A 57,098-nucleotide genomic window follows, 5' to 3' on the forward strand; every position below is an offset into this window, starting at 1 on the left:
TTTGCAGTTCGAATGGATCGTGCTGCGATCGGGCCAGCGGATTATCGCGAGTTTCCGTCAAAAACGCCAGATTGGCGCCATGCGGGCGGGCCGGGCGCATGCTTGACGCATCGGGGCCGCTCGGCGACGATTAGGGCCGTCCATGGAGGGCCGTCCAAGGCCGTTTCGCCACCCCGGGGCGGGGTGACGGGAAACGTATCCGACTGTGCCGCACAAATAAAACGATGAGCCTCTACGCACTCAAACCCAAATTCCAGAACCGTCTGCGCCCGTTCGCGAACTCGCTCGCCGAACGCGGCGTCACGGCCAACCAGGTGACGCTGTTCGCAGCCGGCGGCTCGATCGTCGTCGGCGCGCTGGCCGGGCTCGGCGTGTTCGCCCGCGCACTGTTCCTGCTGATCCCGCTATGGCTGTTCGTGCGGATGGCGCTCAACGCGATCGACGGGATGCTCGCACGCGAGCACAACCAGAAGAGCACGCTCGGCGCATACCTGAACGAACTGGGCGACGTCGTGTCCGATATCGCGCTGGTGCTGCCGTTTCTCGCGATTCCGGCGTTCGCTCCGGCAGACGTCTGGCTGTTCGCGCTGACGGCGGTGATCGTCGAATGCGCGGGGCTGATCGGCCCGCTGGTCGGCGTGAGCCGCCGCTACGACGGCCCGTTCGGCAAGAGCGACCGCGCGCTCGCCCTCGGCGCGTTCGCGCTGTGGATCGGGCTCGGGTTTCCGGTCGGTGGTGTCGCCGCGTGGCTGTGGCGCTTGCTGATCGTGCTGTCGATCGTGACCGTGGTGCGGCGCGTGCAGGCCGGCATCGCGGAAAAGGGCGGTTGAAACGGTAGTCCAGGCAGTTGCAGTACCGGGCGCCGGAGGGCGGCGCACCAAAATTCGAATAACGAAACGAGAGAGATCGCATGAGCGCACGCATGGCCCGTGAGGCCGACTTCATCACGCACGACGGCGAAACGCTGTTCTATCGTCACTGGCCCGCAACGGGCGAGCGCTGCCGCGGCGCAATCGTATTGCTGCATCGCGGCCACGAACACTCGGCGCGCGTCGCGCACCTCGTCGACGAGCTCGACCTGCCCGATTTTGCGTTCTTCGCGTGGGATGCGCGCGGCCACGGCCGCTCGCCCGGTGCGCGCGGCTACAGCCCGAGCGCGGCCGCGTCGGTGCGCGACCTGCAGACCTTCGTCGAACATATCCGCGACACGCACGGCATCGCGATCGAGGACATGGCCGTGGTCGGCCAGAGCGTCGGCGCGGTGCTCGCCGCCACCTGGGCGCACGACTACGCGCCGCCGATCCGGGCGCTCGTCGTCGCATCGCCGGCGTTCCACATCAAGCTCTACGTGCCGTTCGCGCGGCCGGGCCTGCGGCTGATGCACAAGCTGCGCGGGCTGTTCTACGTGAACAGCTACGTGAAGCCGAAATTCCTCACGCACGATCCCGAGCGGATCGCGAGCTATGCGTCCGATCCGCTGATCACGCGGCCGATCGCGGTCAACATGCTGCTCGACCTGCACGACACCGCGCAGCGGATCGTCGCCGACGCGGCCGCGATCACCGTGCCGACGCAGCTGCTGATCTCGGGGGCCGACTGGGTCGTGCATCGCGGCCCGCAGGACCGTTTCTTCGAACGCCTCGGCGCGGCGCGCAAGGAGCGCATCGTGCTGCCGGGCTTCTATCACGACACGCTCGGCGAACGCGACCGCGCGCAGGCGCTCGCGCCGCTGCGTGCGTTCGTGCTGCGCGAATTCGATGCGCCGAGCCCGCGCGTGTCGCTCGCCGACGCCGACCGGCGCGGCGCGTTTCACGACGAATACGCGGCGCTCGGCCGGCCGCCCGCGAACGTGTTCGCGCGTGCGTACTGGGCGCTCACGCGGGCCGGACTGAAGGCCGGCGGCGCGCTGTCGGACGGCATCGCGCTCGGGCTGCGGCTCGGCTTCGATTCAGGCTCGACGCTCGACTACGTGTACCGCAACCGCGCGCAGGGGCGCCTCGGCGTCGGCGCGCTGATCGACCGCACGTATCTCGATTCGCCGGGCTGGGTCGGCATCCGCCAGCGCAAGGTGCATCTGCAGGAGCTGATCGGCGCGGCGATCGGCCGCCTGCGCGGCGGTGGCACGCCGGTGCGGATCGTCGACATCGCGGCCGGGCACGGGCGCTACGTGCTCGACGCGATCGCGTCGGCCGCCGAGCGCGACGGCGCGGCGCCCGACGACATCACGCTGCGCGATTACAGCCCGCCGAACGTCGAGGCCGGGCGCGTGCTGATCGCGCAGCGCGGCCTCGAGCCGATCGCGCGCTTCGAGCGCGGCGACGCGTTCGACGAGGCGTCGCTCGCGACGCTCGAGCCGCGTCCGACGCTCGCGATCGTGTCGGGCCTCTACGAGCTGTTCGGCGAGAACGCGCTGATCGAGCGCTCGCTGCGGGGGCTCGCGCAGGCCGTGCCGCCGGGCGGCTATCTCGTCTATACGGGGCAGCCGTGGCATCCGCAGATCGAATTCATCGCGCGTGCGCTGAACAATCACCGCGGCGAGGCGACCTGGGTGATGCGTCGCCGCTCGCAGGCCGAGATGGACGAACTCGTCGCGCGCGCGGGCTTCCGCAAGCTCGACCAGCGGATCGACGAAATGGGCATCTTCACGGTCAGCCTCGCGCAGCGGGTCGACGCGTCATGAGCGCGCTCGACGGCGGCGCGAGCGGCCTCGCCGAGCCGGCCGCTGGCGCCGGCGCACGCGACGCGTCGTTCGCGCTGCGCCTGGGCTGGCTCGCGGCGATGGGCGCCGTGTTCTTCTCGACCTACGGTTTCGCGAACTGGCTCGCCGCACGCCGCGCGGCGGTGCCGACCTTCGCGTTCGGCTGGGAGCACGCGATTCCGTTCGTGCCGTGGACGATCGTGCCGTACTGGTCGATCGACCTGCTGTATGCGCTGTCGTTCTTCTTCTGGACGCGCCGCGCCGACCTGCTCGATCACGTGAAGCGGCTGCTGACCGTGCAACTGATCTCGGTCGCGTGCTTCATCGCGTGGCCGCTGCGCTTCGGCTTCGAGCGGCCCGACGCGGGCGGCGTGGCCGGTGCGCTGTTCACGCTGCTGATGGGGTTCGACAAGCCGTTCAACCAGGCGCCGTCGCTGCACATCGGGCTGCTCGTCGTGCTGTGGGCCGTCTATGCGAAGCATCTGCGCGGCACGCTCGCGCGCGTCGTGCTGCACCTGTGGTTCGCGGCGATCGGCGTGTCGGTGCTGACGACCTATCAGCATCACGCGATCGACGTACCGACCGGCGCGGCCGTCGGCTGTCTCGCACTGTTCCTGTTTCCGCTGCGCGATGCCGCGGGCCGGCTGCCGGGCGCCGAGGCATCGCCAGGCGCGGCCGGCCGCGCGCTCGCGCGCCGCTATGCGCTTGGTGCGGCGGCGGTCGCCCTCGTGGCCCTCTGGTGCGTGCCGCGCGCGCCCGGCTGGGCGCTGGCGGCCGGGTGGGTCGCGCTGGCGCTCGCGTGTGTCGCGTGGATCTACCGGCGCGGCGCACCCGGCGCGTTCCAGAAGGACGCGCACGGGCGTTTCCCGGTCGTCATCCGCTGGCTGCTCGCGCCGACGATCGCCGGCGCATTCGTCAATTCGCGGCTGTGGACGTTTCGGCAGCCGGCACCGGTGCGGATCGACGAACGCGTTTCGATCGGCCGCACGCCGACGACACGCGACGTGCGCCGCCACGGTTTCACGGGGCTGGTCGACCTGACCGCCGAAATGCCGCGCTGGGCGTCGCTCGATGCATTGCTCGGCTATGCGACCGTGCCGCAGCTCGACCTCGTCGCGCCGACCGCCGCGCAACTCGCGCAGGCCGTCGCGGCGCTCGAACGCCTGCACGCGGAAGGGCGCGACGTGCTGGTCTGCTGCGCGCTCGGCTACGGGCGCAGCGTGCTGTGCGCGGCCGCGTGGCTGGCGGCGCGGCGCGGGTTCGGCGAGGCGCGCGACGCGCTGGCCGCGGTGCGCGCGGTGCGGCCGCATGCGGTGTGGTCGGACGACGGCGTGGCCGTGTTGCAGCACTGGATCGATCGCCGGCGCGGCGCGGGGGGCGTGTGATGCGCGACCCGTCCGCACCGTTCCGGATTGCCGCCGCGCGTGGCGCGCTCGATGCGGGCGCGTGGGCGATCGCGGCCGCGCTGGCTGCGGCGGGTGCCGGCTGGTGGATCGCATCGGGCTGGGCGCCGGCGACGATCGCCCGCGTGCTGCTGGCCGTCGTCAGCACCGGATCGGGGATCGCGGCGCTGTGGTACGCGGTGCGGATCGAGATCGACCGGCGGCTGTTCGCCGCGCTTGCGCGCGCGGCGGCCGGCGACGCATCGGTCGACGACGGGCTCGCGGCACTCGACCGCGCGCTCACCGATCTCGGCTGGATCGATGCGTCGAAGACCGGTCGCGCGCTCGATGCGCGCGTGCGCGGCGCGGTCGGGCTGTGCCGCGCCGGTGTGCTGGTCGCGATCGTGCAATGGCTCGTGGTCGGGCTCGCGATCGCCGTTCCGCAGATCGGCTAGCGCCGGTTCAAGCCCGTCGCGGGCGGTTGCGGGTGCCGTTCCGCCCGCCGGTTCGTCGACGCAGCGGCCTGCGCGTGCGCGTTACGCGTGCGCCGTCCGCTGCGACCGCGTGCGCTTCACTTCATACATCGCCTGATCCGCATGCTCGATCAGCGCATTCATGTCGGTGCCGTCGTCGGGCAGCAGCGCAATCCCGACGCTGACGCCGAGCCGCATCGGGCGACCCTCGAATTCGAACGGTTCGCCGACCTGACGCGCGAGCCGCGTGCTTTGCGCGTGCGCGTCGTCGCGATTGCCGATGTTCGGCAGGATCACCGCGAATTCGTCGCCGCCGATGCGCGCGACCGTATCCGAGCGCCGCACCGCCCCCTGCATCCGCGTGGCGATCTCGCGCAGTGCCGCGTCGCCCGCGCGGTGGCCGAAGCCGTCGTTGATCGGCTTCAGCCCGTCCATGTCGATGTTGAGGATGCCGAGCCGGCCGTTCGCGCGCAGCGTCGTGTGCATCGACTGCCGCAGGCGGTCGTAGAACAGCGCGCGGTTCGGCAGGCCGGTGAGCGCGTCGTGCGTCGCGCGCAGGTACAGTTCGTTCGCCTCGTTGCGCGCCGCGTGGAACATCGCGGCGGCGATCAGGTCGGCCGTCAGCCGCAGCGTGCCGGCGTCGGCTTGCGAAAAGCCGTCGACCTTCGGCGACATCACCTTCAGCACGCCGACCGTCGTGTCGGCATGGGTGAGGGGCATCACGAGCATCGAGCGCAGGCCGACCCGCCGGCAGGCGTCGCGATCGACACGCGGGTCGGTTTCCGAATCGGTGCAGTGCAGCAACGCGCCTTGCTGCACGCACAGGCCCGACAGGCTGCCCGAGCGCCGCAGCCGCAGGCCGAGCATCCCGGCCGCGGTGCCGGACGCGGCGCGGTACACCATGTCGTCGCCCTCGGCGAATTCGACCGCGGCGGCGCTCGCGCCGGTGAGTTGCGGCACCTGCTCGGCCACGTAGGCCATCACGCTGCCGAGGTCGAGGCCGAGCTTCGCGATCTCGGTCTGCGCGGCGATGATGCGCAGCAGCGTGTCGGGGGACGGGGTGGCAGTGTCGGCGGTTTGAGTCAAGTCAGTGTTCCGTGAAAGAAAGCGCGTCCGGCGGCGCGGGATTGCGGTAGCATACGCGCCGCCTCGCGGCCGCGCGTCCGGGCGGTCTGCAACGGACCGCCGCCGGCCAGCCGCTCCGCGCCGGCAGTATGCCGTTGAGCCCGTCCCGGGACAACGGCGCAATTCTTACCATTCGTCCCGCTTACGCAGCAGTTCCGACCGGATTGAGGTTTTTTCGCCTCATCGTTGCGAATCAAGGTGAGTTTTGTCCTATTTTTGAGATAGTGTGACGAATGGGTGTGTGCCAGTGCCAGGCGCGCACAACGCGATGACAGGCGATTAAAGAATTCGCTGCGTCGTTTCGATAACTGAGTCAGGTCACTTCGTTACTTCGTTATATGAGGGGAAGCAGTGGGGATGTTCACTCACGGGCATTGCTGCTTTGCGCGCGTCGGTTTTGACGCGACAGTTGACCGGATGATCTCGACGAAACGGAGCGGCGCATGAAGCCGGCCGTGTCGCTGTTCGTCCTGTCGGCCGCCATGGCCGGCGCTTTTCATGCCGCTGCGCTGTCGGCCGCGCCGATGCCGGCCGTGCCGTCCGCCGGCGCGGCGTCCGGTACTGCGCCGGTGCCGGCGCCTGCGGCGGCCGGCGTGCCGCCCGCCGGCCTGCCGGCGACGACGGTGCACCTGCCGTTCGCGTCGCTCGGTGCGTTCGATCCGCTGCGCCTGCGCGGCGCCGACGACGCACGCACGATCAATGCGGGCGTGCGGCTCGATCGCGTAGTTACCGGCGCGCGGCTGCGCCTGACCTACGCGTATTCGCCGTCGCTGGTGTTCCCGATGTCGCACCTGAAGGTGTCGGTGAACGGCGAGGTCATCGCGACCGTTCCGTTCGACGCCGCGCAGGCGGGCCGCACGGTCACGCAGGAAATCCCGATCGATCCGCGCTACTTCTCGGATTTCAACCAGATCGGCCTGCGCCTGATCGCGCACTACACGCTCGACCATTGCGAGGACCCGTCGAACTCGGCGCTGTGGGCCGACGTGAGCCCGAAGAGCGAGCTGATCCTCGACGAATCGCCGGTCCGCCTGCCGAACGATCTCGCGCTGCTGCCCGCGCCGTTCTTCGACCGGCGCGACAACGGCCGGGTGCGGCTGCCGTTCGTGCTGCCGGCGACGCCCGATTCGGCGACGCTGCGCAGCGCGGGCGTGCTCGCGTCGTGGTTCGGCGCGCTGGCCGACTACCGGCATGCGCGGTTCCCGGTGTCGTCCGGGCTGCCGGCCGACGACCAGGCGGTGGTGATCGGCACGGCCGCGACGCTGCCGGCCGGCCTCGCGCTGCCGTCGATCACCGGCCCGCTGCTCGCGGTGGCCGACAACCCGGCCGCGCCGGGGCGCAAGCTGCTCGTCGTCACGGGCCGCACGGCGGCCGAGGTCGACGATGCGGTCGCGACGCTCGTGCTGGGCCGCGTCGCGCTGTCGGGGCCGGCGGCGACGGTCGCGCACGTCGATCTCGGCGCGCCGCGCAAGCCGTACGATGCGCCGCGCTGGCTGCCGGTGAACCGGCCGATCACGTTCCGCGAACTCGTATCCGATACGCGCGACCTGGAAGTGCGCGGCACGGCGCCCGACGCCATCCGCCTGAACCTGCGCGTGCCGTCCGATCTGCATTCGTGGAACGGCGCGGGCGTGCCGATCATCCTGCGCTACCGCTACACGGCGCCGACGGTGCAGGACAACTCGACGCTCGCCGTCGAGATCAACGACCAGCTCGTGAAGTCGTACCGGCTCGGGCCGGCCCATGCCGAGGACGCGCACGGCCGCATGCAGCTGCCGCTGCTGTCGGTGCCGGAAGGGCGCGTGACGAGCGACGTCGACATCCCGGCGTTCCGGGTCGGCAGCGGCAACCAGCTGCAGTTCCGCTTCACGCTCGACACGCAGAAGACGGGCCTGTGCTCGAGCACGGCGACCGAGCCGCAGCGGGCGGCGATCGATCCCGACTCGACGATCGACTTCTCGCACTTCGTCCATTACGCGCAATTGCCGAACCTCGCGTTCTTTGCGAACAGCGGCTTCCCGTTCACGCGCTTCGCCGATTTGTCGCAGACGGCCGTCGTGATGCCCGACCGGCCGTCGCCGCAGGAACTCGAGGCCTACCTGACGATGCTCGGCCACATGGGCGAATGGACCGGCTTCCCGGCGCTGCGCGTGCAGGTCGCGCGGCCCGGCGACGTCGCCGCGCTGTCGGGCAGCAAGGACCTGCTCGTGATCGACGGCTCGCCCGCGTCGCCGCTGCTCGCGCACTGGCGCTCGGCGCTGCCGCTCGTGATCGGCGAGCAGGGCAGCGCGGGAGGCGAAGGCGCCGCGCGCGTCGCGTTCTCGGTGAAGGAGCGCTGGCGCAACGGCGTCGGCCTGGCCGAAGGCGGCGCGCATATCGAACAGACGGGCTCGCTCGCGGCGCTCGCCGGGTTCGAGCTGCCGGGCAGCCGGGGGCGCAGCGTCGTCGCGCTCACGGCGACCGACCAGCCGCGCCTCGGCGATCTGCTCGACGTGTTCGAGAACGCCGGGCTCGTGTCGCAGCTGCAGGGCGACCTTGCACTGGTGCGGCCGGGGCAGGTCGACAGCCTGCGCGTCGGCGACCCTTACGTGGTCGGCTTCGTGCCGTGGTATGCGCGCGTGTGGACGCAAGCGGCGCGGCATCCGGTCGTGCTCGGCGCGGTCGGCGTCGTCGCGGGGCTGCTGCTCGCGCTCGGCGTGTTCAGCGTGCTGCAGAGAATCGCCGCGCGCCGACGGGGGATGTAACGGATGGCGCGGGCAATGGCGAAGCGACGGGCAACGCAGCCGGCGCGGCGTGTCGGCGCGACACTCGCGCTGGCGGTTGCGGTGACGTGCGCGGCGGCCGGGATGGCCACGCGTGCGCAGGCCGCGGGAGCCGGTGCGACCGACGCGGCGGATGCGGCCAACGCGGGATGCGGCGCGGCGTGGCCGCGCTGGGACGCGTTCAAGCGCGATTTCATTTCGGCCGACGGCCGCGTGATCGACGTCGGCTCGGCCGATTCACGCACGGTGTCGGAGGGGCAGGCGTATGGACTTTTCTTCGCGCTGGTCGCGAACGACCGGCGCATGTTCGACACGATCCTCGCATGGACCGAGAACAATCTCGCGCAGGGCGATCTGAGCGCGCATCTGCCGGCGTGGCTGTGGGGCCGCGCGCCCGACGGCGCGTGGCGCGTGCTCGACGCGAACGCGGCGTCGGACGCCGACCTGTGGATCGCGTATGCGCTCGTCGAGGCCGGGCGGCTGTGGCACGAGCGCAGCTACACGGCGCGCGGCACGCTGCTCGCGAAGCGCGTGCTCGACGACGAGACGGCGAGCGTGCCGGGCCTCGGCCTCACGCTGCTGCCGGGGCCGACCGGGTTCAAGCTGGCCGACGGCCAGTGGCGCGTGAACCCGAGCTATTCGCCGCCGCAGGTGATCCGCGCGCTCGGCGCGCGGCTGCCCGACGACCGGCGCTGGGCCGCGCTCGTCTCCAGCACCGGGCGCGTGCTGTTCGACACCGCACCGAAAGGCTTTTCGCCCGACTGGGCGCTGTATCGCGCGGGCACGGGTTTCGGGCCCGATCGGGAGACGCATGCGGAGAGCGCGTACAACGCGATCCGCGTCTACCTGTGGGCCGGCATGCTCGACCGCGCCGATCCGCTCGCCGCCCCGTTGCTCGCGCGCTTTGCGCCGTTCGCCGACCACATCGCCGCGCATGGCGCACCGCCGGAGAAGGTCGACACGACGACGGGCATCGCGGGGCCGAACGACGGCAACGGCGGGTTCTCGGCGGCGGCCGTGCCGTTCCTCGACGCGCGCGGCCAGCGCGCGCTCGCGGATGCGCAGGCGGCGCGTGTCGATACGCTCGCGCGCCAGTCGGCGCCCGGCTACTACACGAGCGTGCTGACGCTGTTCGGGCTCGGCTGGCGCGACGGACGCTACCGGTTCGGCGCGGACGGCACGCTCGACGCCCGCTGGGGAGGCCGTTCGTGCGCCGCCCGCTGAAGCGCGCCGCGCCGCACGTCGCGGGATTCGCGTGGCTCGCGTCGTCGGTGTGCGCGGCGGCGCCGGGTACCGCGTCGGCTGCGACGCTGGCGGCCCCCGCGACGCCGGCGACCTCCGCGTCCGCCGATGCGCAGCGTCAGCTCGACACCGCACGGATGTGGGGCGTCAAGCATCGCGACGACCTCGCGCGCGATGCGCTGCGCAAGGGGCTGCTGATCGCGCCGGGCGATCCCGACCTGCTGGCCGAACAGGTTCGCGTGCTGCTGCGGCTCGGCGATGCGCAAGGCGCGCAGGCGTCGCTCGCGCGGCTGCAGGCGCAGTCGCCGAATGCGCCCGCCACGCGGCGGGTCGCTGACGAATACCGCGTCGCGACGAGCGGGCGCGGCGAGATGGCGCAGATCCGCCTGCTCGCGCGCAGCGGCCGCGCCGACGAGGCGGCCACGCGGATCGTCGCGCTGTTTCCGAACGGTGCACCGTCGGGCGCGCTCGGCGCCGAGTATTACCAGATCGTGTCGAATGCGCCGGGCGGGCGCGAGCCGGCGATCGCCGCGCTGCGTCGCGCGGTCGCGGCCGATCCGCAGGACACGAGCGCGACGATGGCGCTCGCGCGGCTGCTGAACCAGCGCGCCGACACGCGGCCGGAGGCGAACCGGATCGCCTGGGCGCTCGCGAAACGCGCCGACGCCGACCATACGGAGGCGATGGCGTTGTGGCGGCGCGTGCTGCAGCCGGCCGGCAACGACCCCGCGTATCTCGATGCGCTGCATGCGTATCTCGCGCTCGCACCGGACGATACCGAATTCGTCGACCGCGTCGCGGCACTGGATCGCCAGCGCGACGCGCAGCGCAAGCTCGAACGCAATCCCGACTACATCGCGCAGCAGCGCGGCCTGCAGGCACTCGCGCGCGGCGACCTGAGCGGCGCCGATCCGCTGCTGACGCGTGCTGCGCGCGCGCGCGCGGACGACGCCGATGCGGTCGGCGGGCTCGGCCTGCTGCGCCTGCGCGAAGGGCGGCACGACGAAGCGCGCGCGCTGTTCACGCGCGCCGCGACGCTCGCGACCGACCAGCGCGACAAATGGCAGCGCCTCGCGCGCACCGCGCAATTCTGGGGGCTGCTCGCGCAAGGCCGCACGGCGGCCGCCGCGGGGCGACCACAGGATGCGGAGCGCGCGGCCCGTGCGGCACTCGCGATGCAGCCGGACAGCCCGGACGCGAAGTTGCAACTGGCCGATGCGTTGCTCGCGCAGCGCGACTGGGCGCGCGCGGAGCCGCTGCTGCGCGCGCTGCTGGCCGCGCGCTCACCGAACCCCGCGGTCGTGCGCGACACGGCCACGCTGTATGAGAACACCGGCCGCGCGGACCAGATCGGCCCGCTGCTCGACGCGCTGCAAGGCCGCGCGACGGGCCGCGACGATCGGCGCGCGCTCGACGGCCTGCGTGCCGACCTGCTCGCGAACCAGGCGCGCGCGCTGGCGGACAAGGGCGAACGCGGGCCCGCCGCGCAGCGCTACGAGGCGGCCGTGCGCGCGGCGCCCGACGCGCCGTGGACGCGCTTCGCGCTCGCGCGCCTCTATCGCGACATGGGGCTGCCGCAGCTCGGCCGCACGGTGATGGACGACGGGCTCGCGCAAAGCGCGACGCCCGAGATGCGCTACGCGACCGCGCTGTACCGCAATTCGCTCGACGACGTCGCGGGTGCGCAGGCCGCGCTCGCACCGGTCGACGACGCGCATCGGTCGGACGGGATGCGTGCGCTGGCACGCAAGCTCGACGCGGAAAGCGCGCTGGCCGACGCACGCGGCGCGCTCGCGCGCGGCGACCGCACGGCGTTCGCCGCGTCGCTCGCCCAGGCGCAGGCGAGTGCGCCGGACGATCCCGACATGCTCGCCGCGGTCGGCGCGCAGTGGATCGACGCGGGCGAGCCGGAGCGCGGCCTCGCGCCATTGCACGACTGGATCGACGCTCACCCGCGCGAAGCCGATGCGGACGTGCGGCTGCGCTACGGCGACCTGCTCGGCAGCGCGGGGCGCGACGACGCGCTTGCCGCGTGGCTCGACACGCTGCGCGGGGCAGCGTCGCTGACGCCCGCGCAGACGGCGAGGATCGAGGATCAGTCGCTGCGGCTCGTGTTGCGTCAGACGGACGCGGCGATCGCGCAGCAGGACTACGCGCAGGCGCGCAAGCTGCTCGATCGCGCGAGCGCGGCCGGCCGTGCGGACAAGCGCTATGCGCTCGAACGGGCCGATCTCGAACGCGCGCAAGGCCATTACGACGCGGCGCGCGATGCGCTCGCGCCGGTCGTCGCACGCACGCCGGACGATGCCGAGACGCAGCTTGCGCTGGCACGCATCGACGAAGACAGCGGCAACCGTGCAGCCGCGCTTGCGCGCGTGCAGGCGGTGCTCGCGCGCACGCCGGACGACGACGTCGACACGCAACTGTCGGCCGTGCGCCGCCTGAATGCGCTGCGCCGCCCGGACCAGGCCGTGCCGGTGACCGACCGGCTGCATGCCGCGTATCCGGCGCGCGCCGACGTGACGGTCGCGGCCGGGCGCGTGGCCGAGGCGCAGGGCCGCTATGACGATGCGGCGTCGCTGTACCGGTTGTCGCAGTCGCAGGAACGCGCGACGGGCGTGAGCCCGGGGCGCGACGGGCTCACGCCCGCGCAGGCCGCGTTCGCAGATCTCGAGCAGCGGCGCAATCCCGAGATCGAGACCGGCTGGATGCCCGCGTACAAGTCGGGTGATGAAGGCAGCTCGTCGTATCGTGCGCAGCAGGTGCCGATCTACGTGCAGGTGCCGATCCGCTACGACGGGCACGTGTTCGCGCAGATCGACACCGTGCATCTCGACGCGGGCACGCTCGATACGAGCAACCCGAACGCGTATTCGCTGAAATCCTTCGGCACCTACGGGGGGCTCAGCGCGCTGGCCGCGTCGCCCCTCCAGTCGGCGCTGGATCAGCAGGCCGCCGCGTTGATCGCGCATCCGCAGGGCGACCTGCACCAGCCGATGACGGGTGTCGCGCTTGGCGCCGGCTATCTGTCGGACGCATGGCGTTTCGATCTCGGCACGTCGCCGCTCGGTTTCCCCGTGCATTACCTCGTCGGCGGCGTGCGCTATCGCTTCGACGCGGGCCCGGCCAGTTTCTCGGTGAACGCGTCCCGGCGGCCGGAAACGAGCAGCGTGCTGTCGTACTCGGGGATGCGCGACCCGTGGACGGGCGCGGTCTGGGGCGGCGTGCGCCGCGACGGCGTGAACCTGCGCGCGTCGGTCGACGTCGGCCGCACGAACCTGTTCGCGGAACTCGGCGCGGGCGTGCTGTCCGGCCGCAACGTCGAACGCAACGCGGCAGTCACGTTGCGCACCGGCTTCACGATGCCCGTGTACGAGCGCGCGACGATGAAGGTCAGCACCGGGCTCGTCGGCAATGCGTGGCACTACGCGCAGAACCTGCGCTACTACACGTACGGGCAGGGCGGCTACTACAGCCCGCAGCGCTACCTGTCGCTCGGCGTGCCGATCGAATGGGCGGGGCGGCACGATGCGCTGTCGTGGGACCTGACCGTCACGGGCGGGATCTCGAACAGCTACGAGAAGGATTCGCTGTATTACCCGACGTTCTCGAATCTGCGGGCCGAGCAGGTCGCGGCCGGGCTCGTGTACGCGGGCAGCTCGACGCGCGGCGTGTCCTTCTCTTACGGCATCAACGGGATCGTCGAGTACCGCGTGAACCCGCACCTGAGCGTCGGCGCACAACTGAACGTCGACCGGTCGCACGACTACGCGCCGAGTTCGGCGCTCGTGTACCTGCGCTATGCGTTCGATGCGCGCGCGCAACGCAATTGGCTCGTCACGCCGACGCCCGTTCGGCTTTATTCGGATTACTAGGGTCTGTTTCCATATGGAACGCACATGCGAATGCCCGAAATCGCTCGTCCCCCAAGGGGACTTCCTCCGGGGCGTAGGGCAAGAAGTGAGGAGCGCCGTTTGGCCGAGCCAAACAAGCGACGAGCGACGCCGCCATGCGGGCGATTTCGGGCATTCCCGTGGAATGGACTTTTTAATTAGGGGTTGCCACGAGAACGGCCGCTGGCCGCGTTGCGCTCCTTGCGAATACGTCAGTATTCGCGGCGTCACGCGCCTCGCGAGCGGCCGTTCTCGTGGCAACGCATGTGCGTTCCATATGGAAACAGACCCTAGGGGACCGTCGTGAATACGGAATTCGATGCCACCCGTCCTGCGCTCGGCGCCGCCGGCCTGCTGGGCCGCCTGCGTGTGCTGCTGGGCACGGGGCCGGCCGGCGGTCGCGCCGGCACGGTGAGCCGGCTCGCGATCGACGGCTTGCCCGATGCCTGGACGCAACTGGAAGCCGGTGGCCTGTATGCGATCTACGCGGCCGGCGGCACGCCGGCCTGCGACGCGCTCGTGTGGGAGAGTGCGCGACAGGCGCGCACGCGCGACGTGACGGTCGTGCTCGCGCGCGAGGCGGCGCATGTCGCCGGACAGATGCAGGCGCGCGGCTTCGCGGGCGGCGCGCAGCCGGTCGGCTGGCCGCGCAACCTGAACGTGCTGGCGATGCCGCCGGCGGCCGAGCCGGCCCGCGGCGACGGTGCCGGCGCAGCGGCCGACGCACCGCGTCGCGCGGCACCGGGCCCGTTCGCACGGCTGACCGGCGGCCTGCGCGCGCTGAAGCGTTACGGCTTTCGCGCGCGCTCGCTGTATTTCGTCGAGGGCGCGCAGCGCTGGTTCAACTGGGACGACCCGATCGCGCTCGCCGACGAGGCGCACGCACTCGCCGACTGGTGCCGCACGCGGCGGATCGCGCTCGTGCTGCTGCTCGATCCCGAGGCGGACCATGCAGGCGAAGAACCACGCACCGACGATGCTCCGCTCGTGCGCGATGCGGATCGCACGCCGCGCAGCGGCTTTCACGGTATCTGCTCGGGCGTCGCGCAGTTGCAGCGCACGCACGGCGAGCTGCTGTGGATCGTCGATTTCTGGCGTGCGGGCGACACGCTCGCGGCCGGCGAGGTACGGTCGCTGCGCTTTGCGCCGGGCGGCCGGCTGTCGGCGAGCGTCGACGGCGGCGCAACCGAGCCCGCGCGCCGGATGAAGCTCGCGAGCGACGAGGATCGCGTCGTCGCCAGCCGCGCGGTGCTCGACGGCACGACCCGCGTGCCCGAGGGCTGGGAAATCGTCGAAGACAACGCGGCCGTCGTCGCGGCCTGCGCGCATGCCCAGGCCGCGACCGCGGTGCTCGTGTTCCACTCGCATGCGCAGCTCGAAGCGCTGTGCGCGGACGTGCACGCGCTGCGCCGGCAATGCGGCGGGGCGCTGAAGATCGCGGTCGTCGAGCGCGGCGAAGTGCTGCGCCAGCAGTTCGAGATGCTCGTGCTGAGCGTCGGCGCGAGCCGCGTCGTCGCGCGTGACCTGCCGGTGTCGCGGATGCAGGCTGCCGTGCACGCGCTGCGCGGCCAGCTCTATGCGCGGCCCGTGGCGGCCGACTATCGTGCGGCGCTCGCGGCCGCGCTCGGCGATTCGGTGCTCGGCTACCTGCCGGTCGGCGCGTTCTGCCTGCGGATTCGCGCGGTGCTCGATCGCGGCGCCGTGCTCGCGCTGCCGCACACGCTCGCGAAGATCGCGCTGCTGCCGGGCGTGTCACATGTCGACGCGCTGCGGCATTGTCGGCCGCGCCGCGCCGGCGACGTCGTGACGGCCGATGCCGCGCACCTGTACGTGTTCCTGTTCGCGTGCGAACCGGTCGACGCGGAAGACGCGCTCGCGCGCATCTTCGACGTGCCGGTCGACACGCTGTCCGACCGCGTCGTGTGCCTCGGCCACGGCAGCATCGACATTGAGCTCAATGCGCTGAAGGCCGAGAACCGGCGCGCGCCGATCGCCGACTACAGCGATTTGTTCGCGGCCACGCCGCGCACACCGCCGGCGCACGCCGCTCCGGGCGACGCGTTGCCCGACGCGGGCGAGGTGAGCGACGCGATCGATACGATCGATACGATCGTCGCGCTCGAGGCGATCGGTGCGACGCCGTCGGTCGCGGCCGTCGACGCGTCGCCGCCGGAACCCGTCATTCCCGCCGCGCGCAAACGCGGTGCCATCCGCAGCGAGATGCCGCTGCGCAAGCAGGGGGTCGTATGATCGCCGAACTCGTCCTCGGTTTCATCGTCGGCATCGCGATCGCGGTGCCGGTGTGGATCGTCGCCCAGCACCTCGGCATCGGTCGCGGCTTTCATGCGCCGCGCGGGATCGACCGGCGCGACGCGGTGCCCTGCGAACTCGTGCCGGTCGCGCTGCGCGGGCGGCTGCTGCCCGATGCCGAGCGCGGCGAACGCGGTGGTGAGGCGGCCCGATGAAGACGATCGCCATTACGTCGACGACGGGCGGCGCGGGCCGCACGACGCTCACGGCCGCGCTCGCGGTGCTGCTCGCGCGCCGCGGCCGGCCGGTCGTCGCCGTCGAATTCGACGCGCAGAACCTGATGGGCGCGACGCTCGGCCTCGACACGCTGGCCGAGCACGGCCTCGCGCAGAGCGTGCTCGGCGGCGCCGAGCCGTGGCATGCGCATACATGGCGCAGCGCCGACGGCGTGCTGTTCGTGCCGTACGGGCAGGTCGACGCGGCCGGCGCCGCCGCGTGCGATGCGCGGCTCGCGGCCGACCCGGCATGGCTGTCGCGCGCGCTCGACGAGATCGCGTTGCCGGCCGACGGCGTCGTGCTGATCGACACCGCACGCTATCCGTCGACGCAGGCCGAGCAGGCGATTCGCCGCGCAGACCTGACGCTCGTCGTCGTGCCGCCCGAGCCGACCGCCTGCGCGACGACGGCTGCGCGGCTCGGTGCGCTGCGCGCCGGCGGCGGCGAACTGCAGATCGTCGTGAACCGGCTGAATCCGGCGCGCGACATGCAGCGCGATGCGCTCGCGATGCTGCGCGCGGTCGCGGGGCCGGCGTCGATGCTCGAGCAGCGCATCCACGTCGATGCGGCCATGCCCGAAGCGCTCGCGCGCGGGAGCTGGATCTTCGACGATGCGCCGTATTCGCAGGCGTCGCACGACCTGAACGGCGTGGCGAACTGGGTTCATGCGTGGCTGGCGGCGGTCACCGCCGGCCGCACCGGAGCGGCGCGATGAAGGCCGCGTTCGCGCCGCGACTGCGCACGCTCGGCCGCCGTGCGGCCGACTGGTGCGCACGCGGCATCGGGCTGCCGGCCGAGCGCACGCTGGTCGACTGGCTCGTGCGATTGTTCTTCCACGAGCCGCCGCCGGGCCGGCCCGATTACGTGCGCCGCTGGGTGCGCGTCGCGACCCTGCGGCTCGCGCAACAGTGGGGCGTGCTGCAGCCGCTCAGCCTGCGCGAATGGCTGTGGCGCGCGATCGTGCGTGCGCCGCGCGCGGCCGATAGCCGGCCCGCGCGCGATCCGCTCGCATGGTTCGACCAGTATGTCGTGCCCGTCTACGTGGCCGGGCGCGCGGTCGGCCGGCGCATCAACGCGCTACTCGAGCGCCTGCCGTGGGTCCGCTGGGGCGGCTGGCTCGATGCGCGCGCGCACGGTGTCGGCCGGCGCCGCTGGCTCGCGCCGCTGCTGCTGGTGGCCGGCGCACTGCTGTGGGCCGCGGCCGGGATGTCGCCGCTGATGCCCGGCGCGCAGTTCGCGTTCTTCGCGATCGTCGCGGTGCTGGCGCTCACGCTGCGCCGCTTGCCAGGCCATCTGCCGACGCTCGCGCTCGCATCGCTCGCGCTGCTCGCGACCGTGCGCTACGTGTGGTGGCGCACCACGCAGACGCTCGATTTCCGCAGCCCGGTCGAGGCCGTTGCCGGCTACCTGCTGTACGGCGCCGAAGCCTATACGTGGATGATCCTGCTGCTCGGTTTCGTGCAGACCGCGTGGCCGCTCGACCGGCCGATCGTGCCGCTGCCCGACGATCCCGACACCTGGCCGACCGTCGACGTCTACATCCCGACCTACAACGAGCCGCTGTCGGTCGTGAAGCCGACGGTATTCGCCGCGCAGAGCATCGACTGGCCGAGCGCGAAGCTGCGCGTGTACCTGCTGGACGACGGCAAGCGCCCCGAATTCGAGGCGTTCGCACGCGAGGCCGGCATCGACTACGTGACGCGCGACGACAACCGCCACGCGAAGGCCGGCAACATCAACCGCGCGCTGCCGAAGACGCACGGCGAATACATCGCGATCTTCGACTGCGATCACGTGCCGACGCGCTCGTTCCTGCAGACGACGATGGGCGTGTTCCTGCGCGACCCGAAGTGCGCGCTGGTGCAGACGCCGCACCATTTCTTCTCGCCGGATCCGTTCGAGCGCAACCTCGGCACGTTCCGCGAGATCCCGAACGAGGGCAACCTGTTCTACGGGCTCGTGCAATCGGGCAACGACCTGTGGAACGCGACGTTCTTCTGCGGCTCGTGCGCGGTGCTCAAGCGCAGCGCGCTGGAGGAGGTGGGTGGCGTGGCGGTCGAGACCGTGACCGAGGATGCGCACACGGCGCTCAAGCTGCACCGGCGCGGCTATACGTCGGCGTACCTGCCGACCGTGCAGGCGGCCGGCCTCGCGACCGAAAGCCTCGCGGGCCACGTGAAGCAGCGCACGCGCTGGGCGCGCGGGATGGCGCAGATCTTCCGCATCGACAACCCGTTCCTCGGGCGCGGGCTCGGCTTCATCCAGCGGATCTGCTACGGCAACGCGATGCTGCACTTCTTCTACGGGATTCCGCGGCTGGTGTTCCTGACGATCCCGCTCGCGTACCTGTTCTTCCACCTGTACTTCATCAACGCGTCGGCGCTTGCGCTCGCGAGCTACGTGATCCCGTATCTGGTGCTCGCCAACGTCGCGAACTCGCGGATGCAGGGGCGCTACCGCCATTCGTTCTGGGCCGAGGTCTACGAATCGGTGCTCGCGTGGTACATCGCGCTGCCGACCACCGTCGCATTCTTCAGCCCGAAGCACGGCAAGTTCAACGTGACCGACAAGGGCGGCAAGATCGACGAAGGCTACGTCGACTGGTCGACGTCGAAGCCGTATCTGGTGCTGTTCGGGCTCAACGTGCTCGCGATCGTCGCCGGCCTGTGGCGGCTGGTGATCGACCAGGGCGACGAGGCGTCGACGATCCTGATCACGCTCGGCTGGACCGTGTACAACCTCGCGATGCTCGGCGCGGCGCTGGCCGTGGCGCGCGAGACCAAGCAGGTGCGCGTCACGCACCGGATCGCGATGCGCGTGCCGGCCATGCTGCTGCTCGCCGACGGCTCGACGGCCGCGTGCTTCACGAGCGACTACTCGACCGGCGGTCTCGGCCTCGAAGCGGTGCCGGGGCTCTCGCTTGCCGTCGGCGACACGCTGACGGTGTGCGTGACGCGCGGCGACCGGTCGTTCCCGTTCCCGGTGCGCGTGAGCCGCGTGACGCCGACCCATGTCGGCGTGAGCTTCGATGAACTCACGCTCGAACAGGAACGCCAGCTCGTGCAATGCACGTTCGGCCGCGCGGATGCGTGGCTCGACTGGCACGAAGGCGAGCGCCTCGATACGCCGCTCGGCGGGCTGAAGGAAGTGCTGCGTATCGGCCTGGACGGCAACGTACGGATGTGGAAGGGTGCGGCGCGCGGCCTGCTGGCCATGCTGGCGCCGAAACTCGATCGGGCGCGCGACTGACGCGGCGCTCATCATGGAGTGGGTTAGATGACGTTCTGGAATCTGTATTTCATCCTGAAGTTCGCGCTGTTCGCGACCGGGCACCTGCAGCCGTTCTGGCTCGCGAACCTCGCGTTCGCGGTGGCGCTCGCGGCGAGCGCACCGATCCGGCGGCGTGCGTGGCGCATCGTCCGGCAGCTCGTCGCGATCGCGATCGCGGTGCCGCTGCTCGCCCGCGAGATGCATGCACCGCCGCTCGCCCGTCTCGCCGAGGCCGCGCGCGAAGTGAGCACGTTCCGCCTCGACTACTGGATGGAGCTGCTGCCGCGCCTGTTGCCGCCGGTGCTGCTGCTGACGGTGGCCGGCGCGCTGATCGTCTACTTCATCGTCAACCGCTGGCTGCGCGTCGCGACCTTCGTGCTGGCCGTGCTGATCGTGATGCCGCTGTGGCAGGCCGGCAGCGGGCTGATGGCGCGCGTCGTCGCACCGCTTCCGCAGCAGGCGAACGCGGCCGGCTCGACGCTCGCCGGCCTGCCCGAGGATCACAACGCCGCACTCGCGACGTTCCGCACCCAGGAATCGCAGCGGCAGGTCGCGTTCGGCCATCTCGGCAACGATCCGGCCGCGCAGTTCGACGTGATCGTGCTGCATATCTGCTCGCTGTCGTGGGACGACCTCGATGCCGCGAAGGTGCGCAACCATCCGATGCTGAGCCATTTCGACTACCTGTTCACGAACTTCAGCACGGCCGCGAGCTACAGCGGCCCGGCGGCGATCCGCGTGCTGCGCGCGAGCTGCGGGCAGGAGGCGCACGCGGACCTGTACAAGCCTGCGCCGCAGCAGTGCTACCTGTTCTCGCAACTGGCGAGCGCCGGTTACTCGGTGCAGTCGCTGCTGAACCACGACGGTCACTTCGACAATTTCCTGCAGGTGATCCACGACAACATCGGGGTGGCCGACGCGCCGATGATCTCGAACGCGGCCGCGCCCGTCGCGATGCACGCGTTCGACGGCTCGGCGATCAAGGACGACTACTCCACGCTCGCGAACTGGTATGCGCAGCGCGCGTCGGTGCCGGGCCCGGTCGCGTTGTACTACAACACGATCAGCCTGCACGACGGCAACCGGATCGTCGGCAGTTCGCTGACGAGCATCGACTCGTATCCGCAGCGCGCGACGAAGCTGATGGACGACTTCGACCGCCTCGCCGACCTGATCGCGCAATCGGGCCGCCGCGCGGTGATCGTGTTCGTGCCCGAGCACGGCGCCGCGTTGCGCGGCGACAAGAACCAGGTCGCGGGCCTGCGCGAGATCCCGACGCCACGGATCGTGCACGGGCCGGTCGGCGTGCGGCTCGTCGGTTTTGCCGGCAACCACGGCGCGACGACCGTGATCGATCAGCCGGCCAGCTTCCTCGCGCTCTCGCAACTGCTGTCGAACCTCGTGTCGAACAGCCCGTTCAAGCCGGGGGCGACGCTCGCGCAGTACGCGGCCGACCTGCCGCGCACGCGGATGGTCGGCGAGAACGAGGGCACGGTGACGATGCAGACGGCCGACGGTTACTCGGTGAAAACTCCGGATGGCGTATGGATCGACGAACAGTAATTCTGCCGGGCGACGCCGACGGCGATCGCCTGTCGCAACCGAACGACGTGCTCGGCCTCGCGCGGCATCTGCCCGCGCTCGATCCCGACCGTTATGTCGACGAGCAGGCGCGCCGCGCGTTCATCGAGTCGCTCGACCGCTGGCCGACGCTCGCGAAGCTGATGGGGTTGCGGTGAGAGCGGCAGTAACGCCGTGCGCCGGGGCGGCCCACGTGGCCGCGCTCGCGATCGTGGCGCTTGCGCTGGCGGCGCCGGGCGCCGCACAGGCGAGGAAACGCCAGTGCATCTAGTATCTGACCGTGAAGGTTCCCGATCGGATCGTGTCCGACGAAGCGATGGTGCATGTCTTCGATCGCGACGGGAAGCATCTCGCGAGCGGGCGCCTCTATCCGGACGGCGTGGCCTATGTCTGCCTGCGCGAACTGCCGCCGGGCGCACAGGTGTTTGTCGATCAGTCGCCGCCGCGGCCGGCTCCGATCTACCGCGGCGGGTCCTGACGGCGGCGCGTTACTGCGCGCGACGTTCCGGCTGGCGCGTCCACTCGTCTTCTTCTCCCGGCACCTTGCCGAAGGTCTGGTCGGCCCACGCCGCGCGGGCCGCGTCGATCTTCGCGCGCGCGCTCGACACGAAATTCCATTCGATGAACCGGTCGCCCGGCAGGTGCGCCCCGCCGAGCAGCATCACGCGCGCGCCGTTCATGCTGGCGAGCGCCACGGTCGCGCCGGGTTCGAGCATGGCCATCGTCGCGGGGGCGAGCGGCGTGCCGTCGACGGTCAGGTCGCCGTCGACCAGATACACGCCGCGTTCGTCATGTTCGGCATCGAGCGCCAGCGTGCCGCCTGCCGCGAATTCCGCATACGCATACAGCGTGGGCGAGAACACGGCGACCGGCGACGTGAGCCCGAACGCGGTGCCCGCGATCACGCGCACGCTCGCACCGTCGCGCGTGAACGACGGCAGCGTGTCGGCAGGATGGTGGACGAACGCGGGTGCGGTGTCTTCATGCTCGACCGGCAGCGCGACCCAGGTCTGGATCCCGTGGACCGGCTGCTCGCGCGGCCGGTCTTCGTCGGGCGAGCGCTCCGAATGCACGATGCCGCGACCGGCCGTCATCCAGTTCACGTCGCCCGGCACGATCTTCTGCCGGAAGCCGAGGCTGTCGTGATGCATCAGCGAGCCGTCGAACAGGTAGGTGACGGTCGCGAGGCCGATGTGCGGATGCGGCAGCACGTCGATGCCGCGGCCGGCCGGCAATACGGCCGGCCCCATCTCGTCGAAGAAGATGAACGGGCCGACGAGGCGTGCGGCACGCGCGGGCAGCACGCGGCGCACGACGAGGTTGCCGATGTCGCTTTCGCGCGGCGTGAGCAGGGTCTTGATCGAGGCGGACATGGTGGATCTCGTGGTCGAGGCGGGGCGCGTCAGGCGATCGCCGTGTCGATGGTGATCGGATGCGTGAGGATCTTGTGCACCGGGCACGCGTTCGCGATCTGCAGCAGGCGTTCGCGCTGTTCGTCGGACAGGTCGCCGTCGAGCGTGATGCGGCGCACGATGGTGCTGCCCGCGCTGCCGGATTCGTGTGCGAGCTTCACGTGCACTTCGGCGAGCGGCCAGCCCTTGCGTTGCGCGTACATCTTCAGCGTGATCGCGGTGCATGCGCCGAGGCTCGACAGCAGCAGGGCGACGGGCGTCGGCGCGGCATCGCCGCCGCCGAGCGGCGCCGGTTCGTCGGCGCGCCACTGGTGGACGCCATCGCTGAAGTGGACGAGGTAATCGACGGAGCCGATGCTCGCTTCGACGGACAGTTCGCTCATTGCAATTCCATGGGAAAAGGGGGGAGACCGGCGGCTTGGCCGGGCGTTACGGTTCGAGCAGCCGTTGCAGCCGCAGTTCCTCGAAATCGAGTTCCGATTCGATTCGGTGCAGCACGGTGTCGTCGACCTTGCCGTCGCGATGCAGGTCGAGCAGCGCGCGGCGCGACACGCCGACGAGCTCGAGTTCGACGCGCAGCATGCGCGAGCGCACATTGGCCGGCTCGGCGCCGTGGCGATGCGCGCGTTCGTTGAACGTGACGCGATTCCGGTATTCGTCGAGCAGGCGGTCGAGCGACGGCCGCTCGAGGCTCGACCCGCGTTGTTCGAGCGCGTCGAGTTCGGCGAGCGCCGCGCCGAACGCATACGCGCGCACCGCATGCTCGGACATCGTGTGCCGCGCGGCCGGGCGCAGTTTCAGCACGCGGATCAGCGGCGCGAGCGTGCCGCCCTGCACGACGAGCGTCGCGATGATCAGCAGGAACGTGCTGAACAGGATCAGGTCGCGGCCGGGGAAGTTGGTGGGCAGTGCGATCGCGGCCGCGAGGCTCACGACACCGCGCATGCCGGACCAGCCGAGCACGACGGCCTCGCGCCACGACCACGGTGCGTGGCCGGCACGCGGTGCGCGCAGGCGACCCGGCAGCCACATCGCGACGAACACCCAGACGATGCGCGCGGCGATCGCGGCGGCGGTGGCGGGCAGCGCGACGCGCAGGCCGGCCATCAGCACCGCGCCTTCATGGTTCACGCGCGCAAGGATCGCGTGCAACGCGAGACCGATCAGGATGAAAACGAGCGCATCGAGCACGAACACGATCGCTTCCCAGGTCGCCTTCGCCTTGATCCGCATGTCGGCGTCGAACACGCGATGCTGGCGCACGCCGAGCACGAGGCCGCAGGTGACGACCGACAGCACGCCCGAGCCGTCGACGGCTTCGGCGATCCCGTAGCTGCCCCACGCCATCGCGAAGGTCACGACGATACCGAGCATCGGATCGCGCAGGCGCGGCAGCACCCAGCTCATCGCGTGGCCGCATGCGAGGCCGACCGCGATGCCGATCAGCGTGAGCGAGAAGAACAGCCCGGTGGCGCTCGTGGCCGTGATCGACACGGCGAGCGCGGCCGACACGGCCATCTGGTACAGCAGCAGGCCCGATGCATCGTTGACGAGGCTTTCGCCTTCGAGCACCGCGACGAGCCGCGCGGGCAGCGGGTGGCGCTGCAGGATCGCCTTCGCGGCGACCGCGTCGGGCGGCGACACGATCGCGCCGAGCGTGAAGCATGCGGCCCACGGCAGCGCCGGGTTCGCGGCATGCACGGCGAGCGCGACCGCGACGGTCGTGAACACCACCGCGCCGAGCGCGAGCGACGCGATCGATGCAAGCTCCTGCCGGAATTCCTTCCACGCGGTGTAGAACCCGCTCGACATCAGCAGCGGCGGCAGCACGGCCGCGAGCAGCAGCGCCGGGTCCATGTCGGGCACGCGCTTGCCCGCGATCGCGACCACACAGCCGCCGAGCAGCAGCACGACGGCCGGCGGAATCGAAATCCGCTCGGCGAGCCACGTGAGCGCGCCCGCACCGCAAATCAACAGCAGCAGGTAATGAAACAGCTCGACGTTGGTCATGCGCGGCCGTGCGCGACGAGGCCCATCACGACGGCTTGCGGTCGTTCGCGGTGCCGCCCGGCAGTGCGCCGAACATGTGCTGGCTGCATTGTGCATCGCGCCATGCGGTGTTCAGGCGATGGCCCGCGAACATCCGTTTCACGACGGGCAGGATCTGTTCGCCGGCCAGCATGCCGAGCAGGCCGGTGAGCGCGATGATCGGCGGGGCCGGCGAATTCACGCCGAGCGCGCCGTAGATGACGCCGGCGAGGATGCCGGCGCATAGCGACAGGAAATACGGTTTCATGGCGAGCCCCGTGATGGCAGACGAGTGGCGCGGTGCGCGCCGTCAAGGTCTTGAAAGCGTATCGGGTTTGCGTGAAGAAAAAAAGGCCGGATCGCCCCGAACAGGGACCGATTCCGGAATCGGATCGATTCCGTTTCTTGGATGTTCGCGCCGCGCGTTTGCGGCTTAAATATTTCGAGCCGGAAGACGATCCGGCACCGATACACCCGAGGCTCCTCCCGCTGTCGCGGTCGAGGCAGGCCCCCCTTTTTTCGTTCACAGGACGACTTGCGCCATGAGCAATCCGAAACTTGAAGTACTCACTCCGCAGAACAGCCAGCTGATCTTCATCGACCAGCAGCCGCAAATGGCGTTCGGCGTGCAGTCGATCGATCGCCAGACGCTGAAGAACAACGTCGTCGGTCTCGCGAAGGCCGCGAAGGCATTCAACATCCCGACCACGATCACGACGGTCGAGACCGAAAGTTTCTCCGGCCACACGTATCCCGAATTGCTCGACGTGTTCCCGAACCAGCCGCTGCTGGAGCGCACGTCGATGAACTCGTGGGACGACCAGAAGGTGCGCGATGCGCTGGCCGCGAATGGCCGCAAGAAGGTGATCGTGTCGGGCCTGTGGACCGAGGTCTGCAATACGACGTTCGCGCTGTGCGCGATGCTCGAAGGCGAATACGAGATCTACATGGTGGCCGATGCGTCGGGCGGCACGTCGAAGGACGCGCACGACTTCGCGATGCAGCGGATGGTGCAGGCCGGTGCGGTGCCCGTCACGTGGCAGCAGGTCGTGCTCGAGTGGCAGCGCGACTGGGCGCGCCGCGATACGTATGAAGCGGTGATGGCCGTCGTGCGCGAGCACTCGGGCGCCTACGGGATGGGTGTCGACTACGCGTACACGATGGTCCACAAGGCACCGCAACGCACTGCGACGCCGCACGAGTCGCTTGCGGCGGTCCCGGCGAAGTAACGGGCCGCCGGCCGCGATCGTCGCGATGGTCGCGACGATCGCCTGCCAGGGGCCGTCGCGCGTTCAGCTGACGGGCAGCGCCCACGGTGCGTGCACGAAGCGTTCCGCGAGGAAGTCGAGCAGCACCGTTACGCGCGCGGCGCGCAGCATGCCGGGCGGCGTGACGAGGTTGACGTTGATGTCGGCGATCTTCCAGTCGGACATCACTTCCTCGAGCTCGCCGCGCTGCATCGCGTCCCACACCAGGAACTCGGGCTGAAGGGCGAGGCCGTGACCGGCGACGAGCGCGGGGAGGATCACGTCCGCGTTGTTGGTGCGGATGCGGCCGTGCACGGATACGCCGAACTCGTCGCCCGAAGCCGGTTGGCGGAAGCGCCAGTACTCGGGGGTCGGCAGGTTCGTGTAGGTGAGGCACACGTGCTGTTCGATGTCGCTCGGATGCGTCGGGCGGCCGCGCCGGTCGAGGTAAGAGGGCGACGCGACGAGCGGGCGGCGTACCGCGCAGAGCCGGCGCGAGCGCAGCGACGAATCGCTCAGCTCGGCGATGCGGATCGCGACGTCGAAGCCGCCGGACACGATGTCGACGATGTGGTCGGTGAGCACGAGGTCGATGTCGACGCGCGGATAGCGTTCGAGAAACGCGGGCAGCACCGGCGACAGATGGCGCAGCCCGAACGACATCGGCGCGTTCACGCGCACGAGGCCGTGCGGTTCGAGCGCTTGAGCGGACGCTTCGCTCTCGATCAGGTCCGCATCGGCGAGCAGGCGGATCGCGCGGTCGCGCAGCAGTTCGCCGGTCGGCGTGAGCGACAGCTTGCGCGACGTGCGGTACAGCAGCATCGCGCCGAGGCGCTTTTCGAGGCGCGCGATCGCCTTCGACACGGTCGGTTGCGATACGCCGAGCAGGTCGGCGGCTTTCGCGAACGAACCGGTCTCCGCGACGCGCGCAAAGATGGCCCAGGCTTCGAGATCAGGAAGGTGTTGCATGGTCGGAACGAATGGCAGGGAAGCGGAACGGATGCGGCGCACCGCGAAGGCGGCCGCGCGATGCCGATGATTCTAATCCGGCCGGGAGAAATATCGTTATGGAATCTTATCTACTTTCGTTGGGCGCCGGCGTGTTGATCGGCGTCGTGTACAGCGTGATCAAGGTGCGCTCGCCGGCACCGCCGCTGATCGCGCTGGTCGGCCTGGCCGGCATGCTGATCGGCGCCCAGGCCATCGCGCCGGTCCGTCACTGGCTCGGCTTCTGACCGCATCGAGGACACTTCATGAGCGCTAACGCTACTCAACCCGATCTCATCCTGCACAACGGGCGCATCACGACGCTCGATCGTGCGAACCCCGTCGCAACCGCCGTGGCGATCAAGGACGGCCGCTTCGTCGCGGTCGGCGCCGACTCGGACATCATGCCGCTCGCGGGCCGCGCGACGAAGGTCGTCGATCTCGACTGCCGCACCGTGCTGCCGGGGCTGATCGACAACCACACGCACGTGATTCGCGGCGGCCTGAACTACAACCTCGAGCTGCGCTGGGATGGCGTGCGTTCGCTCGCGGTCGCGATGGAAATGCTGAAGCACCAGGTCGCGATCACGCCTGCGCCGCAATGGGTGCGCGTGGTCGGCGGCTTCACCGAACACCAGTTCGCCGAGAAGCGCCTGCCGACGATCGACGAGCTCAATGCGGTCGCACCCGATACGCCGGTATTCATCCTGCACCTGTACGACCGCGCGCTGCTGAACGCGGCCGCGCTGCGGGTGGTCGGCTACACCAAGGACACGCCCGAGCCGCCGGGCGGCACGATCCTGCGCGACGACGCGGGCAACCCGACCGGGCTGCTGCTCGCGAACCCGAACGCGACGATCCTTTATGCGACGCTCGCGAAAGGCCCGAAGCTGCCGTTCGAGTACCAGTACAACTCGACCCGCCATTTCATGCGCGAACTCAATCGCCTGGGCGTGACGGGCGTGATCGACGCAGGCGGCGGCTCGCAGAATTATCCCGACGATTACGAGGTGATCCGCAAGCTGCACGATGCCAACGAGATGACGGTGCGGATCGCGTACAACCTGTTCACGCAGAAGCCGAATGCGGAGAAGGAAGACTTCGTGAACTGGACGAAGAGCGTCAAGTACCACGACGGCACCGACTATTTCCGCCACAACGGCGCGGGCGAGATGCTGGTGTTCTCGGCGGCCGATTTCGAGGATTTCCGCGTCGCGCGCCCGGACCTGCCGGCGCAGATGGAGGACGATCTCGAAGGCGTCGTGCGCGTGCTCGCCCAGAATCGCTGGCCGTGGCGCATGCATGCGACCTACGATGAAACGATCAGCCGCGCGCTCGACGTGTTCGAAAAGGTCAACAAGGACATTCCGCTTGCCGGTCTGAACTGGTTCTTCGATCACGCGGAAACCGTTTCCGAAAAATCGATGGATCGGATTGCCGCGCTGGGCGGTGGTATTGCGGTGCAGCACCGGATGGCGTACCAGGGCGAATATTTCGTCGAGCGCTACGGCGCGCGCGCGGCCGAGGCGACGCCGCCCGTCGCGAAGATGCTCGACAAGGGAATCAAGGTGTCGGCCGGCACCGACGCGACGCGGGTGGCGTCGTACAACCCGTGGGTGTCGCTCGCGTGGCTCGTGACGGGCAAGACGGTCGGCGGCCTGCGGATGTATCCGCAGCGCAACCTGCTCGATCGCGAGACCGCGCTGCGCATGTGGACCGAGTACGTGACGTGGTTCTCGAACGAGGAGGGGAAGAAGGGGCGCATCGCGGTGGGCCAGCTCGCCGACCTGATGGTTCCGGATCGCGATTTCTTCACGTGCGCGGAGGACGATATCGTCGATACGACGGCGTTGCTGACGGTGGTCGGCGGCCGCATCGTGTGGGGCGCGGGGCCGTTCGCGTCACACGATGCGCCGATTCCGCCCGCGATGCCCGACTGGTCGCCCGTGCGCGAGTACGGCGGCTACGGCGGCTGGGGTGCGACGCAGCGCAACGGTGCGCCGCTGCAGCGCGCGGCGGCCGCCGCGATGTGCGGCTGCGCGAGCGCATGCAACGTGCACGGGCACGCGCATGCGGGCGCATGGGGCCGCACGTTGCCGACGTCGGACGCGAAGGGCTTCTGGGGCGCGTTCGGCTGTTCGTGCTGGGCGGTCTGACATGGCGGCCCCGACCGATCGAGGCGGTGTCGGCAACCCGGCGTGGATTCGCGCGCTGCTCGCGCAGCCGTGGGTCCTGCCGCTTGCGCGTCTGGCATTGGTGTCCGCGTACCTGATCGGCGGGGTCGCGAAGGCGCTGGACTTCGACGGCGCGGTCGCGGAGCAGGCGCATTTCGGGCTGCAGCCGGCGGCGTTATGGGCGGCGCTGGCGATCGCGGTCGAGATCGCCGGCTCGCTGTGCATCGTGCTGGGCCGCTTTACGTGGCTCGGCGCCGGCAGCCTCGGCATGCTGACGCTGGTCGCGATGGCGGTCGCGAACGATTTCTGGAACCGCACGGGCGCCGAGCATTTCATGGCGCTCAACAGCTTTTTCGAGCATCTCGGGCTGATCGCCGCACTCGTGCTCGCGACCGTGCTCGCCGATGCGAAGCACCTGGCCGGCGACGGCCGCATTACTCGATGACGATGAAACAACCAGGAAACCCTGTCATGAAAACCCTTCGTTCCGTATTGCTCTCCGCGATGATCGCGGGCGGTCTTGCCGTCGCGCCGGTCGTGTTCGCGAAGCCGCCGGTCGTCGCTGCGCCGGTGCCGGTGCTGGCCGTCGGCCCGCAGTACGATACGACCCACGTGTGCGTGTCGCCGGACGATTTCGACCGTTTCACCGACAGCTTCGTCGCGACCTTCGGCGGCAAGAAGTCGAAGCAGGGTGTGTTCCAGGTCACGCCCACGCCGAGCCAGACGATGTCGCAGCTCGTGCTCACGCCGGTCGGCACGGTCTCGGTGTTCGGCTTCAAGACGCCGATCCCGTATCCGTTCTGCGCGGAGCGCACCGGCTACCTCGTCACCGATCTCGACGTCGCGATGAAGACGGCGCGTGCGCACGGTGCGGACGTGATCGTCGACACGTTCCCTGATCCGATCGGCCGCGACGCGATCATCCGCTGGACCGGCGGGCTGAACATGCAACTCTATTGGCATACCGAAGCACCGCACTACGATGCGCTGGAGACGGTGCCCGAGAATCGCGTGTACGTATCGCCGGAAAGCGTGCGCAAGCTGGTCCACGATTTCGTCAAGTTCTCGAACGGCAAGGTGGTATCCGACACCCTCAAGGCGCCGGGCATCGAGATCGGCCGGCCGAACGAGACCTACCGTCGCATCCGCATCGAATCGGGCTTCGGCAAGATGACCGTGCTCGTGACCGACGGCCACCTGCCTTACCCGTTCGGCCGCGAGATGACCGGCTACGAAGTGCCCGATCTCGCCGCGACGCTGAAGAAGGCGCAGGCCGCGGGCGTGACGGTGCTCGTGCCGCCGTTCACGTCGGACGGCCGCGACGCGGCGCTCGTGCAGTTCCCGGGCGGCTACGTCGCAGAGATCCACGCGAGCGCGGCGCGATGAAGCACGAGGACACGATCCTTGCCGCGGTGGCCGGCTTCGTCGACACGCTGAGCTTCGTCGCGCTGTTCGGGCTGTTCACCGCGCACGTGACCGGCAACTTCGTGTTGATCGGCGCGGGCATCGCGGGCTTCGGCCAGGGTGTCGTGCTGAAGCTCAGCGTGTTTCCCGCCTTCGTGTGCGGCGTGATCGCGAGCAGCCTGATCGCGCGGTCGCTGTCCGCGCGGCCCGCGTGGCAGGGCACGCGCGCGCTGCATGCGGTGCAGGCCGTGCTGCTGCTCGGCTTTTGCGCGGCCGGCGTGTGGGCGACGCCCGTCACGCAGCCCGACAGCCTGCCGGCGCTCGTGGCCGGCATCGTCGGCACGTTCGCGATGGGCGTGCAGAACGCGCATCCGCGCGTGATCCCGCGCGCGGGCGTGCCGAATACGGTGATGACCGGCAACGTGACGCAGGCGATCCTCGACGTCGTCGACATGTTGTCCGCCGGCACGGCCGACAGCGTGCGCGCGGCGGCACGCGCGCGTTTCGCGAAGATGCTGCCGGCGATCGTCGCGTTCGCGCTCGGCGCGGCGTGCGGGGCGCTCGGGTTTCGCCATATCGGCTTTCTGGCGCTGCTCGCGCCCGTTTGCGCGCTGGCGACGCTCGCGCTGTGCGCGGCCCAATCGGCGGGCGCCATCACGAAGGAGCGCGCATGAGCGTTCAACGGGAACGGGCGCATCGCGGCCGCCGCTTCGATCGTGCCGCGCGCGTGTCCGTCGTCGCGGGCTTGTTGTTCGCCGGGCGCGGCGCCGCGTTCGCGGAAACCTCGCCGGCATCGGCGCCGGCCGCGGACGGCACCGCATCGACGTGCACGGCCAAGCGGCCGACCGTGCTGTTCAATCGCTGGCAGGAAGACTGGTCGGTGCTCGCGAATCCATGCGTGCCGCGCGCACCGCTCGACGGCCTCAAGTACATTCCGCTCGGCAACGATCCGGCCTCCTATCTGTCGCTCGGCGTGAACCTGCGCGAGCGTCTCGAGACCGTCGACGCGCCGCTGTTCGGCATCGGTTCCGGGCAATCGGACACGTACCTGATCCAGCGCGTCGAAGTGCATGCCGATGCGCATCTCGGTCAGCACTGGCAGTTCTTCGTGCAGTTGCAGGATGACCGCGCGTACGGCAAGAACACGATCTCGCCGGTCGACAAGAACCCGCTCGATCTCGAGCAGGCATTCGCGACCTATACGGGCGCGCTCGGCGGCGGCACGTTCAAGTTCCGCGTCGGCCGGCAGGAGATGGCGTTCGACTTGCAGCGCTTCATTGCCGCACGCGACGGCCCGAACGTGCGGCAGGCGTTCGATGCGGTGTGGGCCGACTACGAATACCAGCAGTGGCGTTTCATCGGGTATGCGACGCAGCCGGTGCAGAACCGCAGCGCGTCCACGTTCGACGACGTGTCGAACCGCGACCTCACGTTCAGCGGTGTGCGTTTCGAGCGGAAGGCGGTGGGGCCCGGCGACCTGTCGGGCTACTGGTCGCGCTACAACCGCAGCAACGCGCGCTTTCTCGATGCGAGCGGCGCGGAGCGCCGTGACGTGTGGGACCTGCGTTACTCCGGTACGCAAGGCCGTTTCGACTGGGATCTCGAAACGATGCTGCAGACGGGGACGGTCGGCAGCAGCACGATCCGCGCGTGGGCGGTCGGCTCGATTGCCGGCTATCGGCTCGACGCGCCGTGGTCGCCGCACATCGCGCTGCAGCTCGACGCGGCATCGGGCGACCGGCATCCGCACGACGGCCGCGTCGAAACCTTCAATCCGCTGTTCCCGAACGGCTATTACTTCACGCTGGCCGGCTTCACCGGGTATTCGAACCTGATCCACGTGAAGCCGTCGGTGACGCTGAAGCCGTCGCCGAACCTGTCGCTGCTCGGGGCGCTCGGGTTCCAGTGGCGCGAGACGACTGGCGATGCGGTCTACCAGCAGGGCAACGCGGTGGTGCCGGGTACGGCAGGCAAGGGCGGGTTGTGGACGGGGATGTACGTGCAGCTGCGTGCGGACTGGACGATCGCCGCGAACCTGATCGGTGCGGTCGAGGCCGTGCATTTCCAGGTCGGCGATGCGATCCGCCAGGCGGGCGGGCATAACGCCGACTATGTCGGGGTCGAGCTGAAGTATGGGTGGTAGCACGCGTGCCGGGGCGCGTTCGCCGGCGATGGGTTGCCCGATGCGAGGTGTCGGATGAATGCGCGCGTGCAGGTGCTCGTGTATTCGGACGAGATGCTGATCGTGCGCTGGCTTGCGCCGGGCGGCGCGGAGCAGCGCTGGGCACCCGGGCGCGCGCTGCGCTCGGGCCAGTGCGCGCTGTCCGGCGAGAAGATCGTCTGTGGCGACGCCGTCTTCAGCCCGCGCGGGCGGGCGCCGTTCGAACCGAAAGCCATGATCCTGGCGGCGGCGCTCGACCGGCCGCACGTGTCGACGGTTCGCCCGCGCGTACAGGTGCTCGAGCGCTCGGCGCAGCTGCTGGTCGTGCGCTGGGTCGAACCGGGGCGTGCGCATTTCGGCGAGCAGCACTGGAAACCCGGGCGCGCAAGGCAGGCCGGTTTCTGCGTGCTGTCGGGCGCGCGGATCGCGTGCGGCGACGACGTGTTCCGCCCGAGCGGACGGCCGACGCCGCCGAATGCACGCGCGATGATTCTGGCGGTCGCGCTCGATGGCGCCGGGCTGAAGCACGGCGGGTGACGCGGCGCGCGCATGCTTGCGCGCGCAACGACAAAGGGCGGCCGAAGCCGCCCTGTGTCGTATGCGGCCGGCATGACGCCGGCCGGTGCATTGCCGTGCCGCTGCGCCGTTACAGGTTCGGCGACAGTGCGAGCGCGTTCGTCAGGTCGCCCATCGGCTGGCCGCCGTTGGCCTTCAGCGCGTCGTCGCGTTGTTGCAGGCCCGCGAGGCGCGGCAGCGAGAAGCGGCGCGTGATGAAGCGCAGGATCGACGCGGTGTCGTACTGCGTGTGGTCGACGAAGCCCTTCTTCGAGAACGGCGACACGATGAGTGCCGGAATCCGCGTGCCCGGGCCCCAGCGGTCGCCCTTCGGCGGCGACACGTGATCCCAGAAGCCGCCGTTTTCGTCGTACGTGACGACCACGACCATGTTCTTCCACTGCGGGCTGGCCTGCAGGTGGGCGATCACGTTCGCGATGTGCTGGTCGCCGCTCGACACGTCGGTGTAGCCCGCGTGTTCGTTCAGGTTGCCCTGCGGCTTGTAGAACGCGACCTGCGGCAGCGTGCCCGCGTCGATCGCCTTGAGGAACTCGCTGCCGTCGGTGCCGCCGTCGAGCAAGTGCTGCGCGCGGCTCGTGCTGCCCGGTGCCTGGTTCGCGTAGTAGTTGAACGGCTGATGGTGCGGCTGGAAGTTCGGCGCCGTCATGTTCGGGCCGTAGATCACGTTCGCGGTGCCGCTTTGAGCGGCCTGCAGCGCCTGGTTCCACGCACCGCCGTACCATGCCCACGACACGCCGGCGTTGGTCATCAGGTCGCCGATGTTCTGCTGCGATTGCGGCGGCAGCGTCGATGCGGCCGACGGGTCGGCGAGGTTCGGATCGCCGCCCGAAGCCGCCTTGTTGCCGCTCGGCTGGTACGGCGGCTGCATCGTGTTGATCGCGTAGAAGTCCGGCGTCAGGTTGCCCGAGTTCACGAACTTCGGAATGCCGTCGAGCGCGGAAGCCGGCGAGTTGGTCGCGAGCTGCAGCGACTTGCCGTCGGCGGCGACGGCCGAGATCGAACCGGCGGCCGGGCTCTTGTCCGCGTTCGCGTAGAACGGCGCGCACGCGCAGATCAGGTACTGGTGGTTCAGGAACGAGCCGCCGAACGCGCCCATGAAGAAGTTGTCGGCCAGCGTGAACTGCTGCGCGATCTTCCACAGCGGCAGCTTCGTCGCGTCGGGCGTGTAGTGGCCCATCACGAGGCCACCGGAATCGGCCCAGGCGGCGAACATGTCGTTCTTGCCGCCGTTGATCTGCATCTGGTTCTCGTAGAAGCGGTGATACAGGTCGCGCGTCGTCACGCTCATCGACGTGTTGAAACCGTTCGGGTCGTCGATCGCGAACGGCGCGTTCGGCAGGTTGGCCGTCATCGCCTCGGTCACGGCCGGCGTGACGCCCTTCGCGGTCAGGCCGCCCCAGACCTTCGGCAGCGTCGCGAGCGGCTGGCCGTTGCGATCCTTCTGCTGCGCGCTTGCCGCAGTCACATTCTGCAGGCCGTTCGCGCCCGGGAAGTTGCCGTACAGGTTGTCGAAGCTGCGGTTCTCGGCGTAGATCACGACGACGTTCTTCACCGTCGACAGGCCTTGCTGTTGCACGTCGTCGCCGCCGCAGGCGGTCAGGGCGGCGGCCGCGGCAACGGCGATCGGTGTAAAGCGAATCCAGGCGTGGTTTTTCATCCGTTGTACTCTCTATCTCTCTTGTCGCGTGGGGAACCGGAGCGTTGGTGTACCGCCGGTTCGCGAGGGTAACCGTGGCATGTCCGGCTGTAAGCATTTTGAGGGTGCGATTTGACAGCCGGGTGTAGGCGTCCTTTCGATTAGCTGTCGGTTGGTCGTCATGTAACGGTCATGCGGCTGACATAAACTCCCGCCGCTCCTGAACCCACTTTCCGACGAATCGATGAAGCCTCGCCAACCGACAGCCGGCGCGTTCGCGCGTTCGTGGCTGCATCTGACCGGCGCATTCGCGCTGGCCACCACGCTTGCAACCCTTGCCGGCTGTGACGGACAGCCGGGGGCGGGTGCGCCGACCGCACAGGCCGCCAGCGCGGCGAGTGCACCGGGCGCCGCCAATGTGGTTGCGTCCGCAACGGTTGCCGCGAGCGGCGCGGTGGTCGAAACGAACCAGCCGCAGACGCGGGCACAAGTTTACGAAGGCGTGCGCCGGATGACGGCGCTCGGCAAGCAACTTTTCTTTGACCCTACGCTGTCAGGTTCCGGCAAGCTCGCGTGCGCGTCGTGCCACAGCCCCGACCACGCATTCGGCCCGCCCAACGCGCTGGCCGTGCAATTCGGCGGCGACGACATGAAGCGCCCGGGCTTTCGTGCGGTGCCGTCGCTCAAGTACCTGCAGGGCGTGCCGCAGTTCACCGAACACTTCCACGATTCCGACGACGAAGGCGACGAGAGCGTCGATGCGGGCCCGACGGGCGGCCTCACGTGGGACGGCCGCGTCGACACGGGCGCCGAGCAGGCGCGCATTCCGCTCACGTCGCCGTTCGAGATGAACAGCTCGCCCGCGAAGGTCGCGCAGGCCGTGAAGGCCGCGTCGTATGCGGACGAGTTCCGCGCGGTGTTCGGCGTGAAGGTGCTCGACGACGACGCGGCCACGTTCAAGGCCGTGCTGCGCGCGCTCGAGACGTTCGAGCAGACGCCCGAACTGTTCTCGCCGTACACGAGCAAGTACGACGCGTATCTCGCCGGCCATGCGCAGCTCACGCCGGCCGAGTTGCGCGGGCTGCAGCTGTTCAACGACGAGAAGAAGGGCAATTGCGCGAGCTGCCACATCAGCCAGCGCGCGCTCGACGGCACGCCGCCGCAGTTCAGCGATTTCGGGCTGATCGCGGTCGCGGTGCCGCGCAACCGCGCGCTGCCCGTCAATCGCGACCCGCGCTTCTACGATCTCGGCGCGTGCGGCCCCGAGCGCACCGACCTGAAGGGCCGCGACGAATTCTGCGGGCTGTTCCGTACGCCGTCGCTGCGCAACGTCGCGCTGCGCAAGACCTTCTTCCACAACGGCGTGTATCACACGCTCGAGGACGTAATGCGCTTCTACGTCGAGCGCGACATCCATCCGGAGAAGTTCTATCCGGTCGTACACGGCAAGGTGCAGATCTACGACGACCTGCCCAAGCGCTACTGGCCGAACATCAACCGCGAGGCGCCGTTCGACCGCAAGCGCGGCGAGCAGCCCGCGCTGAACGCGGCCGAGATCAAGGACGTGATCGCGTTCCTGGGTACGCTGACTGACGGATATCAGCAAACGGCCGCGCCGGCCGGCCACTAGAAGGCGGCGTCGACGGCACGCATGCTATCCTCGCTCGCTGACAGGCGCAGTGCGCGTGCCGGATGGCCGGCCCCCGGTTCGCCGGCATGCACACTGCGCCGTTCGATCGAACATCCAAGGAGAACAACATGTCGATGCGTGCATCCCTTTCCGTCGTCACGCGTGTGCTGGCCGGCGCCGCGTGCGCAGCCGCGATGCTGCCTGCCCATGCGCAGAACAACCTGAACTTCCTGAACGACACGCCGCTCAGCTACTTCAGCAAGACCGACCGTGCGTCGCTCTCGAAGGCTGTCGTGCAGGTGCGCGACGAAGGCAAGGACGGCGAGACCACGACGTGGCAGAGCAGCGGCCGCGGCACGCAGATCGATGCGAAGCTCACGCCGAACACGTCGGAAGCCGACGGCAAGACCTGCCGTGAAATCGCCACCGAGATCACGGCGAAGGGCCAGACGATGACGCTCAAGCCCATCTATTGCAAGACCGACGCGGGCAAGTGGCAGCTGCAGAAGCGCTGAGCACGCACGTGATGAAGCGGGGCGGCGCGCCGCGCACGGTATCGTGCGGCGTCGTGATCCTCGATGCGGCCGGACGCGTGTTCCTCGCGCACGCGACGGATACCACGCACTGGGACATCCCGAAGGGGCAGGGCGAGCCGGGCGAGACGCCGGCCGACGCGGCGCTGCGTGAACTGCTCGAGGAAACCGGCATTGCGTTCGGCGCCGAGCGGCTGCTCGATCTCGGCCGCTTCGCGTACCGGCACGACAAAGACCTGCACCTGTTCGCGGTGCGGGTGCCCGAAGGCGAGATCGATCCCGCGCAGTGCACGTGTACGTCGCTGTTTCCGAGCCGTCGCGACGGCTCGATGATTCCCGAGATGGATGCGTATCGCTGGACCGCGCCCGCCGACATCGATGCGTATGCGAGCCGCAGCCTCGCGCGGCTGTTTCGCACGAAGCTGTCGCTGGCGGATTTGCATCGGCGGTTGACGGGTGGGTGAATGCGCGAGGTGGTTTTCGCTGTTGCTGCGACTGTGTGCGTCAAGCACCTCATTTTTTTGTGAAGCACGGTGGACCCCGATAGCGCCATCGGTAAGTCGGTGCGTCCTGCTTTAATCTGGGACTCGATGCTTCGATCGAGTCAGTCAAAGTCACCGCCGCGACCGGAAACGGTCGGTCGGCGGTGGTCTGCGTCTCTTCGTCCCGCTGACGGGCGGAAAATTCCGATGGTCGAAGTCCTGCCTGCAGTGTGCGGAGCCTCGCTGTCGTCGATAGCTATCCACAAATAGGTTCTTGCATGGCGTGCGTCGCAAGGGACATCGCGCGCATTCGTCAAGCAACGCGTTTCATCCTGTCTGTAATCGGCAGCGAATCAAATAAAGCATCCACATGCGCGGGGAGAATGCACGCGCTCTCGTGAGCGGCTCGATCAGAAAGTTCCTCTCGCGCTCAACGGCGTTCCAATGAGAGATCTGAGTATCAACAGATCCCTCCATTGATGGATGCATGCAAAGCGCGCGGTGCATGGGCTGATATCACGCCTGGTGGCAGGCGGCCCAATGTTGGCCCCACGCCATTGGCGGGCCATATTGCCGTGGAATTTCAGACGCGTCTGATAGACATTCAAAGCCCCAGTGGCGAACCTCTTGCTTTAGAGAACCCATGGCGCTCCAGCGAGCACCCTAGGTTTCATACTGCACTGTCACATCGCTCGTCATCGTGCACGGCTGGAATCAGCGGTCGCACACATGACGCACCGACGTGAGGAGATACGCATGGTTGCGTGTCTTCGGTTCGGAGAACTATCGCAATGCTGCAACCAACCCGGTTGTCCTTTACCTTCGCCGTCGGCGACGAGTCGTTCGAGGTCGTCGAGTTCACGCTGCATGAGGGGTTGTCCGAGACTTTCCGCTTGCAGGTTGAGCTGGCCAGCGCCAACCCGGCTATCGACTTCGGTCAGATACTCGACCGCAACGGCCTGCTCACGATCTGGCAGGGTGGGCAGCCCGTACGCTACGTGCACGGCGCGGTTTCGTCGTTCGTTCAGGGCGATACCGGCTTTCGCCGTACCCGCTACTCGGCCGTGGTCGAGCCGCGCCTCGCACGCCTCAAGCTCTCGTCCGACTGGCGGATCTTCCAGACGCTCAGCGTGACCGAAATCGCAGTCGCCGTTCTCAAGGCCCATGGCCTGACGATGGACTACGAGCAACGCGCCACCAACGAACACCTCACCCGCGAGTATTGCGTGCAGGCCGGTGATACTGACTACGACTTCGTCGAACGCATCCTGCGCGAGGAAGGCTTCTTCTACGCGTTCCAGCACGGCAAAGAGGGGCACCGGTTGATTCACTGCGATCGGCTGTTCATCTTCGGTCGTCTCGACGGCGAGCCGGTGATCTACAACCCGACGCCGGGCGGCGATCAGCCACAACCCAGTCTACGGACCTTCGCTTACACCGAGAGCGTGCGTACCGCGCGCCAGGTACAACGCGACTACACGTTCAAGAATCCGCGCTTCAACCACGAGTACCCGCGTGACGGCACCGACCTAGATCATCAGGGTCGAGGCTACGCACGCTACGACTATCCGGGCCGATATAAACACGAAGCCAGCGGCAAGGCGTTCACTCACGATCGCTTGCGCGGCCACCGGCGCGATGCACGTGTGGCGTTTGTCAGTGGTGACGACGCGCGCTTGCAGCCGGGCATCGCTTTCGCGCTCACGGGCCACCCACGCGAGGACATGAACCGGAGTTGGCGTCCGGTGAGCCTGGTGCATCACGGCAAGCAACACACCAGTCAGGCGGAAGAAAGCGCCGACGCGCAACACGGCACGTACTACCGCTACGAAGCGGTACTGGTGCCGGATGATGCCGAATGGCGCGCTGAACCGCTGCCGCACCCGCGCATCGATGGCCCACAGCCGGCGGTGGTCGTGGGCCCGGAGGGTGAAGAGATCTACACCGACGAGTACGGCCGAGTGAAGGCGCAGTTTCCGTGGGATCGCCAGGGCCGCCATGACGAGCACAGCTCGTGCTGGATCCGCGTCGCGCAGAACTGGGCGGGGGCACTGTGGGGACACATGGCGATCCCGCGCATCGGACAGGAGGTGATCGTCGACTTCTTCGACGGCGATCCGGACCAACCGGTCATCACTGGACGCACCTACAACCGCCTGCAGTTGCCACCGTACGAACTGCCGCGACACAAGACGCGGATGACGATCAAGAGCCAGACGCACAAGGGCGAAGGTTTCAACGAGCTGCGTTTCGAGGACGAAGCAGGACAAGAGGAAATTTATGTCCACGCGCAGCGCGATCAGAACATTCACGTCAACCATGACGAGACGACCTTCGTCGGTCATGACCGCAGCGAAAACGTCACACGTGACGAGTTTCTCAAAGTTGGCAACAACCGCCACGACACCGTCGCCAACGATGACCGTACCGACATCGGGCACGACCAACTGATTACCGTCGGGAACGACCAGACTCTGGTCATCAAACGCACCCAGCAGATCTCGATCACGCAGGACCGCGTCGAGGAAGTCGGCAACAGCCGTGTTGACAAGATCGCAGCGAACCACACGGCCAGTGTGGGAGGCCACGTCGAACTGTCCGTTCAAGGCCATCATCAATTACAGGCAACGGAGGCAATCAGGAATCGCACGAAACACTACGAGTGTTCCGCCGACTCCATTTGCTGGAGCACGCCGGGCGGTGTTCTCACACTCGATGCCGGGGGGCTCAGATTCAACGGCGCTGCGGTCAGCTACAAGGCTGGCGCTATCGACCTGTCCAGCGGAGGCGGCGGGGCACCGGTGGCTCTCGCTGGCGTGCCGAACACTGGCGAACCGGTCTGCGTCGGTTGCTGGCTGAAGGCGGCTGCCGAGCATCAGGCATTGGTGAAACTGTGAGAACGCTCGAAGACGAACTGCTGGAACAGGTGAGGGCACTTGGGCCGACCGCCCATCTAGTCGCCGTGAGCGACATGGCAGAACTCGATGACGAGCTTCGAAGTGCCGTGCGTACCCGATTCGCAGGAAATACCTATCCGTTGCTGCAAGATCCTGCTTGGCACGCACTACGTCCCTACAGCCCCCTCTTGCTTGCTGCAGATACCGCCGACTATCGAGGGCACCACAGCCTCGGTGGAGCATTCGACAGCGGACTTCGCAACGCATTGCATGGCTGGATAGTCAGCACGGTGTCTCCCGAACGGCTCGTTGAGCATCTGGCACAGGCCACCATCGCTTATGGCCCGGATGGCGAGAACTACCTGCTGCGTTATTACGACCCGTGGGTATTGCCCGTCCTGTACCGGCAAGCTCCACGGAACTGGTGGCGCGAATTCATGGCGCCTATCGCCTCCTGGTGGGTTCCCCGGGCCGACACGCAGGTTCAACGCTGGGGACGGATTCCGGGGTTGGCCGCCACTCATGCCAACCCTCTGTCATCACTCGTGATTGACGAGGCGCTCTGGCAGGCCCTGACAGGCGATCCATTGCCGCACCGCTTGCTACAGGCGGTTGAAGCGAGAACGCCGGAGTTGCTCGACAACCCGTGCAGAGGAATACGTCTGGCCCGTATAGAAGCGCTTCTTGTCCATGCGCGCGAAGCGGGCCTATCCAGGCACGACGACTTTTACGACTACGTCTTCCTTGCACTGGCTCAGGGCCCGGAGCGCAGAGAGGGGGACCGCTGCTGGCAGCTCGCCGTCCGCGCGGCGGCAACTGGCAAAGGTCGTCTTGGGGACCTGTATCTGGCTTGTCGCCGGCAGCAGGCGTAGCCCGACAACGAGAGAATATCGATGCCCAAACCGACCTATTCCTTGACTGATCTGCTTGGCATCAGTCGCGATTCGGCCGATCGAACGCGCAGTAACGAAGCGCCTAGTCCGTGCGTCAGTTGCAAACGCACGCTCGCCATTCTGCCGTTGCGTTATGGCGTGATATCCGGCAACGAAAAGGCCAGTGTCGAACATCTGACGCCATCGTTGCCAGCTCACTTGGGCAAGAAGCTCCAGGTCAAGCTATCTGACAGCCGATATGCGGTACGCAGCGTGCGCGAAGGCTACATCTACCTGTTCGTCCAGCGCCGAGGCAAAGGCTACACCTGTGAGGCCACCTACCGGGTGTGTGACAGCGGGTTGCTACAGCCGGTATGGCCGTATGATCCGGGCGTGCCCGTGGGCGGCATCCAGAACCTGGGTGGCTGGACACTGACCGTCGGCGATCCCGAGGATATCGACGAAGCGCGAATCCTCTTCACCCCTGATCCCTTGAGCCCGGCGAAGGTCGACCGCTATCGCGACGTCGCCCTGTATCGCAACCGTCTGCAGAAGTTCGATTTGCGTACGCTCACTCAAAGCTGCGCGCATTTCGAGGACGTGGTGAACCCGCAGGATCTCGACACCGTTGTGGCGGAACTACGCGTAGGTAACAACGCCGGTGCCAAGAGGGAGCTGGAAAGTCAGGCGTTCCCGCCGTTTCGCAGCGCATTGAAGCCCGGTGGCTCCGCCGAAGAAGTAACGGCGATCTACAAGAGCACGCGGGATACATTGAAGAAGAATGCCGGCGTTGCCGTGGTGCTGTATGACCCGGTCGGCGTTGTTCAGGAACTGAACGCGTGGCGCAACGACGCGATCGAAATCAACCGCTCATGGCTGCAACTGGCGGACGAGCAGGGGATCACCAACGAGCGCCGCCACGCAGTCGCTGAAGCGCTGGACAACATCAAGGAGGCCATGCAGCGCGGTTACATCGAAAATGCCGGGCTGGATGCGGAGGCCAAGCTGCGCCGTGCTCGGGACAGTGACTTGCGCATGAAAGCGCGGTTCGGGTTCAATCCCCAGGACCTCAAGGAGATGGAGCGGCGCTACGACCCGGCACGGGTGCGCCAGCGTGCGGAAAAGGAGGCCCCGCACGCCTTCGACCGTTACCAGGTTCTCTTGGATTGGGACGGTGCAAAGGCCACCGTTCAGAAAGAATTCGCCCGTCGCGACAAGTTGGCGCAGCAGGAGATGGACAAGCGCGAACCGGACCATCAGGCCTGGCTGCGCAGTGGCCTGCTCGCAGAGGCGCTTGACCTCTACGACCGTAGCGATCCGGTATGGGGGCAGGCCTTCGCGGAACAGATTGGACTGTGCCTGGTCGGGATGAACGGCTGCGATAGCGGCGCGGCCAAGTTGGCTTCCTGGTGGTCGGACATTGCTATCGGTAAGGACAACCTCGCGTGGCGTGCGCTGACTCGGAACCAGACGCAGATCGAGGAAGCAGCCAGGCTCGCGTTGGCGCAGGCCAAGGCGCAGTCAGGCGATGGCCTGACGGTAGAGAACATGACGGCCGTGCTGAGCGCCCAGAATGATCGCTTCAAAAACGTAGCCGATCTCCTGGGCAAGGCCGACGCCGCGGTCGAGGCCGCCATGGTGGCGGGCACGCACCCGTGGTTCGGCGCGGACAGACTAAGCCGTTCGCTCACGCTGTTCGCCCAGGCGCATCAATACCTGTTCAAGCTTTTCCCCCACAATGCCGCCGATCGCAATCTGCTGGTTCCCATGTTGGGGTTCATCCATGCCAATTTGGGGCGAAGCGTCACGCGCCTGCGCCTGGAGCAACTGGCTGCGGCAGGCCAAACCGCCAGCGAAGCACGGGTGGCAGGTCAGGTGAACTCGCACATCGCCGGCGTACGCAATACATTGGCCAACGAATTCCAGAACGGCGGAAGCGGCGAGTTCTATAAGGTTCGCGCAGGCGTCATCGTTGCGCTCGTCGAGTCGATTGCCCTGCTGACCAAAGCCGCTGGCTCTGACAAGGGGAGCAAGGAGTACGCGGAATTGACAGCGGCCGGATTGGTAACCGCGGCAGCGGGGTTCGAACTGGCGGCAACCGGAATCGAGTCGGTGGCGGCGCGGTATGCGCCTTCTACCGTCGTGGGGCGGGGGGCTTCGATTGCGTTGGGCGGGTTGAAGTTGTTTGGAGGGTTGCTTGCTACGGTGGGGGGAGGGATATCTATTGTGTTGGCAGTCGCGGATGCAAAGTCTGCCAGTGACGAACGTCGTAACGTCCTCGGCTATGCATACCTTGCACAGGCAACAGTTTCGGCAGCAATTACAACTTTAGCTTCAATGCTCTCGCTGTCCGCTTCCGGTGCCTATCTACGGTGGCTCCTGCAGAGCACTCAGCGCACGCTTTTGCGCTTGATTCTCCCCCCACTGATTCGCTGGTCAGCTGCATTGGCCGTTCCTGAAGTGGCCGCCATGCTGGGGTTGGCACTTGGCTGGGCGACTGCCATTGGAGTGGTGGTGGCAGTTGTGATTTGGGCTATTGCACCAAACGAACTCGAAAGTTGGTGCACGCATAGTTGCATCGGTAAACGAGATCCGGGAAGTATTTGGAAGCCGTTTAAAAGCGAAGAAAAAGAGTTGATTGGTCTATATGAAGCATTCGTTGTGGTGAAGTAAATGTATTTCATAGAACGTGGAATTTGGGCTATACAGAATGATCCCGAAGGGCGAGGGGAGCTGGAAGCCAATATGGCTCGCGCGCTCAAAAAAGAAAAGGCAGATAGGGAGAAGGGGGGTAAATCGCTTCCTGGTATTCATGATCGAGTGAGTGAGTGCCCGTGCGCGGACGGCTCTATTTATGCTTTCAACGATACCTATATCGAACTCTATGCTGGTGCGCTGCAAGACAGGCGAGGTTCAATTACTGTTTTTTCACTACTATTGATATCTATTTTTTGGATTCTTGGGCCATTTAGTCTTGGTCTTTTAACGGTCTGGTTCACGGGAGTTGATTATTGGACGCGGGAAAAGGCCACGGCTTTTGTTTACTTGGATTCGCTGGTTTATCCTTCATTCCTCACTGGTGTTTGCTTTGCAGTGTACAAATTTCTCTGGCGCTTCATCCGGCTGGAAAATTTCGTCCAACGCCGTCTTCTTATCCGCTTCAATCGCGTGACTCGACAGGTGTACCTGCATCGCCCCGGCTATGCGGGTGGCCGGGCCACCTTGGCCTGGGACCAGGTCTCGCCGGAACCCGCGGTGGGCCTTCCCGAATGGCGCGGAACCGGCACCCAACTGATGCTGGCCTGGACCAACGACATGACGGGGTTGCCGTATTTCCACATCATGTTCGTCGGCAAAGTAGCGAATGGTACGAGCGATATCGTCAACCTCTGGGAGTTCATCCGCCGCTACATGGAGGAGGGGCCGCAGTCGGTGCCGAGGCCGAAGAAACTGCTCGGCAAGGTGCCGTGGCCCTGGCTGTCGCTGCAGGCGCCGTGGAGTTTCTTCAAACCGTTTTGGCGGGGAGGATTGAAGCGTGGTGTGCTGCTGTGGACGGTGCTGCTTTCGCCAGTAATGCTCCTCCACGCCACCTTGCACTGGATTTCGCTGCTGCTGGGCTGGGAGCCACGCTGGCCACGCATTATCCGCGAAGCGGGCCTGCCCGGAAAACCGGTGCCTCCGCTGTCCACTGCCGCCGACTGGCCGCCACCGCCCGTGGCGAAGCCTAAACCTCGCCGGCCACGCAAGTCCCGCAAAGCCAAGAACACCGAAGATGTCGCGACGGCATCAACGTTGACCGCGCCAGTCGGTGAAGGCAAACCACCCGATGTCTGACTTTGAGGCGTTCACTCGAAAAGCGAGATCAGGTTCACGTCGGTGCGGTGACGATAAGTGCATAGGCATACGGGAACGAATTCGGCAAGCGAATCCAATCGAAGAAAAGGAGCAGGCTGCTCTATCTGAGGAATTTGGCGCGGGGAAATATGTACTTTATAGAGCGTGGAATCTGGGCTATACAGAATGATCCCGAAGAGCGAGGGGAACTGGAGGCTAATATGGCCCGCGCTCTCAAAAAAGAAAAGGCCGATAGAGAGAAAGGGGTTAAATCGCTCCCAGGCATTCATGATCGGGTGAGTGAATGCCCGTGCGCGGACGGCTCTATTTATGCTTTCAACGATACCTACATTGAGCTTTATGCAGGGGGGATGCAGGAGCGGCGCGGTGTAATAACCGTGTTCACGCTTCTCATCGGATTCATGATTTGGATGCTAGGTTCGTTGAGCATTGAGATGGGTGCGGTATGGCTTACCCATCGGCACTTTGGGGTGGGCAGAGTTGCAACAACGATGGACTATATAGATCCAATCATCATTGGAATGATTGCGCTAGGAGTTTGCTTGGTGGTGCACAAATACCTCTGGCGCTTCATCCGGCTGGAAAACTTCGTCCAGCGCCGTTTGCTTATCCGCTTCAATCGCGTGACTCGACAGGTGTACTTGCATCGCCCCGGCTATGCGGGTGGCCTTGCTACCTTGGCCTGGGACCAAGTCTCCCCGGAACCCGCGGTGGGCCTTCCCGAATGGCGCGGAACCGGCACCCAACTGATGTTGGCCTGGACCAACGACATGACGGGCTTGCCGTATTTCCACATCATGCTCGTCGGCAAAGTGGCGAACGGCACGAGCGATATCGTCAACCTTTGGGAGTTCATTCGCCGCTACATGGAGGAGGGGCCGCAGTCAGTGCCGCGACCGAAGAAACTGCTCGGCAAGGTGCCGTGGCCGTGGCTGTCGCTGCAGGCGCCGTGGAGTTTCTTCAAACCGTTTTGGCGCGGAGGATTGAAGCGTGGTGTGCTGCTGTGGACGGTGCTGCTTTCGCCGGTAATGCTCCTCCACGCCACCTTGCACTGGATTTCGCTGCTGCTGGGCTGGGAGCCACGCTGGCCACGCATTATCCGCGAAGCGGGCCTGCCCGGAAAACCGGTGCCTCCGCTGTCCACTGCCGCCGACTGGCCGCCACCGCCCGTGGCGAAGCCCAAGCCCCGCCGCGCACGCAAGCCGCGCAACAAGGTGTTGCAGTCCGGCGAGAAGGGCGGTGCTTCAGCAGAAATGAATGACGACCAGGCATCCGATAACTCCACGAATCCACGCGAGGTGTAGCGATGACCCGCCCCTTGATTGTTCTGGGTGACACCAGCAGCCATGGTGGTGCCGTGCAAACGGCAACGACAGGTTTGACGGCCAACGGTATTCCCGTCGCCGGCCACGGCGACACACTGCAATGTCCCATACACGGCCCGGTTTCGCTTCAGGCTTCCGGAGGCGGCATGCAGTCCAACGGTAAGGCGCCCGTTCGCGACGGCGATACAGCCACGTGCGGCGCAACGTTGATTGCTTCGCGGACCGGCGTAACCTGGGCAGGTTGAATGGACGAAGCGCAAGCGTCGCGAGCAGATACATCAATAAAAAAACCGGCCACGAAGGCCGGTTTCTATTTCTACGAGCAGCACACCGTTACGCCGGCTTGCCCCAGCTGTCACGCAGCCCGACGATCCGGTTGAACACCGGCTTGCCCGGCTTCGAATCGACACGATCGGCAACAAAGTAGCCGTGGCGCTCGAACTGCAGGCGCGTTTCCGGTGCGATGTCGCTGTTGCCCGGCTCGACGTACGCCTGCACGATCTTCTTCGAATCGGGGTTCAGCGCCTCGAGGAAGTTCGCGCCGCCCGCGTCCGGATGCGGCTCCTTGAACAGGCGGTCGTAGATCCGCACTTCAGCCGGCTGCGCATGCTTCGCGCTGACCCAGTGAATGTTGCCCTTGACCTTGTACGTGTTCGCGCCTTCGGTGCCCGACTTGCTGTCCGGGAAGTAATTGCAGTGCACGGCCGTCACGTTGCCGTCGGCGTCCTTGTCGAAGCCCGTGCATTCGATCACGTAGCCGTAGCGCAGGCGCACCTTGTTGCCCGGGAACAGGCGGAAATAGCCCTTCGGCGGGTTTTCGACGAAGTCCTCGCGCTCGATCCACAGCTCGCGCGAGATCGGGAACGTGCGCACGCCGCGTTCCGGATGGTGCGGGTGCACGGGGGCCGTGCAGGCCTCTTCGAGATCTTCCGGATAGTTGTCGATCACGAGCTTCAGCGGATCGAGCACCGCGACGGTACGCGCGGCCTTGTCGTCGAGGTCGTCGCGCAGCGCGCCTTCGAAGATGCTCATGTCGATCCACGAGTCGATCTTCGTCACGCCGATGCGCTCGCAGAACAGGTGGATGCTCTCCGGCGTGAAGCCGCGGCGGCGCACGCCGACGATCGTCGGCATCCGCGGGTCGTCCCAGCCGTCGACGTGGCCTTCGGTGACGAGCTGCAGCAGCTTGCGCTTGCTGGTGATCGCGTACGTGAGGTTCAGCCGCGAGAATTCGATCTGTTGCGGCAGCGGGCGCGTGAACATGCCGGCTTCCGCGAGTTCGTTCAGCACCCAGTCGTACAGCGGGCGGTGATCCTCGAACTCGAGCGTGCACAGCGAATGCGTGATGCCTTCGAGCGCGTCCGAGATGCAGTGCGTGTAGTCGTACATCGGGTACACGCACCACGCGTCGCCGGTGCGGTAGTGGTGCGCGTAGCGGATCCGGTAGATCACCGGGTCGCGCATGTTCATGTTCGGCGAAGCCATGTCGATCTTCGCGCGCAGCACATGCTCGCCTTCCTTGAACTCGCCGGCCTTCATGCGGCGGAACAGGTCGAGGTTTTCTGCCGGCGTGCGTTCGCGGAACGGCGACGGCTTGCCGCCTTCCGTCAGCGAGCCGCGGTTCGCGCGCATTTCATCGGCGCTCTGGCTGTCGACATACGCCTTGCCGCGCTGGATCAGCAGCTCGGCGAACTCGTACAGCTTGTCGTAGTAGTCGCTCGCGAAGTACTGGTGATCGACCGCGTCCTTGCGCCAGTCGAAGCCGAGCCAGCGCACCGCGTCGACGATCGAGTCGACGTACTCGACGCTTTCCTTTTCCGGGTTCGTGTCGTCGAAGCGCAGGTGGCACACGCCGCCGTAGTCGCGCGCGACGCTGAAGTTCAGGCAGATGCTCTTGGCGTGGCCGATGTGCAGATAGCCGTTCGGCTCGGGCGGGAAGCGCGTCTCGACGCGGCCGCTCCATTTGCCGGTGCGGTTGTCGTCGTCGATGATGTTGCGGATGAAATTGGAAGCCGCGGGGGCGTCGTTGCGTTCGGTGCTCATGCGGATGGCGTCAGGTTGTGTCGGCGCGTCGCGCCGGTTTAATCCCGTGATTCTACCTGACCGGGGTCCGTCCCGCGCGGCTTGCGGCATGGCAGACGCGGGTTTCGACCGATTATCTCGATATTGTGTCGGCTGTAACACGACGTAAATCGGATTGCCCGGGCCGTTTGGCGTTGCCTATGATGGCTTCACCGATTCAATGCCGCCGTTCGGGTTACCGCGTGGCGGGAGGAAACTAAAAATCATGATGAAGAAGACCACGTTTATCGTTCGTACCGCCGTGATCGTCGCGGCCCTGTCGCAACTCGGCGCATGCGCGATGACGCATACGCAGCGCAATGCCGGTATCGGCGCGGCCGCGGGCGGCGCGCTTGGCTACCTGGTGACGGGCGGCCCGCTCGGCACGGTCGCGGGCGCCGCGGCGGGCGGTATCGTCGGCGCGAACGTGCGCTGACCGATGACATGACGCGAGCCGCCTGCCAGGCGGCTCGCCGTCCGGTCGCGACGCGGTTCCGAATGCGTCCCGACCCCACGCACATCCTTCCGGTTTCAGACAGGCAGCATCAGGGAGGAGAGGGTGTGCGACACTGCGTCGACATTCCATTACGACTCCATGCGTCGACGCCGCCTTCCATGAGCCATTCCCCCGTTTTCGTCCTGCCGGGTTATGCCAACTCGGGCCCGCTCCACTGGCAAAGCCGCTGGGAGCGCGCCGACGCGCGCTTCGTGCGCATCGCGATGCCCGACTGGGAGCGTGCGTTCCGCAACGGCTGGTGTCTCGCGCTCGACCGCGCGGTCGAGGCCGCGCCCGGGCCGGTGCTGATCGCCGCGCACAGCCTCGGCACGCTGACCACCGCGTGGTGGGCGACGCGCTATGCGCGCCCGGCCGCGCTCGCGAAGGTGCGCGGCGCGCTGCTCGTCGCGCTGCCCGATCCGGCCGGCCCCGCATTTCCGGCCGATGCGCATGGCTTCGGGCCCGTGCCGTACGAACGGCTGCCGTTTCCGACCTGCGTCGCGGCGAGCAGCGACGATCCGTACGGCTCGCTCGCGTTCGCCCGCACCTGCGCGAACGCATGGGGGAGCGCATTCCACGAGATCGGCCCGCGCGGCCACATCAATGCGGACAGCGGGCTCGGCGACTGGCCCGACGCGCGCGGCTGGCTCGACGCGCTCGATCGCGAGAACCGGGCGCACGAAGGAGGGCGGCCGTAGCCGCCTTCTTCCCCGCGACCGGACGAGCCGGACGCAATCCGTCCGGCTCGCCGCTCAGATCGCCTGTTTCGCCCGCAATCTGGCGATCTTCGCGTCGTCGTAGCCGAGCATGTCGCGCAGCACGTCGTCGGTCTGTGCGCCGAGCAGCGGCGGCGCCGTGCGTGCGTCGGGCGGTGTCGCGCTCATCCGGATCGGGTTGCGCACGAGCTTCGCGTCCGCGCCGCACGGGTGCGGCAGCGACACCTGCATCCCGCGCGCGACGACCTGCTCGTTGTCGAACACCTCGTCGAGATCGTTGATCGGCCCGCACGGCACGCCGGCCGCTTCGAGCGCGCCGATCCAGTCGGCCTTGTCGCGCGCCTTCACCATCTCCGCGAGGATCGGCACCAGCGTGTCGCGGTGGCGTACGCGCGACGGATTCGTCGCGAAACGCTCGTCGTCGGCCAGCTCGGGTTGTCCGCCGGCCTCGACGAACTTGCGGAACTGCCCGTCGTTGCCGACCGCGACGATGATCCACCCGTCGCGCGTCTGGAACGTCTGGTACGGCACGATGTTCGGATGCGCATTGCCCCAGCGCACCGGCGGCTTGCCGCTCGCGAGGAAGTTGGTGTTCATGTTCGCGAGCAGCGCGACCTGCACGTCGAGCAGCGCCATGTCGATGTACTGGCCTTCGCCGGTCCGGTCGCGGTGCGCGAGCGCGGCGAGCACCGCGATCGTCGAGTAGAGGCCGGTCGCGAGGTCGGCGATCGCGACCCCTGCCTTCTGCGGGCCGCCGCCCGGCTCGCCGTCGCGCTCGCCGGTGATGCTCATGAAGCCGCCGATCCCCTGGATGATGAAGTCGTAGCCCGCGCGGTGCGCGTACGGGCCGGTCTGGCCGAAGCCGGTGACCGAGCAGTAGACGAGGTCGGGTTTCACCGCGCGCAGCGACTCGTAATCGAGCCCGTATTTCTTCAACTGGCCGACCTTGTAGTTCTCGAGCACGACGTCGCTCTGCGCGGCGAGTTCGCGCACGATCTGCTGGCCCTCGGGCGTCGCGATGTCGACCGTCACCGAGCGCTTGTTGCGGTTCGCCGCGAGGTAGTACGCGGCCTCGGCGGTATCCGCGCCGTCCACGTCCTTCAGGTACGGCGGCCCCCAGTGGCGCGTGTCGTCGCCGGCGCCGGGGCGCTCGACCTTGATCACGTCCGCGCCGAAATCGGCAAGCGTCTGTGCGCACCACGGGCCCGCGAGCACGCGGGTGAGGTCCAGCACGCGGATATGGCTCAGGGCACCCATCGTCGAATCGTCTCCTTTCATGGCTGGCCTTGTCGTGCAAGGCCGGTTGGCATGCCGAGCATCTTAAGGCGAATCGGCCGCGCGAGTGGCCCAGCCGGGCCGGCGGGAGGGCCGAGCCGCTTTGCCGGCGCTTTGCCCGGAAGCCGGCCCCGATCCCGTATAATCGATCGTTTCCGAATCCATGCCGCCGCGCGCCCCGCCAAGGGCGCCGGCGTTTGAAGCCGTCTTTGCCAGACTGTCCCCGCACGCCATGAAAGCTGCCGAAATCCGCGAGAAATTCCTCAAATTCTTCGAATCGAAGGGCCACACGATCGTCCGCTCGTCGAGCCTCGTGCCCGGTAACGACCCCACGCTGATGTTCACGAACTCGGGCATGGTCCAGTTCAAGGACGTGTTCCTCGGCACGGATCCGCGCCCGTACTCGCGCGCCACGACGGCGCAGCGCAGCGTGCGCGCGGGCGGCAAGCACAACGACCTCGAGAACGTCGGCTACACGGCGCGCCACCACACGTTCTTCGAGATGCTCGGCAACTTCTCGTTCGGCGACTACTTCAAGCACGACGCGATCAAGTTCGCGTGGGAGCTGCTGACCACGGTCTACCAGCTGCCGAAGGAAAAGCTGTGGGTCACGGTCTACCAGGAAGACGACGAAGCGTACGACATCTGGGCGAAGGAAGTCGGCGTGCCGACCGAGCGCATCATCCGCATCGGCGACAACAAGGGCGCGCGCTACGCGTCGGACAACTTCTGGACGATGGGCGACACGGGCCCGTGCGGCCCGTGCACGGAAATCTTCTACGATCACGGCCCGGACGTGTGGGGCGGCCCGCCGGGATCGCCTGAAGAAGACGGCGATCGCTACATCGAGATCTGGAACCTCGTGTTCATGCAGTTCAACCGCGACGCGCAGGGCAACATGACGCGCCTGCCGAAGCAGTCGGTCGACACCGGCATGGGCCTCGAGCGTCTCGCCGCGGTGCTGCAGCACGTGCACAGCAACTACGAGATCGACCTGTTCCAGAACCTGATCAAGGCCGCCGCGCGCGTGACCGAAATCAGCGACCTCACGAACAACTCGCTGAAGGTGATCGCCGATCACATCCGCGCGTGCTCGTTCCTGATCGTCGACGGCGTGATTCCCGGCAACGAAGGCCGCGGCTACGTGCTGCGCCGCATCGTGCGCCGCGCGATCCGCCACGGCTACAAGCTCGGCCGCAAGGGCGCGTTCTTCCACAAGCTGGTGGCCGACCTCGTCGCCGAGATGGGCGTCGCGTATCCGGAGCTGAAGGAAGCCGAACAGCGCGTGACCGACGTGCTGCGCCAGGAAGAAGAGCGCTTCTTCGAGACGATCGAACACGGCATGTCGATCCTCGAAGCCGCGCTGGCCGACGTCGAAGCGAAGGGCGGCAAGGTGCTCGACGGCGAGCTCGCGTTCAAGCTGCACGACACCTACGGCTTCCCGCTCGACCTCACGGCCGACGTGTGCCGCGAGCGCGGGATGACGGTCGACGAACCGGCGTTCGACGACGCGATGGCGCGCCAGCGCGAACAGGCGCGTGCGGCCGGCAAGTTCAAGGCCACGCAGGGCCTCGAATACTCGGGCGCGAAGACCACCTTCCACGGCTATGAAGAAATCGCGTTCGACGACGCGAAGATCGTCGCGCTGTACGTCGACGGTTCGTCGGTCAACGAAGTGAAGACCGGCCAGGACGCGGTCGTCGTGCTCGACCACACGCCGTTCTACGCGGAATCGGGTGGCCAGGTCGGCGACCAGGGCGTGCTCGCGAACGCCGCGACGCGCTTCGCGGTGGCCGATACGCTGAAGGTGCAGGCCGACGTGATCGGCCACCACGGCACGCTGGAACAAGGCACGCTGAAGGTCGGCGACGTGCTGCGCGCGGAAATCGACGCGCATCGCCGCGCACGCACGCAGCGCAACCACTCGGCCACCCACCTGATGCACAAGGCGCTGCGCGAAGTGCTCGGCGCGCACGTGCAGCAGAAGGGTTCGCTGGTCGACGCAGAAAAGACCCGCTTCGACTTCGCGCACAACGCACCGATGACCGACGACGAAATCCGTCGCGTCGAGCAGATCGTCAACAACGAAATCCTGGCCAACGCGCCGGGCATCGTGCGCGTGATGCCGTACGACGAAGCGGTGAAGGGCGGCGCGATGGCGCTGTTTGGCGAGAAGTACGGCGATGAAGTGCGCGTGCTCGACCTCGGCTTCTCGCGCGAACTGTGCGGCGGCACGCACGTGAGCCGCAGCGGCGACATCGGCTTCTTCAAGATCGTCGTCGAAGGCGGCGTCGCGGCCGGCATCCGCCGTGTCGAGGCGATCACCGGTGACAACGCGGTGCGCTACGTGCAGGAACTCGACGCCCGCGTGAACGAAGCCGCGGCCGCGCTGAAGGCGCAGCCGTCGGAGCTCACGCAGCGTATCGCGCAGGTGCAGGACCAGGTGAAGTCGCTCGAGAAGGAACTGGGCGCGCTGAAGTCGAAGCTCGCATCGAGCCAGGGCGACGAGCTCGCGCAGCAGGCCATCGAAATCGGCGGCGTGTTCGTGCTGGCCGCGACGCTCGACGGCGCCGACGCGAAGACGTTGCGCGAAACGGTCGACAAGCTGAAGGACAAGCTGAAGAGCGCGGCGATCGTGCTGGCCGCCGTCGAAGGCGGCAAGGTCAGCCTGATCGCGGGCGTCACGCCGGACGCGAGCAAGAAGGTCAAGGCCGGCGAGCTCGTGAACTTCGTCGCGCAGCAGGTCGGCGGCAAGGGCGGTGGCCGTCCGGACATGGCGCAGGCTGGCGGCACCGAGCCGGCGAACCTGCCGGGCGCGCTGGCTGGCGTGAAGGGCTGGGTCGAAGAGCGGCTCTGATCGTCGCGACCGATGCGATGCCGTCTCGTGGCGGCATCGCTTGAAATGAGAAAGACCCGATCGGCATGTGCCGGTCGGGTCTTTTTGTTGGTGCGCCGGCACAACGCGTGCTGGCCGCCCGGCGATTCAGGCCGGTATGGTGTCCGACGGCTTCGTTGCCCCGTCCGGCTGCCGCGCGGCTTCGGTGAGCGCCTCGCGCAACGCGGCCAACGCCGCCGATGCATAACCCTGACGCCAAGCGAGCAGCGTGTCGATGCCTTCCAGTTCGGGGATCGCGTGCGCGGCGACGTTGCCGGTTTCCGGCTGCAGGTCGAGCACCGAACGCGGCGCGACCGCGACGCCGGCACCCGCTGCGACGCACGCGACGATCGCGTGATACGACCCGAGTTCGAGCACGCGCGCCGGTTTGACGCCGTGCGCGGCGTACCACTGCTCGACGTACTTGCGATACGAGCAGCCGCGCTCGAATGCGATCAGCGTCGGCAGGATCACGTCGCGCGGCGTGCGCACCGGCGGATGGCCGCGCGGGGTGAGCAGCACCAGGTCCTCACGGAAGACCGGCACCGTCTCGAACGTGTCGGGCAGCATGTTCGGCGCGGGCGGGCGGGCGAACAGCGCGGCGTCGATCTCGAAGTCGCGCACACGGTCGATCAGCCAGCCCGTCGTGCCCGTCAGCAGCTCGAGCGACACGTCGGGCCACGCGTGGTGATAGCGCGCGAGCACGGTCGGCAGGCGGCTGGCGGCCGTGCTCTCCATCGTGCCGAGCCGCAGCCGCCCGCGCGGCGTGTCCTCGCGCACCGCGTCGCGCGCCTCGTCGGCGAGCGCGAGCAGGCGCTCCGCATACGGCAGCAGCGTGTGCCCGGCCGGCGTCAGCACCAGCCGGCGGCCGTCGCGCACGAACAGCGCCGCGCCGAGTTCTTCCTCGAGCTGCTTGATGCGCGTCGTGACGTTCGACTGCACGCGATTGAGCTTGGCCGCCGCGCGCGTCACACCGTTCTCGCGCACCACGGCCCGGAAAATCGCCAGCGCCGCCAGATCCATGATTCTCTCCGAGCGATGAGTGGATTCTTAATTATTCATTTTTCGAGAACGTTTGGTCAAGCTAGGATGGCAGCATTCCAATTTCCGATCCGGCTGGCGCGTTGAACGCCGGCTCATGCCGCCATGTCCCGCTCCGATGCCCCGACCGCCGCCGCCGGCGCGCCTCCCGTCGATGATGCCGACCGCCGCGCCCGCACGGCTGCACTGGCCTGCATGGTCGGCCTCGCGGTCGTGCTCGGCGTCGGCCGCTTTGCGTTCACGCCCTTATTGCCGCTGATGCTCGCGGACGGCTCGATCGGCCTGAAGGCCGGCGGCTGGCTCGCCTCGGCGAACTACGCGGGCTACTTCGTCGGCGCGGTCAGTTGCGCAGCGGTGCGCATTGCGCCTGCGCGAATGGTGCGCTTCGGGCTCGTGGCCACCGTGCTGCTCACCGCCGCGATGGGCGTCGGCCATCTGTTGCCGGTGTGGCTCGCGGTGCGCTTCGTCGCGGGCGTCGTCAGTGCATGGACGTTCGTATTCGTGTCGCAATGGGGGCTGAGGCGGCTGGCCGAGCTGCATGCGCCCGAGTGGAGCGGGGTGATCTACGCAGGGCCCGGCGTCGGTATCGTGGTGACGGGGCTGATCGGCAGCGCACTGGTCGGCCAGCGCGCGGCGTCGGGCTGGCTCGGTTTCGCGGCGCTGTCGGCCGTGCTGTCGGTCGCGATCTGGCGCACGTTTGCCGTTGCCCCGGCGCAAGCCGGAGCGCCGGGTGGCGCCGCGCCGCACGCGGCCGCCGCAACTGCGGCGATGCCGGCCCAACCGCGCGGCCATCGCGCGGACGCCGCATGGCTCGTCGTGCTGTACGGCATGCCGGGCTTCGGCTACATCATCACCGCGACGTTCCTGCCCGTGATCGCGCGCGCCGCGCTGCCGGCCGGTTCGCCGTGGCCCGACCTGTTCTGGCCGATGTTCGGCGCGGCGCTGATCGTCGGCGCGATCACTGCCGCGCGGCTGCCCGGGCACTGGGACAACCGGCTGCTGCTGGCCGCCGGCTGCGCGACGCAGGCGCTCGGCATTGCCGCCGGGATCGTGTGGCCGAACGCGGCCGGCTTCTCGGTCGGCAGTGCGCTGCTCGGCCTGCCGTTCACCGCGATCACGCTGTTCGCGATGCGCGAGGCGCGGCGTTTGCACGGCGAGCGGGCCGCCGGGCTGATGGGCTATGCGACCGCGTCGTACGGGGTCGGGCAGATTCTCGGTCCGCTCGTCGCGGCACCGCTGGCCGCGCGCTTCGGGTCGTTTTCTCCTGCGCTGTGGGTGGCGGTGGCCGCGCTGCTGCTGGGCGCCGCCGGCTTCGCGGCGACCGCCGTACGAGGGCGCCTGCAACCCTGATATCGACGGGGACGGATCGTCTGCGGCACGGGCAAACTCGCTAGAATGAAGCCTTTCCCGCGCCGAGCGGGTGCGCGGGCAGCCGGCTGGCGGCCGTCCGGCGCTCGCCAGATCTCCATCGATGACCACCGCCGACTACCGCTTTTGCCCGCGCTGCGCGAGCCCGCTCACCGAGCGCGCCGATCCCGACCATGAAGGCGGCCGCATTCGCCAGGCGTGCCCCGACGACAGCTGCGGCTATGTCCACTGGAACAACCCGCTGCCCGTCGTCGCCGCGATCGTCGAGCTCGACGGCAAGATCCTGCTCGCGCGCAACGCGGCCTGGCCCGAAGGGATGTTCGCGCTGATCACCGGTTTCCTCGAGAACGGCGAGACGCCCGAGGACGGCATCGCGCGCGAGGTGTTCGAGGAAACGGCGCTGAAGGCCGAGCACGTGTCGCTCGTCGGCGTCTACGAATTCATCCGCAAGAACGAGCTGATCATCGCGTACCACGTGCGTGCGTCGGGCACGGTCGCGCTGTCACCGGAACTGCTCGAATACAAGCTCGTCGATCCGCCGCTGCTGCGCCCGTGGCGCGCCGGCACGGGTGTTGCGCTCGCCGACTGGATGCGTGCGCGCGGCCTCGATTTCGAGTTCGTCGACCGGCCGGGGCAGTGACGGGTCGGCCCGCCCGCAGCGTTGCATCCGCCGTGCCGCGAGCGATCGCGGCGCGGCGTTCCGCGTCTTGCCGGCGCACCGCGTCATGCGGTCGCCGCGCTTCGTCCACCTCGCTTCCCTCGTCCTGACCGCCATCGCCATGTCCGACAAGCCGCAACCGCGTCCGCGCGACGCCTATCGCCACTTCCTGCCGATCACGACCCGCTGGATGGACAACGACGTCTACGGGCACGTGAACAACGTCGTCTACTACAGCTACTTCGACACGGTCGTGAACGAATACCTGATCCGCGCCGGTGTGCTCGACGTCGAGCACGGGCAGACGATCGGCCTCGTGGTCGAGACGCAGTGCAACTACTTCGCGCCGCTGGTGTTTCCGCAGTCGGTCGACGCGGGGCTGCGGGTCGTGAAGCTCGGCACGTCGAGCGTGCGCTACGAGGTCGGGCTGTTCGCGC

Annotated in this window: 48 protein-coding genes (2 of these 48 only partly in view); 37 read left to right on the plus strand and 11 right to left on the minus strand. The window is 67.9% G+C overall.

What is annotated here, in order from left to right; translation table 11 throughout:
* Positions 1-100, minus strand: partial view of a hypothetical protein gene (locus ACN8ZM_RS07200; protein ID WP_205824332.1) — the start only. The gene continues 131 nt to the left of window position 1, outside the view; only the first 100 of its 231 coding nucleotides appear in the window; its start codon is at positions 98-100; the stop codon falls past the left edge of the window.
* Positions 101-224: 124 nt separating this feature from the next.
* Between ACN8ZM_RS07200 and ACN8ZM_RS07205 the strand changes: the two genes are divergently transcribed.
* The 4 genes from ACN8ZM_RS07205 (at position 225) to ACN8ZM_RS07220 (ending at position 4,535) form a co-directional block, all read left to right on the plus strand.
* Positions 225-830 carry a CDP-alcohol phosphatidyltransferase family protein gene (locus ACN8ZM_RS07205; protein WP_043182416.1) on the plus strand — a complete coding sequence of 202 codons (606 nt, stop codon included), beginning with the start codon at positions 225-227 and terminating at the stop codon, positions 828-830.
* A gap of 80 nt (positions 831-910) precedes the next feature.
* The gene (locus ACN8ZM_RS07210) at positions 911-2,680 is read left to right on the plus strand and encodes a bifunctional alpha/beta hydrolase/class I SAM-dependent methyltransferase (RefSeq protein ID WP_420210869.1); all 1,770 of its coding nucleotides are present in this window, start codon (positions 911-913) and stop codon (positions 2,678-2,680) included.
* Positions 2,677-4,083, plus strand: a complete 1,407-nt coding sequence (locus ACN8ZM_RS07215; protein WP_420210870.1) for a phosphatase PAP2/dual specificity phosphatase family protein — start codon at positions 2,677-2,679, stop codon at positions 4,081-4,083. Before ACN8ZM_RS07210 ends, ACN8ZM_RS07215 begins: the two co-directional genes overlap by 4 nt.
* Positions 4,083-4,535: a hypothetical protein gene (locus ACN8ZM_RS07220; protein ID WP_089450301.1), complete on the plus strand. Its 453-nt coding sequence runs from the start codon at positions 4,083-4,085 to the stop codon at positions 4,533-4,535. The genes ACN8ZM_RS07215 and ACN8ZM_RS07220 overlap by 1 nt, the downstream gene beginning before the upstream one ends.
* An 81-nt stretch (positions 4,536-4,616) precedes the next feature.
* Here the strand turns inward: ACN8ZM_RS07220 and ACN8ZM_RS07225 are convergent, their stop codons facing one another.
* Entirely contained in the window at positions 4,617-5,639 is a 1,023-nt protein-coding gene (locus ACN8ZM_RS07225; protein ID WP_244911972.1) for a sensor domain-containing diguanylate cyclase, read from the minus strand.
* 482 nt (positions 5,640-6,121) lie between these two features.
* Between ACN8ZM_RS07225 and bcsB the strand changes: the two genes are divergently transcribed.
* The 10 genes from bcsB to ACN8ZM_RS07275 all read left to right on the plus strand — a co-directional run bounded on the left by bcsB (position 6,122) and on the right by ACN8ZM_RS07275 (position 21,430).
* Complete coding sequence (gene bcsB / locus ACN8ZM_RS07230) at positions 6,122-8,422, plus strand: cellulose biosynthesis cyclic di-GMP-binding regulatory protein BcsB (RefSeq protein WP_420210871.1); 2,301 nt, start codon at positions 6,122-6,124, stop codon at positions 8,420-8,422.
* A 3-nt stretch (positions 8,423-8,425) separates the two neighbouring features.
* Positions 8,426-9,664 (plus strand): cellulose synthase complex periplasmic endoglucanase BcsZ, encoded by a 1,239-nt coding sequence (bcsZ, locus tag ACN8ZM_RS07235; protein WP_420210872.1) that lies wholly within the window; start codon positions 8,426-8,428, stop codon positions 9,662-9,664.
* Positions 9,649-13,557, plus strand: a complete 3,909-nt coding sequence (locus ACN8ZM_RS07240) for a cellulose synthase subunit BcsC-related outer membrane protein (RefSeq protein WP_420210873.1) — start codon at positions 9,649-9,651, stop codon at positions 13,555-13,557. Before bcsZ ends, ACN8ZM_RS07240 begins: the two co-directional genes overlap by 16 nt.
* A gap of 321 nt (positions 13,558-13,878) precedes the next feature.
* Complete coding sequence (gene bcsE, locus ACN8ZM_RS07245; RefSeq protein WP_420210874.1) at positions 13,879-15,825, plus strand: cellulose biosynthesis protein BcsE; 1,947 nt, start codon at positions 13,879-13,881, stop codon at positions 15,823-15,825.
* Positions 15,822-16,040: a hypothetical protein gene (locus tag ACN8ZM_RS07250; protein WP_043182427.1), complete on the plus strand. Its 219-nt coding sequence runs from the start codon at positions 15,822-15,824 to the stop codon at positions 16,038-16,040. Before bcsE ends, ACN8ZM_RS07250 begins: the two co-directional genes overlap by 4 nt.
* The gene (gene bcsQ / locus ACN8ZM_RS07255) at positions 16,037-16,816 is read left to right on the plus strand and encodes a cellulose biosynthesis protein BcsQ (RefSeq protein ID WP_043182429.1); all 780 of its coding nucleotides are present in this window, start codon (positions 16,037-16,039) and stop codon (positions 16,814-16,816) included. The genes ACN8ZM_RS07250 and bcsQ overlap by 4 nt, the downstream gene beginning before the upstream one ends.
* Positions 16,813-19,350: a UDP-forming cellulose synthase catalytic subunit gene (gene bcsA, locus ACN8ZM_RS07260; RefSeq protein ID WP_043182431.1), complete on the plus strand. Its 2,538-nt coding sequence runs from the start codon at positions 16,813-16,815 to the stop codon at positions 19,348-19,350. The genes bcsQ and bcsA overlap by 4 nt, the downstream gene beginning before the upstream one ends.
* 27 nt (positions 19,351-19,377) lie before the next feature.
* Positions 19,378-20,934, plus strand: coding sequence for a cellulose biosynthesis protein BcsG (gene bcsG, locus ACN8ZM_RS07265; protein ID WP_420210875.1), 1,557 nt, complete (start codon positions 19,378-19,380; stop codon positions 20,932-20,934).
* Positions 20,916-21,110 carry a hypothetical protein gene (locus tag ACN8ZM_RS07270; RefSeq protein WP_043182435.1) on the plus strand — a complete coding sequence of 65 codons (195 nt, stop codon included), beginning with the start codon at positions 20,916-20,918 and terminating at the stop codon, positions 21,108-21,110. The genes bcsG and ACN8ZM_RS07270 overlap by 19 nt, the downstream gene beginning before the upstream one ends.
* Positions 21,111-21,253: 143 nt before the next feature.
* Positions 21,254-21,430 (plus strand): hypothetical protein, encoded by a 177-nt coding sequence (locus tag ACN8ZM_RS07275; RefSeq protein WP_420210876.1) that lies wholly within the window; start codon positions 21,254-21,256, stop codon positions 21,428-21,430.
* Between the two features lie 10 nt (positions 21,431-21,440).
* On the opposite strand, the gene ACN8ZM_RS07280 is transcribed toward ACN8ZM_RS07275, so the two are convergent.
* Genes ACN8ZM_RS07280 through ACN8ZM_RS07295 form a run of 4 tightly spaced genes read right to left on the minus strand, consistent with a single transcriptional unit; the run spans position 21,441 to position 24,660 of the window.
* Complete coding sequence (locus ACN8ZM_RS07280; RefSeq protein WP_420210877.1) at positions 21,441-22,325, minus strand: pirin family protein; 885 nt, start codon at positions 22,323-22,325, stop codon at positions 21,441-21,443.
* A gap of 29 nt (positions 22,326-22,354) precedes the next feature.
* Positions 22,355-22,747 (minus strand): OsmC family protein, encoded by a 393-nt coding sequence (locus ACN8ZM_RS07285; protein WP_043182438.1) that lies wholly within the window; start codon positions 22,745-22,747, stop codon positions 22,355-22,357.
* 46 nt (positions 22,748-22,793) lie between these two features.
* Positions 22,794-24,374, minus strand: a complete 1,581-nt coding sequence (locus ACN8ZM_RS07290) for a cation:proton antiporter (RefSeq protein WP_089450310.1) — start codon at positions 24,372-24,374, stop codon at positions 22,794-22,796.
* Between the two features lie 25 nt (positions 24,375-24,399).
* The gene (locus ACN8ZM_RS07295) at positions 24,400-24,660 is read right to left on the minus strand and encodes a XapX domain-containing protein (RefSeq protein ID WP_420210878.1); all 261 of its coding nucleotides are present in this window, start codon (positions 24,658-24,660) and stop codon (positions 24,400-24,402) included.
* A gap of 274 nt (positions 24,661-24,934) precedes the next feature.
* On the opposite strand from ACN8ZM_RS07295, the gene ACN8ZM_RS07300 reads away from it, so the two are divergent.
* A complete protein-coding gene (locus ACN8ZM_RS07300) occupies positions 24,935-25,621 on the plus strand; it encodes a hydrolase (protein ID WP_043182441.1) in 687 nt (228 codons plus the stop codon).
* Positions 25,622-25,684: 63 nt separating this feature from the next.
* Here ACN8ZM_RS07300 and ACN8ZM_RS07305 read toward each other — a convergent pair whose 3' ends face one another.
* On the minus strand, positions 25,685-26,608 hold the full coding sequence (locus ACN8ZM_RS07305) for a LysR family transcriptional regulator (RefSeq protein ID WP_043182443.1): 924 nt from the start codon (positions 26,606-26,608) through the stop codon (positions 25,685-25,687).
* A gap of 98 nt (positions 26,609-26,706) precedes the next feature.
* On the opposite strand from ACN8ZM_RS07305, the gene ACN8ZM_RS07310 reads away from it, so the two are divergent.
* Genes ACN8ZM_RS07310 through ACN8ZM_RS07340 form a run of 7 tightly spaced genes read left to right on the plus strand, consistent with a single transcriptional unit; the run spans position 26,707 to position 32,902 of the window.
* Entirely contained in the window at positions 26,707-26,874 is a 168-nt protein-coding gene (locus ACN8ZM_RS07310; protein WP_043182444.1) for a DUF1427 family protein, read from the plus strand.
* Between the two features lie 18 nt (positions 26,875-26,892).
* Positions 26,893-28,782: an amidohydrolase gene (locus ACN8ZM_RS07315; protein ID WP_420210879.1), complete on the plus strand. Its 1,890-nt coding sequence runs from the start codon at positions 26,893-26,895 to the stop codon at positions 28,780-28,782.
* Position 28,783: 1 nt separating this feature from the next.
* Positions 28,784-29,245, plus strand: a complete 462-nt coding sequence (locus tag ACN8ZM_RS07320; RefSeq protein ID WP_089450312.1) for a DoxX family protein — start codon at positions 28,784-28,786, stop codon at positions 29,243-29,245.
* A 26-nt stretch (positions 29,246-29,271) separates the two neighbouring features.
* Entirely contained in the window at positions 29,272-30,186 is a 915-nt protein-coding gene (locus tag ACN8ZM_RS07325; RefSeq protein WP_043182448.1) for a VOC family protein, read from the plus strand.
* Positions 30,183-30,878, plus strand: a complete 696-nt coding sequence (locus ACN8ZM_RS07330; RefSeq protein ID WP_089450313.1) for a YoaK family protein — start codon at positions 30,183-30,185, stop codon at positions 30,876-30,878. The genes ACN8ZM_RS07325 and ACN8ZM_RS07330 overlap by 4 nt, the downstream gene beginning before the upstream one ends.
* Entirely contained in the window at positions 30,875-32,347 is a 1,473-nt protein-coding gene (locus tag ACN8ZM_RS07335) for an alginate export family protein (RefSeq protein ID WP_420210880.1), read from the plus strand. The genes ACN8ZM_RS07330 and ACN8ZM_RS07335 overlap by 4 nt, the downstream gene beginning before the upstream one ends.
* A gap of 54 nt (positions 32,348-32,401) precedes the next feature.
* Positions 32,402-32,902, plus strand: coding sequence for a DUF3331 domain-containing protein (locus ACN8ZM_RS07340; RefSeq protein ID WP_080741555.1), 501 nt, complete (start codon positions 32,402-32,404; stop codon positions 32,900-32,902).
* A 109-nt stretch (positions 32,903-33,011) separates the two neighbouring features.
* On the opposite strand, the gene ACN8ZM_RS07345 is transcribed toward ACN8ZM_RS07340, so the two are convergent.
* On the minus strand, positions 33,012-34,598 hold the full coding sequence (locus ACN8ZM_RS07345; protein WP_043182454.1) for an acid phosphatase: 1,587 nt from the start codon (positions 34,596-34,598) through the stop codon (positions 33,012-33,014).
* A 223-nt stretch (positions 34,599-34,821) separates the two neighbouring features.
* On the opposite strand from ACN8ZM_RS07345, the gene ACN8ZM_RS07350 reads away from it, so the two are divergent.
* From ACN8ZM_RS07350 to ACN8ZM_RS07390, 9 genes are all read left to right on the plus strand, one after another.
* Positions 34,822-36,207, plus strand: a complete 1,386-nt coding sequence (locus ACN8ZM_RS07350) for a cytochrome-c peroxidase (RefSeq protein ID WP_420210881.1) — start codon at positions 34,822-34,824, stop codon at positions 36,205-36,207.
* 128 nt (positions 36,208-36,335) lie between these two features.
* The gene (locus tag ACN8ZM_RS07355; RefSeq protein WP_043182457.1) at positions 36,336-36,722 is read left to right on the plus strand and encodes a hypothetical protein; all 387 of its coding nucleotides are present in this window, start codon (positions 36,336-36,338) and stop codon (positions 36,720-36,722) included.
* An 11-nt stretch (positions 36,723-36,733) separates the two neighbouring features.
* Positions 36,734-37,204, plus strand: coding sequence for an NUDIX hydrolase (locus ACN8ZM_RS07360; protein ID WP_420210985.1), 471 nt, complete (start codon positions 36,734-36,736; stop codon positions 37,202-37,204).
* 809 nt (positions 37,205-38,013) lie between these two features.
* On the plus strand, positions 38,014-40,119 hold the full coding sequence (locus ACN8ZM_RS07365) for a type VI secretion system Vgr family protein (protein ID WP_420210882.1): 2,106 nt from the start codon (positions 38,014-38,016) through the stop codon (positions 40,117-40,119).
* A 74-nt stretch (positions 40,120-40,193) separates the two neighbouring features.
* A complete protein-coding gene (locus tag ACN8ZM_RS07370) occupies positions 40,194-40,991 on the plus strand; it encodes a DUF4123 domain-containing protein (RefSeq protein ID WP_420210883.1) in 798 nt (265 codons plus the stop codon).
* Positions 40,992-41,012: 21 nt separating this feature from the next.
* Positions 41,013-43,664, plus strand: a complete 2,652-nt coding sequence (locus ACN8ZM_RS07375) for a T6SS effector BTH_I2691 family protein (RefSeq protein WP_420210884.1) — start codon at positions 41,013-41,015, stop codon at positions 43,662-43,664.
* Positions 43,665-44,825 carry a DUF6708 domain-containing protein gene (locus tag ACN8ZM_RS07380; RefSeq protein ID WP_420210885.1) on the plus strand — a complete coding sequence of 387 codons (1,161 nt, stop codon included), beginning with the start codon at positions 43,665-43,667 and terminating at the stop codon, positions 44,823-44,825.
* A gap of 221 nt (positions 44,826-45,046) precedes the next feature.
* Positions 45,047-46,150 carry a DUF6708 domain-containing protein gene (locus ACN8ZM_RS07385; protein WP_420210886.1) on the plus strand — a complete coding sequence of 368 codons (1,104 nt, stop codon included), beginning with the start codon at positions 45,047-45,049 and terminating at the stop codon, positions 46,148-46,150.
* Positions 46,151-46,152: 2 nt separating this feature from the next.
* Complete coding sequence (locus ACN8ZM_RS07390) at positions 46,153-46,416, plus strand: PAAR domain-containing protein (protein ID WP_420210887.1); 264 nt, start codon at positions 46,153-46,155, stop codon at positions 46,414-46,416.
* An 88-nt stretch (positions 46,417-46,504) separates the two neighbouring features.
* Here ACN8ZM_RS07390 and ACN8ZM_RS07395 read toward each other — a convergent pair whose 3' ends face one another.
* A complete protein-coding gene (locus ACN8ZM_RS07395) occupies positions 46,505-48,214 on the minus strand; it encodes a glutamine--tRNA ligase/YqeY domain fusion protein (RefSeq protein WP_420210888.1) in 1,710 nt (569 codons plus the stop codon).
* A gap of 244 nt (positions 48,215-48,458) precedes the next feature.
* Here ACN8ZM_RS07395 and ACN8ZM_RS07400 point away from each other — a divergent pair, with 244 nt between their 5' ends.
* A complete protein-coding gene (locus ACN8ZM_RS07400) occupies positions 48,459-48,668 on the plus strand; it encodes an ornithine acetyltransferase (RefSeq protein ID WP_011351716.1) in 210 nt (69 codons plus the stop codon).
* Between the two features lie 179 nt (positions 48,669-48,847).
* Positions 48,848-49,426, plus strand: coding sequence for an RBBP9/YdeN family alpha/beta hydrolase (locus ACN8ZM_RS07405; protein WP_089450323.1), 579 nt, complete (start codon positions 48,848-48,850; stop codon positions 49,424-49,426).
* A gap of 54 nt (positions 49,427-49,480) precedes the next feature.
* On the opposite strand, the gene ACN8ZM_RS07410 is transcribed toward ACN8ZM_RS07405, so the two are convergent.
* Positions 49,481-50,701 (minus strand): CaiB/BaiF CoA transferase family protein, encoded by a 1,221-nt coding sequence (locus ACN8ZM_RS07410; protein ID WP_420210889.1) that lies wholly within the window; start codon positions 50,699-50,701, stop codon positions 49,481-49,483.
* Between the two features lie 250 nt (positions 50,702-50,951).
* Here ACN8ZM_RS07410 and alaS point away from each other — a divergent pair, with 250 nt between their 5' ends.
* Entirely contained in the window at positions 50,952-53,576 is a 2,625-nt protein-coding gene (alaS, locus tag ACN8ZM_RS07415; RefSeq protein WP_089450324.1) for an alanine--tRNA ligase, read from the plus strand.
* Positions 53,577-53,702: 126 nt separating this feature from the next.
* Here the strand turns inward: alaS and ACN8ZM_RS07420 are convergent, their stop codons facing one another.
* Entirely contained in the window at positions 53,703-54,617 is a 915-nt protein-coding gene (locus ACN8ZM_RS07420; protein ID WP_420210890.1) for a LysR family transcriptional regulator, read from the minus strand.
* 123 nt (positions 54,618-54,740) lie between these two features.
* Between ACN8ZM_RS07420 and ACN8ZM_RS07425 the strand changes: the two genes are divergently transcribed.
* The 3 genes from ACN8ZM_RS07425 to ACN8ZM_RS07435 all read left to right on the plus strand — a co-directional run.
* Entirely contained in the window at positions 54,741-55,985 is a 1,245-nt protein-coding gene (locus ACN8ZM_RS07425) for a YbfB/YjiJ family MFS transporter (RefSeq protein WP_420210891.1), read from the plus strand.
* 121 nt (positions 55,986-56,106) lie between these two features.
* A complete protein-coding gene (locus ACN8ZM_RS07430) occupies positions 56,107-56,643 on the plus strand; it encodes an NUDIX domain-containing protein (RefSeq protein WP_089456050.1) in 537 nt (178 codons plus the stop codon).
* Between the two features lie 139 nt (positions 56,644-56,782).
* A protein-coding gene (locus ACN8ZM_RS07435) for an acyl-CoA thioesterase (protein ID WP_420210986.1) crosses the window boundary here: on the plus strand, positions 56,783-57,098 show its 5' portion. Its footprint extends 122 nt past the window's final position; 316 of the gene's 438 nt are visible here — the first part of the coding sequence; it begins with the start codon at positions 56,783-56,785; its stop codon lies beyond the right edge, outside the window.

The sequence above is a fragment of the Burkholderia aenigmatica genome, from assembly GCF_048627025.1.
Taxonomy (GTDB): Bacteria; Pseudomonadota; Gammaproteobacteria; order Burkholderiales; family Burkholderiaceae; genus Burkholderia; species Burkholderia aenigmatica.

What these genes read in the sequence shown, in the direction of transcription:
- ACN8ZM_RS07220 (WP_089450301.1), top strand. Translation starts at nt 4,083, where the DNA reads ATGCGCGACCCGTCCGCACCGTTCCGGATTGCCGCCGCGCGTGGCGCG.
- ACN8ZM_RS07205 (WP_043182416.1), top strand. Translation starts at nt 225, where the DNA reads ATGAGCCTCTACGCACTCAAACCCAAATTCCAGAACCGTCTGCGCCCG.
- ACN8ZM_RS07325 (WP_043182448.1), top strand. Translation starts at nt 29,272, where the DNA reads ATGAAAACCCTTCGTTCCGTATTGCTCTCCGCGATGATCGCGGGCGGT.
- bcsQ (WP_043182429.1), top strand. Translation starts at nt 16,037, where the DNA reads ATGAAGACGATCGCCATTACGTCGACGACGGGCGGCGCGGGCCGCACG.
- ACN8ZM_RS07310 (WP_043182444.1), top strand. Translation starts at nt 26,707, where the DNA reads ATGGAATCTTATCTACTTTCGTTGGGCGCCGGCGTGTTGATCGGCGTC.
- ACN8ZM_RS07395 (WP_420210888.1), bottom strand. Translation starts at nt 48,214, where the DNA reads ATGAGCACCGAACGCAACGACGCCCCCGCGGCTTCCAATTTCATCCGC.
- ACN8ZM_RS07300 (WP_043182441.1), top strand. Translation starts at nt 24,935, where the DNA reads ATGAGCAATCCGAAACTTGAAGTACTCACTCCGCAGAACAGCCAGCTG.
- bcsA (WP_043182431.1), top strand. Translation starts at nt 16,813, where the DNA reads ATGAAGGCCGCGTTCGCGCCGCGACTGCGCACGCTCGGCCGCCGTGCG.
- ACN8ZM_RS07330 (WP_089450313.1), top strand. Translation starts at nt 30,183, where the DNA reads ATGAAGCACGAGGACACGATCCTTGCCGCGGTGGCCGGCTTCGTCGAC.
- ACN8ZM_RS07250 (WP_043182427.1), top strand. Translation starts at nt 15,822, where the DNA reads ATGATCGCCGAACTCGTCCTCGGTTTCATCGTCGGCATCGCGATCGCG.
- bcsB (WP_420210871.1), top strand. Translation starts at nt 6,122, where the DNA reads ATGAAGCCGGCCGTGTCGCTGTTCGTCCTGTCGGCCGCCATGGCCGGC.
- ACN8ZM_RS07400 (WP_011351716.1), top strand. Translation starts at nt 48,459, where the DNA reads ATGATGAAGAAGACCACGTTTATCGTTCGTACCGCCGTGATCGTCGCG.
- ACN8ZM_RS07315 (WP_420210879.1), top strand. Translation starts at nt 26,893, where the DNA reads ATGAGCGCTAACGCTACTCAACCCGATCTCATCCTGCACAACGGGCGC.
- ACN8ZM_RS07345 (WP_043182454.1), bottom strand. Translation starts at nt 34,598, where the DNA reads ATGAAAAACCACGCCTGGATTCGCTTTACACCGATCGCCGTTGCCGCG.
- ACN8ZM_RS07340 (WP_080741555.1), top strand. Translation starts at nt 32,402, where the DNA reads ATGAATGCGCGCGTGCAGGTGCTCGTGTATTCGGACGAGATGCTGATC.
- ACN8ZM_RS07295 (WP_420210878.1), bottom strand. Translation starts at nt 24,660, where the DNA reads ATGAAACCGTATTTCCTGTCGCTATGCGCCGGCATCCTCGCCGGCGTC.
- ACN8ZM_RS07430 (WP_089456050.1), top strand. Translation starts at nt 56,107, where the DNA reads ATGACCACCGCCGACTACCGCTTTTGCCCGCGCTGCGCGAGCCCGCTC.
- ACN8ZM_RS07425 (WP_420210891.1), top strand. Translation starts at nt 54,741, where the DNA reads ATGTCCCGCTCCGATGCCCCGACCGCCGCCGCCGGCGCGCCTCCCGTC.
- ACN8ZM_RS07210 (WP_420210869.1), top strand. Translation starts at nt 911, where the DNA reads ATGAGCGCACGCATGGCCCGTGAGGCCGACTTCATCACGCACGACGGC.
- ACN8ZM_RS07405 (WP_089450323.1), top strand. Translation starts at nt 48,848, where the DNA reads ATGAGCCATTCCCCCGTTTTCGTCCTGCCGGGTTATGCCAACTCGGGC.
- ACN8ZM_RS07365 (WP_420210882.1), top strand. Translation starts at nt 38,014, where the DNA reads ATGCTGCAACCAACCCGGTTGTCCTTTACCTTCGCCGTCGGCGACGAG.
- ACN8ZM_RS07320 (WP_089450312.1), top strand. Translation starts at nt 28,784, where the DNA reads ATGGCGGCCCCGACCGATCGAGGCGGTGTCGGCAACCCGGCGTGGATT.
- ACN8ZM_RS07355 (WP_043182457.1), top strand. Translation starts at nt 36,336, where the DNA reads ATGTCGATGCGTGCATCCCTTTCCGTCGTCACGCGTGTGCTGGCCGGC.
- ACN8ZM_RS07270 (WP_043182435.1), top strand. Translation starts at nt 20,916, where the DNA reads ATGGATCGACGAACAGTAATTCTGCCGGGCGACGCCGACGGCGATCGC.
- ACN8ZM_RS07350 (WP_420210881.1), top strand. Translation starts at nt 34,822, where the DNA reads ATGAAGCCTCGCCAACCGACAGCCGGCGCGTTCGCGCGTTCGTGGCTG.
- bcsG (WP_420210875.1), top strand. Translation starts at nt 19,378, where the DNA reads ATGACGTTCTGGAATCTGTATTTCATCCTGAAGTTCGCGCTGTTCGCG.
- ACN8ZM_RS07280 (WP_420210877.1), bottom strand. Translation starts at nt 22,325, where the DNA reads ATGTCCGCCTCGATCAAGACCCTGCTCACGCCGCGCGAAAGCGACATC.
- ACN8ZM_RS07215 (WP_420210870.1), top strand. Translation starts at nt 2,677, where the DNA reads ATGAGCGCGCTCGACGGCGGCGCGAGCGGCCTCGCCGAGCCGGCCGCT.
- ACN8ZM_RS07375 (WP_420210884.1), top strand. Translation starts at nt 41,013, where the DNA reads ATGCCCAAACCGACCTATTCCTTGACTGATCTGCTTGGCATCAGTCGC.
- ACN8ZM_RS07380 (WP_420210885.1), top strand. Translation starts at nt 43,665, where the DNA reads ATGTATTTCATAGAACGTGGAATTTGGGCTATACAGAATGATCCCGAA.
- ACN8ZM_RS07285 (WP_043182438.1), bottom strand. Translation starts at nt 22,747, where the DNA reads ATGAGCGAACTGTCCGTCGAAGCGAGCATCGGCTCCGTCGATTACCTC.
- ACN8ZM_RS07335 (WP_420210880.1), top strand. Translation starts at nt 30,875, where the DNA reads ATGAGCGTTCAACGGGAACGGGCGCATCGCGGCCGCCGCTTCGATCGT.
- alaS (WP_089450324.1), top strand. Translation starts at nt 50,952, where the DNA reads ATGAAAGCTGCCGAAATCCGCGAGAAATTCCTCAAATTCTTCGAATCG.
- ACN8ZM_RS07420 (WP_420210890.1), bottom strand. Translation starts at nt 54,617, where the DNA reads ATGGATCTGGCGGCGCTGGCGATTTTCCGGGCCGTGGTGCGCGAGAAC.
- ACN8ZM_RS07305 (WP_043182443.1), bottom strand. Translation starts at nt 26,608, where the DNA reads ATGCAACACCTTCCTGATCTCGAAGCCTGGGCCATCTTTGCGCGCGTC.
- ACN8ZM_RS07385 (WP_420210886.1), top strand. Translation starts at nt 45,047, where the DNA reads ATGGCCCGCGCTCTCAAAAAAGAAAAGGCCGATAGAGAGAAAGGGGTT.
- ACN8ZM_RS07410 (WP_420210889.1), bottom strand. Translation starts at nt 50,701, where the DNA reads ATGGGTGCCCTGAGCCATATCCGCGTGCTGGACCTCACCCGCGTGCTC.
- bcsZ (WP_420210872.1), top strand. Translation starts at nt 8,426, where the DNA reads ATGGCGCGGGCAATGGCGAAGCGACGGGCAACGCAGCCGGCGCGGCGT.
- ACN8ZM_RS07390 (WP_420210887.1), top strand. Translation starts at nt 46,153, where the DNA reads ATGACCCGCCCCTTGATTGTTCTGGGTGACACCAGCAGCCATGGTGGT.
- ACN8ZM_RS07290 (WP_089450310.1), bottom strand. Translation starts at nt 24,374, where the DNA reads ATGACCAACGTCGAGCTGTTTCATTACCTGCTGCTGTTGATTTGCGGT.
- ACN8ZM_RS07360 (WP_420210985.1), top strand. Translation starts at nt 36,734, where the DNA reads ATGAAGCGGGGCGGCGCGCCGCGCACGGTATCGTGCGGCGTCGTGATC.
- ACN8ZM_RS07370 (WP_420210883.1), top strand. Translation starts at nt 40,194, where the DNA reads ATGGCAGAACTCGATGACGAGCTTCGAAGTGCCGTGCGTACCCGATTC.